At 67.8% G+C, this 54,707-nt stretch carries 57 protein-coding genes (2 of these 57 only partly in view); 31 read left to right on the forward strand and 26 right to left on the reverse strand.

The window, feature by feature from the left end; translation table 11 throughout:
* Positions 1-477, forward strand: the 3' portion of a protein-coding gene (locus M2351_RS32520; RefSeq protein ID WP_264660133.1) for a LysR family transcriptional regulator. The gene continues 456 nt to the left of window position 1, outside the view; 477 of the gene's 933 nt are visible here — the last part of the coding sequence; the start codon falls outside the window, past its left edge; its stop codon occupies positions 475-477.
* 53 nt (positions 478-530) lie between these two features.
* Here M2351_RS32520 and M2351_RS32525 read toward each other — a convergent pair whose 3' ends face one another.
* A complete protein-coding gene (locus M2351_RS32525; protein WP_264660134.1) occupies positions 531-1,481 on the reverse strand; it encodes a LysR family transcriptional regulator in 951 nt (316 codons plus the stop codon).
* Positions 1,482-1,603: 122 nt separating this feature from the next.
* On the opposite strand from M2351_RS32525, the gene M2351_RS32530 reads away from it, so the two are divergent.
* From M2351_RS32530 to M2351_RS32545, 4 genes are all read left to right on the forward strand, one after another.
* Positions 1,604-2,443, forward strand: coding sequence for a fumarylacetoacetate hydrolase family protein (locus M2351_RS32530; RefSeq protein WP_264660135.1), 840 nt, complete (start codon positions 1,604-1,606; stop codon positions 2,441-2,443).
* Positions 2,444-2,448: 5 nt separating this feature from the next.
* Positions 2,449-3,495, forward strand: coding sequence for an ornithine cyclodeaminase family protein (locus tag M2351_RS32535; RefSeq protein WP_264660136.1), 1,047 nt, complete (start codon positions 2,449-2,451; stop codon positions 3,493-3,495).
* Entirely contained in the window at positions 3,495-3,908 is a 414-nt protein-coding gene (locus M2351_RS32540; protein WP_264660137.1) for a hypothetical protein, read from the forward strand. The genes M2351_RS32535 and M2351_RS32540 overlap by 1 nt, the downstream gene beginning before the upstream one ends.
* Before the next feature lie 99 nt (positions 3,909-4,007).
* Entirely contained in the window at positions 4,008-5,348 is a 1,341-nt protein-coding gene (locus M2351_RS32545; RefSeq protein WP_264660138.1) for an MFS transporter, read from the forward strand.
* A 27-nt stretch (positions 5,349-5,375) separates the two neighbouring features.
* On the opposite strand, the gene M2351_RS32550 is transcribed toward M2351_RS32545, so the two are convergent.
* The gene (locus M2351_RS32550) at positions 5,376-5,960 is read right to left on the reverse strand and encodes a TetR/AcrR family transcriptional regulator (RefSeq protein ID WP_264660139.1); all 585 of its coding nucleotides are present in this window, start codon (positions 5,958-5,960) and stop codon (positions 5,376-5,378) included.
* A 165-nt stretch (positions 5,961-6,125) separates the two neighbouring features.
* Between M2351_RS32550 and M2351_RS32555 the strand changes: the two genes are divergently transcribed.
* From M2351_RS32555 to M2351_RS32565, 3 genes are read left to right on the forward strand one after another with little or no spacing between them, the layout of a single operon-like run.
* Positions 6,126-7,241: an AraC family ligand binding domain-containing protein gene (locus M2351_RS32555; RefSeq protein ID WP_264660140.1), complete on the forward strand. Its 1,116-nt coding sequence runs from the start codon at positions 6,126-6,128 to the stop codon at positions 7,239-7,241.
* A gap of 25 nt (positions 7,242-7,266) precedes the next feature.
* Entirely contained in the window at positions 7,267-8,073 is an 807-nt protein-coding gene (gene hpaH, locus M2351_RS32560) for a 2-oxo-hept-4-ene-1,7-dioate hydratase (RefSeq protein ID WP_264660141.1), read from the forward strand.
* 8 nt (positions 8,074-8,081) lie between these two features.
* On the forward strand, positions 8,082-8,849 hold the full coding sequence (locus M2351_RS32565) for an HpcH/HpaI aldolase/citrate lyase family protein (protein ID WP_264660142.1): 768 nt from the start codon (positions 8,082-8,084) through the stop codon (positions 8,847-8,849).
* 129 nt (positions 8,850-8,978) lie between these two features.
* Here M2351_RS32565 and nirK read toward each other — a convergent pair whose 3' ends face one another.
* Positions 8,979-10,043 carry a copper-containing nitrite reductase gene (nirK, locus tag M2351_RS32570; RefSeq protein ID WP_264660143.1) on the reverse strand — a complete coding sequence of 355 codons (1,065 nt, stop codon included), beginning with the start codon at positions 10,041-10,043 and terminating at the stop codon, positions 8,979-8,981.
* A gap of 457 nt (positions 10,044-10,500) precedes the next feature.
* Here nirK and M2351_RS32575 point away from each other — a divergent pair, with 457 nt between their 5' ends.
* Entirely contained in the window at positions 10,501-11,799 is a 1,299-nt protein-coding gene (locus M2351_RS32575) for a hypothetical protein (RefSeq protein ID WP_264660144.1), read from the forward strand.
* 13 nt (positions 11,800-11,812) lie between these two features.
* Complete coding sequence (locus M2351_RS32580; RefSeq protein ID WP_264660145.1) at positions 11,813-12,319, forward strand: hemerythrin domain-containing protein; 507 nt, start codon at positions 11,813-11,815, stop codon at positions 12,317-12,319.
* A 12-nt stretch (positions 12,320-12,331) separates the two neighbouring features.
* Here M2351_RS32580 and M2351_RS32585 read toward each other — a convergent pair whose 3' ends face one another.
* Positions 12,332-12,592, reverse strand: a complete 261-nt coding sequence (locus M2351_RS32585) for a DUF2249 domain-containing protein (RefSeq protein ID WP_264660146.1) — start codon at positions 12,590-12,592, stop codon at positions 12,332-12,334.
* Between the two features lie 189 nt (positions 12,593-12,781).
* On the opposite strand from M2351_RS32585, the gene ubiT reads away from it, so the two are divergent.
* The 5 genes from ubiT (at position 12,782) to M2351_RS32610 (ending at position 17,654) form a co-directional block, all read left to right on the forward strand.
* A complete protein-coding gene (gene ubiT / locus M2351_RS32590; protein ID WP_264660147.1) occupies positions 12,782-13,453 on the forward strand; it encodes a ubiquinone anaerobic biosynthesis accessory factor UbiT in 672 nt (223 codons plus the stop codon).
* A 4-nt stretch (positions 13,454-13,457) separates the two neighbouring features.
* On the forward strand, positions 13,458-14,444 hold the full coding sequence (gene ubiU, locus M2351_RS32595) for a ubiquinone anaerobic biosynthesis protein UbiU (protein ID WP_264660148.1): 987 nt from the start codon (positions 13,458-13,460) through the stop codon (positions 14,442-14,444).
* Between the two features lie 13 nt (positions 14,445-14,457).
* Positions 14,458-15,372 carry a ubiquinone anaerobic biosynthesis protein UbiV gene (gene ubiV, locus M2351_RS32600; RefSeq protein WP_264660149.1) on the forward strand — a complete coding sequence of 305 codons (915 nt, stop codon included), beginning with the start codon at positions 14,458-14,460 and terminating at the stop codon, positions 15,370-15,372.
* 117 nt (positions 15,373-15,489) lie between these two features.
* Positions 15,490-15,858, forward strand: coding sequence for a c-type cytochrome (locus M2351_RS32605; protein ID WP_264660150.1), 369 nt, complete (start codon positions 15,490-15,492; stop codon positions 15,856-15,858).
* 291 nt (positions 15,859-16,149) lie between these two features.
* Positions 16,150-17,654 (forward strand): ISNCY family transposase gene (locus M2351_RS32610; protein WP_264660151.1). Its coding sequence is split into 2 segments (ribosomal slippage): positions 16,150-17,029 and positions 17,029-17,654, totalling 1,506 coding nucleotides; the frame shifts between segments, so codons are not numbered across the junction.
* Between the two features lie 10 nt (positions 17,655-17,664).
* On the opposite strand, the gene M2351_RS32615 is transcribed toward M2351_RS32610, so the two are convergent.
* The 3 genes from M2351_RS32615 to M2351_RS32625 all read right to left on the reverse strand — a co-directional run bounded on the left by M2351_RS32615 (position 17,665) and on the right by M2351_RS32625 (position 20,242).
* Complete coding sequence (locus tag M2351_RS32615) at positions 17,665-18,348, reverse strand: helix-turn-helix domain-containing protein (protein ID WP_264660152.1); 684 nt, start codon at positions 18,346-18,348, stop codon at positions 17,665-17,667.
* Between the two features lie 74 nt (positions 18,349-18,422).
* Positions 18,423-19,772 (reverse strand): cbb3-type cytochrome c oxidase subunit I, encoded by a 1,350-nt coding sequence (locus tag M2351_RS32620; RefSeq protein WP_264659321.1) that lies wholly within the window; start codon positions 19,770-19,772, stop codon positions 18,423-18,425.
* Between the two features lie 17 nt (positions 19,773-19,789).
* On the reverse strand, positions 19,790-20,242 hold the full coding sequence (locus M2351_RS32625) for a c-type cytochrome (protein WP_264659320.1): 453 nt from the start codon (positions 20,240-20,242) through the stop codon (positions 19,790-19,792).
* Positions 20,243-20,731: 489 nt separating this feature from the next.
* Between M2351_RS32625 and M2351_RS32630 the strand changes: the two genes are divergently transcribed.
* From M2351_RS32630 to M2351_RS32645, 4 genes are all read left to right on the forward strand, one after another.
* A complete protein-coding gene (locus M2351_RS32630; protein ID WP_264660153.1) occupies positions 20,732-21,151 on the forward strand; it encodes an organic hydroperoxide resistance protein in 420 nt (139 codons plus the stop codon).
* Positions 21,152-21,266: 115 nt separating this feature from the next.
* A complete protein-coding gene (locus M2351_RS32635; RefSeq protein WP_264660154.1) occupies positions 21,267-22,586 on the forward strand; it encodes an epoxide hydrolase family protein in 1,320 nt (439 codons plus the stop codon).
* Between the two features lie 18 nt (positions 22,587-22,604).
* On the forward strand, positions 22,605-23,135 hold the full coding sequence (locus M2351_RS32640) for a hypothetical protein (protein ID WP_264660155.1): 531 nt from the start codon (positions 22,605-22,607) through the stop codon (positions 23,133-23,135).
* 35 nt (positions 23,136-23,170) lie between these two features.
* Positions 23,171-23,794 (forward strand): isochorismatase family cysteine hydrolase, encoded by a 624-nt coding sequence (locus M2351_RS32645; protein WP_264660156.1) that lies wholly within the window; start codon positions 23,171-23,173, stop codon positions 23,792-23,794.
* A gap of 94 nt (positions 23,795-23,888) precedes the next feature.
* Here the strand turns inward: M2351_RS32645 and M2351_RS32650 are convergent, their stop codons facing one another.
* From M2351_RS32650 to M2351_RS32675, 6 genes are all read right to left on the reverse strand, one after another.
* Positions 23,889-25,715 (reverse strand): IlvD/Edd family dehydratase, encoded by a 1,827-nt coding sequence (locus tag M2351_RS32650; RefSeq protein WP_264660157.1) that lies wholly within the window; start codon positions 25,713-25,715, stop codon positions 23,889-23,891.
* A 76-nt stretch (positions 25,716-25,791) separates the two neighbouring features.
* A complete protein-coding gene (locus M2351_RS32655) occupies positions 25,792-26,730 on the reverse strand; it encodes a Gfo/Idh/MocA family protein (RefSeq protein ID WP_264660158.1) in 939 nt (312 codons plus the stop codon).
* A gap of 8 nt (positions 26,731-26,738) precedes the next feature.
* Positions 26,739-27,950, reverse strand: coding sequence for a multiple monosaccharide ABC transporter permease (gene mmsB, locus M2351_RS32660; protein WP_264660159.1), 1,212 nt, complete (start codon positions 27,948-27,950; stop codon positions 26,739-26,741).
* Positions 27,947-29,515, reverse strand: a complete 1,569-nt coding sequence (gene mmsA / locus M2351_RS32665) for a multiple monosaccharide ABC transporter ATP-binding protein (protein ID WP_264660160.1) — start codon at positions 29,513-29,515, stop codon at positions 27,947-27,949. Before mmsA ends, mmsB begins: the two co-directional genes overlap by 4 nt.
* Before the next feature lie 32 nt (positions 29,516-29,547).
* On the reverse strand, positions 29,548-30,636 hold the full coding sequence (gene chvE, locus M2351_RS32670) for a multiple monosaccharide ABC transporter substrate-binding protein (RefSeq protein WP_319801954.1): 1,089 nt from the start codon (positions 30,634-30,636) through the stop codon (positions 29,548-29,550).
* A gap of 89 nt (positions 30,637-30,725) precedes the next feature.
* Complete coding sequence (locus M2351_RS32675) at positions 30,726-31,754, reverse strand: LysR family transcriptional regulator (RefSeq protein ID WP_264660161.1); 1,029 nt, start codon at positions 31,752-31,754, stop codon at positions 30,726-30,728.
* A gap of 146 nt (positions 31,755-31,900) precedes the next feature.
* Between M2351_RS32675 and M2351_RS32680 the strand changes: the two genes are divergently transcribed.
* From M2351_RS32680 to M2351_RS32700, 5 genes are all read left to right on the forward strand, one after another.
* Entirely contained in the window at positions 31,901-32,833 is a 933-nt protein-coding gene (locus tag M2351_RS32680) for a dihydrodipicolinate synthase family protein (protein WP_454464600.1), read from the forward strand.
* Between the two features lie 579 nt (positions 32,834-33,412).
* Entirely contained in the window at positions 33,413-34,162 is a 750-nt protein-coding gene (locus tag M2351_RS32685; RefSeq protein WP_264660390.1) for a sugar phosphate isomerase/epimerase, read from the forward strand.
* A 2-nt stretch (positions 34,163-34,164) separates the two neighbouring features.
* On the forward strand, positions 34,165-35,175 hold the full coding sequence (locus tag M2351_RS32690; protein WP_264660162.1) for a sugar phosphate isomerase/epimerase family protein: 1,011 nt from the start codon (positions 34,165-34,167) through the stop codon (positions 35,173-35,175).
* Between the two features lie 197 nt (positions 35,176-35,372).
* On the forward strand, positions 35,373-35,627 hold the full coding sequence (locus M2351_RS32695; protein WP_264660163.1) for a type II toxin-antitoxin system CcdA family antitoxin: 255 nt from the start codon (positions 35,373-35,375) through the stop codon (positions 35,625-35,627).
* Positions 35,627-35,923, forward strand: a complete 297-nt coding sequence (locus tag M2351_RS32700; RefSeq protein WP_264660164.1) for a CcdB family protein — start codon at positions 35,627-35,629, stop codon at positions 35,921-35,923. The genes M2351_RS32695 and M2351_RS32700 overlap by 1 nt, the downstream gene beginning before the upstream one ends.
* Before the next feature lie 27 nt (positions 35,924-35,950).
* On the opposite strand, the gene M2351_RS32705 is transcribed toward M2351_RS32700, so the two are convergent.
* Positions 35,951-37,756, reverse strand: a complete 1,806-nt coding sequence (locus M2351_RS32705; protein WP_264660165.1) for a chloride channel protein — start codon at positions 37,754-37,756, stop codon at positions 35,951-35,953.
* 228 nt (positions 37,757-37,984) lie between these two features.
* Here M2351_RS32705 and M2351_RS32710 point away from each other — a divergent pair, with 228 nt between their 5' ends.
* Complete coding sequence (locus M2351_RS32710) at positions 37,985-38,581, forward strand: PadR family transcriptional regulator (RefSeq protein ID WP_264660166.1); 597 nt, start codon at positions 37,985-37,987, stop codon at positions 38,579-38,581.
* Positions 38,582-38,610: 29 nt separating this feature from the next.
* The gene (locus M2351_RS32715) at positions 38,611-38,940 is read left to right on the forward strand and encodes a DUF2218 domain-containing protein (RefSeq protein ID WP_264660167.1); all 330 of its coding nucleotides are present in this window, start codon (positions 38,611-38,613) and stop codon (positions 38,938-38,940) included.
* Between the two features lie 23 nt (positions 38,941-38,963).
* On the opposite strand, the gene gcvA is transcribed toward M2351_RS32715, so the two are convergent.
* Positions 38,964-39,881, reverse strand: a complete 918-nt coding sequence (gcvA, locus tag M2351_RS32720; RefSeq protein ID WP_264660168.1) for a transcriptional regulator GcvA — start codon at positions 39,879-39,881, stop codon at positions 38,964-38,966.
* A 122-nt stretch (positions 39,882-40,003) separates the two neighbouring features.
* Here gcvA and M2351_RS32725 point away from each other — a divergent pair, with 122 nt between their 5' ends.
* Positions 40,004-40,432 carry a VOC family protein gene (locus M2351_RS32725; RefSeq protein WP_264660169.1) on the forward strand — a complete coding sequence of 143 codons (429 nt, stop codon included), beginning with the start codon at positions 40,004-40,006 and terminating at the stop codon, positions 40,430-40,432.
* Positions 40,433-40,556: 124 nt separating this feature from the next.
* Here the strand turns inward: M2351_RS32725 and M2351_RS32730 are convergent, their stop codons facing one another.
* From M2351_RS32730 to M2351_RS32770, 9 genes are all read right to left on the reverse strand, one after another.
* Positions 40,557-41,864 (reverse strand): gallate dioxygenase, encoded by a 1,308-nt coding sequence (locus M2351_RS32730; protein WP_264660170.1) that lies wholly within the window; start codon positions 41,862-41,864, stop codon positions 40,557-40,559.
* Between the two features lie 185 nt (positions 41,865-42,049).
* Positions 42,050-42,961, reverse strand: coding sequence for an NAD(P)-dependent oxidoreductase (locus M2351_RS32735; RefSeq protein ID WP_264660171.1), 912 nt, complete (start codon positions 42,959-42,961; stop codon positions 42,050-42,052).
* A gap of 26 nt (positions 42,962-42,987) precedes the next feature.
* Complete coding sequence (locus tag M2351_RS32740; RefSeq protein WP_264660172.1) at positions 42,988-43,707, reverse strand: ABC transporter ATP-binding protein; 720 nt, start codon at positions 43,705-43,707, stop codon at positions 42,988-42,990.
* On the reverse strand, positions 43,700-44,455 hold the full coding sequence (locus M2351_RS32745) for an ABC transporter ATP-binding protein (RefSeq protein ID WP_264660173.1): 756 nt from the start codon (positions 44,453-44,455) through the stop codon (positions 43,700-43,702). The genes M2351_RS32740 and M2351_RS32745 overlap by 8 nt, the downstream gene beginning before the upstream one ends.
* Positions 44,452-45,483, reverse strand: coding sequence for a branched-chain amino acid ABC transporter permease (locus M2351_RS32750; RefSeq protein WP_264660174.1), 1,032 nt, complete (start codon positions 45,481-45,483; stop codon positions 44,452-44,454). The genes M2351_RS32745 and M2351_RS32750 overlap by 4 nt, the downstream gene beginning before the upstream one ends.
* 30 nt (positions 45,484-45,513) lie before the next feature.
* On the reverse strand, positions 45,514-46,380 hold the full coding sequence (locus M2351_RS32755; protein ID WP_264660175.1) for a branched-chain amino acid ABC transporter permease: 867 nt from the start codon (positions 46,378-46,380) through the stop codon (positions 45,514-45,516).
* An 83-nt stretch (positions 46,381-46,463) separates the two neighbouring features.
* Positions 46,464-47,648 (reverse strand): ABC transporter substrate-binding protein, encoded by a 1,185-nt coding sequence (locus M2351_RS32760; RefSeq protein WP_264660176.1) that lies wholly within the window; start codon positions 47,646-47,648, stop codon positions 46,464-46,466.
* Positions 47,649-47,682: 34 nt separating this feature from the next.
* Complete coding sequence (locus M2351_RS32765; RefSeq protein ID WP_264660177.1) at positions 47,683-48,381, reverse strand: 4-carboxy-4-hydroxy-2-oxoadipate aldolase/oxaloacetate decarboxylase; 699 nt, start codon at positions 48,379-48,381, stop codon at positions 47,683-47,685.
* Entirely contained in the window at positions 48,378-49,130 is a 753-nt protein-coding gene (locus M2351_RS32770; protein ID WP_264660178.1) for a PIG-L deacetylase family protein, read from the reverse strand. The genes M2351_RS32765 and M2351_RS32770 overlap by 4 nt, the downstream gene beginning before the upstream one ends.
* A 233-nt stretch (positions 49,131-49,363) precedes the next feature.
* Here M2351_RS32770 and M2351_RS32775 point away from each other — a divergent pair, with 233 nt between their 5' ends.
* Genes M2351_RS32775 through M2351_RS32790 form a run of 4 tightly spaced genes read left to right on the forward strand, consistent with a single transcriptional unit; the run spans position 49,364 to position 53,009 of the window.
* A complete protein-coding gene (locus M2351_RS32775; RefSeq protein ID WP_264660391.1) occupies positions 49,364-50,032 on the forward strand; it encodes a TetR/AcrR family transcriptional regulator in 669 nt (222 codons plus the stop codon).
* Between the two features lie 19 nt (positions 50,033-50,051).
* Positions 50,052-51,140, forward strand: coding sequence for a 4-oxalomesaconate tautomerase (locus tag M2351_RS32780; RefSeq protein ID WP_264660179.1), 1,089 nt, complete (start codon positions 50,052-50,054; stop codon positions 51,138-51,140).
* Between the two features lie 60 nt (positions 51,141-51,200).
* Positions 51,201-51,953 carry an AraC family transcriptional regulator gene (locus M2351_RS32785; protein WP_264660180.1) on the forward strand — a complete coding sequence of 251 codons (753 nt, stop codon included), beginning with the start codon at positions 51,201-51,203 and terminating at the stop codon, positions 51,951-51,953.
* 54 nt (positions 51,954-52,007) lie between these two features.
* Complete coding sequence (locus tag M2351_RS32790; RefSeq protein ID WP_264660392.1) at positions 52,008-53,009, forward strand: DMT family transporter; 1,002 nt, start codon at positions 52,008-52,010, stop codon at positions 53,007-53,009.
* Positions 53,010-53,025: 16 nt separating this feature from the next.
* On the opposite strand, the gene M2351_RS32795 is transcribed toward M2351_RS32790, so the two are convergent.
* A complete protein-coding gene (locus tag M2351_RS32795; RefSeq protein WP_264660181.1) occupies positions 53,026-54,300 on the reverse strand; it encodes an MFS transporter in 1,275 nt (424 codons plus the stop codon).
* Between the two features lie 25 nt (positions 54,301-54,325).
* Positions 54,326-54,707 carry the 3' end of a hybrid-cluster NAD(P)-dependent oxidoreductase gene (locus tag M2351_RS32800; protein WP_264660182.1) on the reverse strand. It continues 713 nt past the right edge of the window, so 382 of the gene's 1,095 nt are visible here — the last part of the coding sequence; its start codon lies off the right edge, out of view; its stop codon occupies positions 54,326-54,328.

Below are 54,707 nucleotides of genomic sequence, written 5' to 3' on the forward strand. Positions count from 1 at the left end.
CGGTCCTTGCATCGCGAGCCGCGGCTGAACGAAGCGCTGTGCCTGATCACCCACCCTGGCTCGGCCTTCGACGCCGCCGGGCCGGTGACGCTCGCCAGCCTTGCGGACGCCGAACTGGCGATGCCCAACGAGGGCGATCTGGTCCGCCGGCTCGTCACGGAGGCGATGACCGCGCATGGGCTGGCACCGAGAGTGGCCTTCTCGCTGGAATCCATGCAGGCGATCAAGGATGTGGTGAGACGCGGGCTGGCCTGCGCCATCCTGCCACACAGCGCCGTAGCGCACGAGGTGGAGACCGGTGTGCTCGTCCTCAGGGCGGTCATCAATCCTCCCCTGATGCGGACGCTCTATCTCGTGCGGCCGGCCGACAACGACCTGAACGCGACCACAGGACCGGCACTGCGCATCATCGATGAACTCCTCGGCGAGCTTGGACGGAACGACAGCAACTTCAGCAACGTTGCGGCTGACCTTTAGGTACGGCTTTCAAAAAGCGCTGCGGCATGTCGCCACCGACGGGCGGCCTCGCGTCAGCCCACGCCCCGCGGCTTGGCCAGATGCTCCACAAGGAAGTCGACGAAGGCGATGGCCTTCTGGGGCATGTAATTGGAGTCGGGGGCGGTGGCGATCAGGTAATTCGGGTCAGGAGCATAGGCATCGAGGATCGTGACCAGTTCGCCCGACGCGAGAAACGGTTCGATGACGCGGCGGCCGAGCTGCGCGATCCCCAGGCCCTGACGCGTGGCCTCGATCATGACCAGGACATTGTCGGATTGCATCATGGGGAGGACGCGGATCACGCCCGCGACGCCCTTCTCGCGATAGCTCCAGGTGGCGAAAGGCACGGGCGTGCTGGAGCAGATGCAGTCATGGTTCTGCAGGTCCAGGGGAACCCGCGGCGTGCCATGCTCGTCCAGATACCGGGGCGAGGCGCAGAACACGCGCTCGTTCTCAAGGATCATCCGGTCGCCGTTCTTGATGTCCACCTTGCCCTGAAAGCGGATCGCGAGGTCGATTCCTTCGGAAATCAGGTCGGCCGCCTGGGCGGAAAGCTGCAGCGAGACCTTCAGGGCGGGATAGCGCCGGACGAAGATGGGCAGGATCGGCGCGATGCTCTGCATCCCGAAATAGACTGGTGCTGCGATGCGCAGGTCGCCGGACAGCACCGCGTTCGCGCCCCACAGCTCCTGCTCGGCGGCGTCGATGCGGTGAATGATCTCGATGCAATGCCGGTAAAGCCGTTCCGCCGCCTCCGTCGGGGAGACGATGCGGGTCGTGCGGTTGAACAGCTTCACCTGCGCCAGGGTCTCCAGGGTGGTCAGCCGGTGGCTGATCACGGAAGGCGCGGTGTTCAGCCGCAACGCGGCCTTGGAGATGCTGCGCGTCTCCATGATGGCGACGAAGACCTCGATCGCGCTGAAATCGGCCAGGACCGGGAGCCGGATGTTGCCGTCCTTGTCCTTGCGGCGGCGTCCCCGCATGCGTGCCCCCCTGAGATTCTCGGCAATGTATTTTTCGTCAATGGCGAAAAATACATTCTTTTTTGTAGCGCTAAACGAAGATCAGTGGACCTGTCAATCTGCGATCCGAATGGAGGAACACCATGAAGATCGCATTCCTGGGAGGCGCCTTCACCGGGCGAATGGGGCTTGTCGAAACCAATGGGGGGGCCGGGGGAACCGTCGCGGTCCTGCCCAAAGGCGTCGGGCTGGCCGACCTATCCCGGCCGCCACCCGCGCCCGCGGCGGAATTGCCGTTGGGCGAGGCCGTTCTTGAAGCGCCGGTCCTGACGGACGCCCGCATCATCTGCGTCGGCCTGAACTTCCGCAGCCACGCGGAGGAGCTGGGGATGGCGATTCCCGAGCGTCCGTCGGTCTTCCCGCGCTTTTCCTCGTCGCTGGTGGGGCCGGGCCGGGACGTCGTCCTGCCCGCGGCCAGCGCCCAACTCGACTACGAGGTCGAACTTGCGGCGGTGATCGGGCGGCACGGGCGGCACATCCCGGCGTCCGAGGCCGCGGCCCATGTGTTGGGCTACACCTGCATGGCCGAGAACAGCGTGCGCGACTGGCAGACGCACAACCGGCAGGTCTTTCCGGGCAAGAATTTCGACGGGTCCGGCGCGATCGGCCCGTGGATCGTCACCCCCGACGAGATGCCGCCGACCGCCGATCTCCGCTTGGAGACCCTGGTCAACGGCGAGGTCCGGCAGCAGGGCGTCGGCACCGACATGATCTTTTCCGTCGAAGACTGCATCGCCTACGTCAGCACCTTCATGGCGCTGCGGCCGGGCGATGTGATCGCCCTTGGAACGCCGCCCGGCGTGGCCTTCGGCAAACCCGATCCCCAATGGCTGAAGGATGGCGACGTCGTCGAGATGCGGATCTCGGGCATCGGCAGCCTGTGCAACACCGTCCGGGCGGAACAGCGCGGCGAGAAGAGGTAAAAACCATGACAGAACAACCGATCTGGCTGACCGAGGCCGACGTGGCGGCGCTCGTTCCGATCAACGCCGGGATCGAGGCGCTGCGGTACCAGTTGCCGCGGGAGTTCGGCGCGGGGGCGCGCAACCTCAGCAAGGTGCTCGCCACCTGGGAACCGCGCTCGTCGATGCACAATCTCGGCTCGATCGACCCTGAACAGGGCGTCGGCGGCATCAAGTCCTGGATCAACACCCCGGCCGGCGCGCGCGCGGTCTATGCCCTGTTCGACACCCGGGCCGGAACCGTCCTGGCGATGATGGACGCCGCGACGCTGGGCGCGCTGCGCACGGCGGGGATTTCCGGCCTAGCCACGGCGATCATGGCCGCGCCGGACGCCGACAGCCTGTCGATCATTGGAACCGGGCGTCAGGCCTTTGCCCAGGTCGCGGCGGTGTCCACCGTCCGCCCGTTGCGCCGCATCCACGTCTACAGCCCGACCGAGGCGAACAAGCTCGCCTTCTGCGAAAAACTGCGTCAGTCCTTCGAGGCCGAAATCGTGGCGGAGCCGGACCTGCCGGCAGCGGTTGGCGCCGCGCCGATCCTGACCGTGGTCACCCGGGCCCGGGAGCCTTTCATCACCGGCGCGATGCTGCGCGCGGGCACCCACGTGAACGCCGTTGGGGCCATCCTGCCGGACAACGCCGAACTGATGCCCGACGTCTTCGACCGGATCGACCGGATCGTGGTCGACAACATCCAGAACGCCCGCATCGCCTCGTCCGAACTGAAGCGGCACTATGGCGACGACGAGGCCGCCTGGGAGGCGCTTCCCACCATCGGGCAGTTGATCGGCGGCGGCGGGTTCGTCCGGAAGCCGGGGCGGATCACCTGCTTCAAGGCCATGGGTATGGGCCTCTCCGACCTGGCCATCGCCGTGGCGGCGCATCGCGCGGCGCGCGAGCGCGGCCTGGGCAGGCCGCTCGGCGCCGGCGAGGCCGGGAGCATGACGTGGGAGGCGATGCCCGCCGCCGCCGCCCCTCGTGTCGCACAGGGTCTCGCGCAGGGGATGGCGTGATGTGGGAGCAGGAGCAACTGGCGCTGCAATGCTGCGAGCGGATGTCGCGCCACTTCTACTGGCTGCTGGACCGCTATGAGACGGACCGGATCCTTGGGATGGCGCATGAGACATGCACGTGGATGCGCGCGGGCGCGCCGCACACCGGGCACGAGGCGATGCGCCGGATCATGGATGCCCGCCCGCGCGATGCGCTGGGCCGCCATCTGGTCTGCAACGCGGTGGCCGGCATGACCGGCACCGACGAGATCGAGGTCACCTTCGACCTGCTGTACCAGGCCGCGCAGAAGCCGGCGGAGCCCGGTGGAACGGCGCTTCCGCAGCCGGCCCGGCTCCTGTCGGGCGTGGACCGCTACCACCGCGAGGGCGGGGCGTGGACGCTGGTCTTCAAGGAGGTGTTGCCGCTGTTCTGACCGCGTTCGCGGCGGTCGGCACCCCCGGCGCGATGCTCCGGGGCCGGCGTTCCCAGGCGAGTGCCCGTTTCAAGAACAAACCCCCGGGAGGACAAGATAATGATGGGACGTGTGGAGGACGGCAGCCGTCGGCGGCCGATGCTGAGGGTGATCCTCGCCTCGTCGGCGGGAACGATCGTCGAATGGTATGACTTCTTCATCTACGCCACGCTGGCGGTGTTCCTGGCGGACATCTTCTTTCCAAAGGGGGACCCGATCGCCGGTGTCCTGCTCAGCGTGGGCACCTTCGCGACGGGCTACCTGCTGCGGCCGCTCGGCGGCCTGTTCTTCGGCGCCATGGGCGACCGCATCGGCCGAAAGCGTACCTTCGTGATCACGATGCTGATCATGGGGGCGTCCACCGTGGCCATCGGCCTGCTGCCGACCTACGAGCATGTCGGTCTTCTGGCGCCGGTGCTGCTGATCATCCTGCGGATGATGCAGGGCATCGCCCTCGGCGGCGAATACGGCGGTGCGGCGATCTACGTCGCGGAGAACGCCTCCCCGCGGGAGATGGGCTACTGGACGGGCTGGATCCAGACGACCGCGGGCATCGGCCTGCTGTGCGCGACGGGCGTGACGCTGCTGGTGCGCAGCAGCACGACGGCGGAGCAATTCGCGTCCTGGGGGTGGCGGCTGCCGTTCCTGATGTCGCTGGCGCTGGTGCTGATCTCGCTATGGATCCGTGCCGGGGCCGAGGAATCGCCGGTCTTCCGCGAAATGGAACGGCGCGGGACGCTCGAAAAATCGCCGGTGAAGGCCGCGCTGACCGACGGCGCGAACCTCCGGGCCATGCTGGTGGCGCTGTTCGGCGTGTCCGCCGGGGTGGCCGCGATGAGTGGGATCCTGTTCCTGTATTGCGGGATCTTCCTTCAGGCGATCCTGAAGGCCGATGCCATCTTCGTCTCGATGGGCCTCGCCGGCGGAATCCTCATCGGAATCCCGTTCTTCCCCATCATGGGCGGGTTGTCGGACCGGTTCGGCCGGCGCCGCGTGATCTTCACCGGCCTGGCTCTGAACGCGCTTCTGCTCTTCCCGATCTTCTTCGGGCTGGAACATGCGGTCCTGGCGCACAGCATCGCCTTGCTGGTCGCGCTGGTTGCCGCGCTGACGGTTCTGTTCGCCGCGATCTATGGCCCCTACGCCGCCTTCATGTCCGAGCAGTTTCCGCCGCAGATGCGCTACACCTCCGTCTCGCTGCCGTTCAACATCGCCTTCAGCCTGATCGGCGGCCTGCTGCCGCTGGTCTGCCTGACGCTGGTGCGCGAGACCGGCTACATCCACGCCGGGCTGTTCTATCCGTTCAGCATGGTCGTTCTGTCCGGCGCCGTGGGCGCGGTCTTCCTGCGCCGGCCGACGCCCGGCGCGGCGGGAATGGCTGTGGCGCGGGCAGGGGAGTAGAGAAGCACCGGGGCGCGCGAACTGGCCTCAACCGATTTTCGCGCCCGCCATTGCCCGATGCATCAGGTCCGTGAGCATCGTGATCGCCCGCTCGTCGAGTTGCTCCGTCCCGTCGTCGCAGGAGGCGGCGTAGCGGGCCAAGTCCCGGAACAGGGTCCAACCCAGCGCGAACGAGATCACCACGGCCGCGATCGCGCGGGTCTCGGCCTCGTCAACCCCCGTCCGATGCAGCAGCGCGGCCAGATCCGCCGTGCCGCCGTTCTTGCGGACGAAGTCGGAAAGCGGGCGCTGGTCGAGGATCAGGTGGGCGAAGGTCCGGGTGAAGGCGGGTTGCGAGACCAGATAGCGCAGCAGGTTGCGGATCGCCAGGTCCGGCTCCGCAGCCTCCTCGATGACGGCCTTGCTGGCGTTCATGTGCTTGTCGATGATCGCGTCGAGCAGCGCCTCCTTCGTGCCGAAATGCCGATGCAGCAGCGCGTGGTTCACGTTCGCCCGCGCCGAGATCTCGCGCACGGTCACCGCGCTCGGCCCCTTTTCGCCGAACAGTGTGTCCGCCGCGTCCAGCAGCGCCGCCGTTGTGGCGTCCCGCCCGAACGGCTTGTCCTCAGTCATGCGTACCCCACTGAAAGAATAGAACTCCGGCAACGCCCAGTTGGTCGCGCCACCCCCGCTTTTCGATGGACAGCTTGTAGTCTCCTGGTTACAGTTTGGGAACTGTAGTCATAAGACTACACCCGCTCGCCGCCCCAGGCGGTCAGCGCATGGGAGGAAAACACAATGAACATGATCACCTTTGGAACACCCTCGGCGGCGGTCCCCGTGGAGCGGGACGCCTGGTGCGCCTATCTGGTTCCGAAGGAGGCGATCGACGCCGAGATCGCGCGCCTCGCCGCCGGCGACCTGCCGGCCTCTGGCTATCGTGCGTCCAGCATCGTGCATCCCCGGGCGACCGACGGGATCCCCAGCTTCACCCCGGTCACCGAGGTGACGATCAGCGTGTTGAAACCGGGTGAGCGCACCTCGGTGCGGCGGGGCAACTACTCGCTTCTGGAAACGTCGATCCTCGGCGGCGGGCGGGCCAGCGTCGCCACCACGCATTTCCCGATCCGGGAAAGCGACGTGTGGACCGTGCCGTCGATGAAGCCTTATTACTACGAGAACACCTCCGACCGGCTCTGGGCCTGGCTCACCTATTCGAACGCGGCCTTCCTGCGCCGGATCGGCGCCTATTGGGCCGAGGACAACCTGCCGATCCCCGAGCCGAAGGCGGACATCGCGGACGCCCCGTCCGCCGAGCGGCCGTACACCCGCAAGACCGGGCCGATCCACCGGATGCCCTCGACCGGGACGGAGCTTCGCGGCTACGAGCACCTGACGGACATCGAGCCGGTGCCGAACCCGCCGCTGCATTGGGTGTGGGAGGACATCGCGCCCTACCTGCCGATCAACCCCGGCCACAACGACGACCCGAACAAGCGCGGCATCTGGCTGCTCTACAACCCGGCCACGGAGAGGCGCCAGGGCACGACCCCGGTGCATTTCGCCACCTACGCCGGGGCATCGCCCGGCACGCCGCCCTACGCCGGCACGCGCGGCCATTTCCACACCTCGGCCTCGATCAACTACCATCGCACGGGGCACGGCTACAGCGTCGTCGACGGCCAGCGCGTGGACTGGAAGGCGGGCGATCTTCTGCTTTCGGCGCCGAGCTGGCTGGAGCATGCCCACTATGTCGGCAAGGACGGCTGGACCGTGCTGACCGTGCAGGACCACCCCATGCAGATCGCCCTGGGCTCCCTGCTTTGGCAGGAAAGCCCCGACCAGCCGATCCTCTCCCTGGGCAACGAAGAAGGGCAGAAGGGCTTTGTCTTCCCGCGGGAAGCCGGGAAGTGAGGCGCCGCGCGCTGGAGGATGCCGCATGACATTGAACGAAGCCGAGGTCGCGTCGGCGGCGTGCCGTCTTTACGAGGCCGAAGGCACGAGGCGGCAGATCGGGCACCTCTCGACGCTGCATCCGGGCATGACCATCGCCGACAGCTACCGCATCCAGGACGGGCTGGTGGCGCTGAAGCGCGCGGGCGGAGAAGTCCCGACAGGCTGGAAGATCGGCCTGACCTCGCGGGCGATGCAGGCGGCGCTGAACATCGACACGCCGGATTCCGGCGTGCTGTTCAACAGCATGGCGTTTGAGGATGGTGCGACCGTCCCGCGCGGCCGCTTCATCCAGCCGCGGATCGAGGCCGAGCTGGCCTTCGTCCTGCACACTCGGCTGTCCGGGGCGGACACCGACGTCCTCGACGTGCTGCGCGCCACCGAATACGTGGTTCCGGCGCTGGAAATCCTCGACACGCGGATCGAACGGGTGTGCCGCGATACTGGCAAGACTCGCACGGTCTGCGACACCATCGCCGACAACGCCGCCAACGCGGGCTATGTCCTCGGCGGAACGCCGGCCCGCCCGGACCGGATCGACATGCGCCGGGCCGGCGCCATCGTCAGCCGCAACGGCGTCGTCGAGGAAACCGGCCTGGGCGCCGGCGTGCTGAACCACCCGGCGCGCGGCGTGGCTTGGCTGGTGCGGCGGCTTGCCGAGATGGGGCAGGGCGTCGAGCCCGGCGAGATCATCCTGTCCGGGTCCTTCATCCGGCCGATCGAGACCGGCCCCGCCGCCACGTTCACCGCCGACTATGGCCCGCTGGGCACCATCTCCTGCTATTTCGAATAGGGACAGCGATGGATCGTCAGACCAACGCCTTCAAGGCCGCCCTCAAAGCGAGGACGCCGCAGGTCGGGCTGTGGATGGCCATAGCCTCCGCCTATGCGGCCGAGCTTTGCGGCCAGTGCGGCTACGACTGGTACGTCATCGACGCCGAACACGCGCCCAACACCATCACCACGGTGGTGGCCCAGCTGCAGGCGATGCAGGGCTGCGGCGGCGAGCCGGTGCTGCGCATTCCGGTCAACGACCTGAACTTCCTCAAACAGGCGACCGATGCCGGGGTGCGCACGATCCTCGCCCCGATGATCGAGACCGCCGACCAGGCGAGGCAATTGGCCGACGCGATGCACTATCCGCCCCGAGGGCGCCGGGGGGTCGGATCGGCCCTCGCGCGCGCCTCCCGGTTTGGAGCCGACGCCAACTACCTTGCGAGCGCCAATGAAAGGGCCTGCCTGCTGCTGCAGGTCGAGACAGTGAAGGGCCTTGCGAACATCGCGGACATCTGCGCCGTCGAGGGGGTGGACGGGATCTTCATCGGCACCGCCGATCTGGCCGCCGACATGGGCCATCTCGGCCGCCCCGCCGCGCCCGAAGTCCAGGAGGCCATGCTGTCCGCCACGAACAGGATCCTTGCCGCCGGACTGCCGGTGGGGGGGCTGACGTCGGATCCCGCGTTGGCGAAATCCTGGCTGGCGGCCGGCCTGACCTTCGTCGCCGTCGGCAACGACGTCAGCGTCCTGCGCGCGGGCCTGACGGCGTTGCGTGGACATTTCCCGGGTTAACGCCACTCTGCCACGGCTGATCGGCTGGACCTCCACCGTCGGCGCCGATGGGGCGAGCAATCTCGCCCCATACAGCTTTTTCAATGAACGAAGAGGCGAGTATACCCCGCCTCTTCGTTGTTCGTTGGATCAATGCTGCATGTCGCCCATCTGCTTGCGGCTGTCGCCGCTCTTGTCCTTGATGATGCTGTCGTTGGCCGGACCTTCGACCTCCAGGATGCCGATCAGGCCCTTGGTGGCGCGGCTCAGCGCGTGGTCGACCAGGGCGTACTTGCCCGGATAGTCCACCTTGAACTCCACCATGGTGGCGCCGCCCGGCGCGACGGTGACGGTCTGCACGCCCTTGTTCGGCTCGCTCTCCAGGCCGCCCATGTTGTAGACGCGGTCGAAGATTTCACCGATCACGTGGAAGGACGAGGTCAGGTTCGGACCGCCGACGCCGAACCAGATGCGCACGGTCTCGCCGACCTTGGCCTTCAGCGGCTTGTCCTTGGACAGCGCGCCGACGGCGCCGTTGAACACCATGTAGGTGGGCTTTTCGTTCACCAGCCCGTCATAGTCGTCCTCGGCGTTCGCCAGGTTCTTGGCCTTGGTCGCGTAGACTTCCTGCTGCATCACGTAGTATTCGTGATCCACCGTCGGCAGCCCGGCCTCGGGCTCGACCACGATCAGGCCGTACATGCCCTTGGAGATGTGGTGGGCGACCATCGGCGTGGCGCAGTGGTAGACGTAGACGCCCGGCGTCAGCGCCTTGAAGGAGAACTCCTTCGTCTGGCCCGGTTCCACCTGGGTGATCTGGCCGCCGCCGAGGAACCCGGTCGCCGCGTGGAAGTCCACGCTGTGGTTCATCGTGGAGTCCTTGGCGTTGGAAATCTTCACGTCCACCGTGTCGCCGACGCGCACCCGAAACATCGGGCCGGGGATGGTGTTGTTGAAGGTCCAGTAGGTGTAGGTGGTACCGTCGTCCAGCTTGGATTCCACCTCGGTCGTGTTCAGCGTGACCTGATGGGTCTTGGGCGCGCGCTTGCCGGCCTTTTCCGGGGCGGGGACGGCGGCCGGATCCTGGACGACGCTGACCGTCGGTTCCTTGACCTTCGGTTCGGCGTACAGCGTGGTGGCCGAGGCCGCGCCGATGCCCGACAGGGACAGAAGGGCTACGGTGCTGACGGTGGCGAGAAACGTCTTGGTGTTCATGGCGTCGTCCAGGGTCGATGTTTCGTCTGGACCGACCATGGCACGGCGTGCACCGCCTGAATTTGACTGCCGTCAAGGGGAGTATTGATCGCCGTCAAGTCGACGGCCGTTTTACTGCATCAAGAGCTTAGACATGTAGAGTCTATACTTTCAATTTCAAGGCGCAACGCATGGCCGCGCGGCCTGCCGATTTTGCGGCTTTTCCCCTTGATCGCGCTGAAGAGAGAGCGTTCCGGAATGTGCCGCCGCGTGGGTCCGCTGCAGCGCGACGCTTTGGGGCGCGACGCCGTGGGAGCGACAAGGCGCCGCAGGGTGTGGGGGGACTTCGTCGCGGTGAGCCTGTCCCGGGCCGCTTGACCATCGTCAAAGCCGCCCACCGTTCGTAGGCCTAAAGCTCACCGACACAGGGCCGCCCGAACGGCGGTCTTCGGTTACGACCGATTCAAGGGTGGCGCGCATGGTCCCACTTCCCACCGCCGGCGACGCGCGAGACCGGCTTTTGCCGGCATCGGTCCCGTTCCGGTTCTTCGCTGCGGCGCTGCTGTTTCATCTGTGCGGATGGCTGTTGCTGGCTGCCGGACCGGACCGGGTGGCCGGATTCCGCGGCGGGCCGGGATGGGCGCTCGCCGCACTCCACCTGTTCACGCTCGGCGTTCTCCTGACCACGGCCATGGGCGCCGCCTTCCAGCTGCTGCCCATGGCGACGGTCCGCCCTGTCCGGTCGGTTGGCTGGGCGAAGCTCTGCTTCTGGCTGACCGTCCCCGGTGTCGCGATCCTGACGCACGGCATGGCCCGCTTCGACTTGCCCGCTCTCGCCCTGGGCGGGGCGCTGGTCGGGGGTGGGGTCCTGCTGTTCGGCGCGCTGCTGGCCGACAACCTGCGCTCCGCCGGGGACATGCCGGGAATGCGGCTGTGCGCGGGCGTGGCGCTGGCCGCGTTGGCGGCCATGGCGGCGCTGGGCCTTGCCCTGGTCGTCGACGTGTTCGTTCCCATCCTGCCGGATCGCGCGTCGGCCGCCGGCGCGCATCTGGGAATGGCGCTGTTCGGCTTCTTCGGCCTGATGGCGGCCGGCTTCTCCACCATCCTGGTGCCGATGCTGACCCTGGGGCCGGCACCTGCGGCCGCCTCCGGCCGCGCGGTCGCGCTGGTGGGCTGCGCCGGGCTGGCGCTGCTGGCGTTGGGTGCGCTGACCGGAAACACGGCCTTCACCGCCGCCGCCGCCGTCGCCGGACTGGCCGCGTCGGCCATCCACCTCCGCGCCATGGCCGGCGTGCTGCGCCGCCGGATGCGGCGGCGGCTCGGCATCGCCTTCCGTCTGATCCGCGGCGCCTGGGCGATGCTGCCGCTGTCCCTTCTGCTGGCGCTGGCCCTGGCGCTTGGCATCGACGGGTTCAACCTTCCCGCGGTGTTCGTGACGGTCGCGGTGTTCGGCTGGCTGCTGAGCCTGCTGTTCGGCGTCCTGCAACGCATCGCCCCGTTCCTCGCCTCGGTCCACGCCACGCGGCCGGGATGCCCGACGCCGCTGGTGTCGCGCTTGGCGCCCGAACGGCCGCTCGCCGTGCACGCGGTCCTGCACGCGGCCGCCGTGGCCTTGCTGGCCGCCGGCAACCTCGCCGACTCCGAAGGGATCGTGCGCGCCGGTGCTCTGTGCGGTGCGGCGGGCGCGGTTTCCCTGCTGGTCTTCGCTTTCCGCCTTTTCGTCCGCACGCGGACGGCGCTGCGCGCCTCCGCCCCGCTCTCCATCCCGTCCCACTGACCGGAAGTCACCCATGCTCGACCTGCAATCCAAGATCGCCAAGCTTCTCCACGCCGACCACATGACCACCCTGGCCACGCTGCAAAGCCTGGACGAGCTGCTGGCCTCCCGGCCGGGGCGCCTGCCGAACCTTGAGGATGAGGCGGTGCGCCGGACCCTTCAGGCGGTGATCGACATCGCTGCGCACGAAGTCGGCCGCCATTTCGCCTTTGAAGAGGGACAGCTGTTCCCCCTGCTGGAAGCCTGCGGGCAGACCGGCATGGTCGGCCTGCTGACGATGGAGCACCATTCCATCCTGCCGGCCGCGCAGGAGGCGGCGCGGCTGGCGACGGAGGCGCTCGCGGCCGGGACCTTCACGCCCGACGGCTGGGAAGACTTCCAGCGCGTCGCCATGGAGCTGTTGGAACGCGAGATGTTCCACATCCAGAAGGAGGAGATGGGCCTGTTGGCCGCCATCGCCGCTCTGGTGTCACCCGAGGACGACGCCCGCCTTGCCGAGGCGTACCGCGCCCTTGCCTGACCGGCCGGGAGCCTACGACTCGGCAGACCGGCGGAAGCGCACGGTCCAGTGCCCCGGCCCGACCATCCGCGCCTGGGCCACGAAGCCCTCGTCGGACAGCAGGGAGCGCAGCGGGACGGGGTCGAACGGCGCTTCCACGATCAGGAGACCGCCGGGCGGCACCTCCGCCGCGTGGTCGAGGACGACCCCAAGCGGGTTTTCCCCGGCGGCCAGCAACGGGCGCACGTCGAGATGGATCGCCTCCGGGGCGTTGTCGGAATCGGTGATAGCCATGCCGCCTCCAATCTGCCGGGACATCGCCGCGCCCGGACACCGCCCCGCTTACCACCGCGCACGACGGCGCGGGCTTGACCGGAGTCAAGGACCGGGCGGCCCGCCTATCCTATCGCCGACATCTGGCGGATCAACCCCCGCCACGCATCAAGAATTCGAAACCAATTCCGAACAGGAGGAACACCGCGAATGCGCGACCCCGGCTTTGCGTTGGACGAAGCGGCGCCCGACAACCGCGCCCGCGCCGTGGAGGTCCGCCTGACCCAGGTGGGGCTTGGGGTGGGGCTGGGGCTGACGCGCCGTCTTGGCGACGGCGTCGGCGGCCTGCTCGCCGGCCGGGTGCTGCGGATCCTGTCGGACCGCCACCCGCGCGCCTTCACGGCGTTGCGCGAGATGCCCGAGGCGCGCCTGCTGATCGATCCGGTGGACGCGCCGGCGGCCCTGCTGCTCCAGGTCGGACCCCGGCTGGCCTTGCGGGTGTGCGACCGGCACGGCGTGGCGGAGGGCGCCGTGGACGCCGCGGTGCGCGGTCCCTGCGCGCGCCTGCTCGACCTGCTCGAAGGCCGCATCGACGGGGACGCGCTGTTCTTCCGCCGCGAGCTGGCGATCGAGGGCGACACCGCCCTGATCCTGGCGCTCCGCAACACCCTGGACGGGGAGGACATGGACCTGTTCGCCGACATGGCCACCGCGGCCGGTCCGCTGCGCCACGCCCTGCCGGTCGCCCGGCGCCATGCCGGGCGGATGCTGGATCTCCTCGACAGCGCCCGGCGCGCGGCGCCCCCGCCGCTGCGCTGGGGCATGGCCGCCCTGGAACGGCGGCTGGCCGGCCAACCGAAACGCCGGCCGCAGGGATCATAAGCGCATGGAACCGTTCGAACTGATTTGCCCGGCCGGCAACCCGGCCGCGCTGCGCGCCGCCGTCGATGCCGGCGCCGACGCCGTCTATCTGGGTTTCCGCGACGAGACCAACGCGCGCAACTTCCCCGGACTGAACTTCTCGCGCGAGGATCTGGCGGGCGCCGTCGCCTACGCCCACGCGCGCCGGGTGCAGGTCTTCGTGGCCATCAACACCTACCCGCAGGCCGGAAACCTGGGGCCGTGGGAACGCGCCGTGGACGATGCGGCGCGGCTGAAGGCCGACGCGGTCATCCTGGCCGACGTCGGCCTGCTCGCCTACGCCGCCCGCCGGCATCCGGACCTGCGGCTGCACCTGTCGGTGCAGGCGTCGGCGGCGAACGTCGAGGCGATCCGCCTGTACCGCGATGCCTTCGGCGTGCGCCGCGTGGTGCTGCCGCGCGTGCTGACGGTTCCGGAGATCGCCCGCCTCAACGCCGAGATCGACATCGAGACGGAGGTGTTCGTGTTCGGCGGGATGTGCCCGATGGCGGAGGGGCGCTGCTCCCTTTCCTCCTACGCGACGGGGCTGTCGCCCAACCGGCAGGGCGTCTGCTCGCCGGCCAGCCACGTCCGGTACGAGCCGCGCGGTACGGCGCTCGCCTCGACCCTCGGCGGCTTCACCATCAACCTGTTCGAGGAGGGGGAACAGGCCGGCTATCCGACCCTGTGCAAGGGCCGCTTCCTGTCCGGGGACCGCCCGGCCTACCTGTTCGAGGAACCGACCAGCCTCAACGCCATGGAATTGCTGCCGGAGCTGAAGGCCGCCAAGGTGCGCGCCCTGAAGATCGAAGGTCGCCAGCGCGGCAAGGCCTACATCGCCGCCGTCGTCGCCGCCTACCGCCGGGCCTTGGACGCCTTCGCGAAGGGCCAGGCGCTGCCGACGCTGAACCTGGACGCGGTGGTCGAGGGCGGCGCCCAGACGACCGGTGCCTACAAGCGCGCCTGGCGCTGAGGAGCAGGACACCATGACGCCCCTTCTGACTCCGGGCCTGACCCTGGGCCCCGTGCTGTTCAATTGGCCCGCGGACCGCTGGCGCGACTTCTACTTCCGCATGGCCGACGAAGCGCCGCTGGACACCGTCATCCTCGGCGAGATCGTCTGCCACAAGCGCGCCCCCTTCTTCGCGGACGCCATGGAGGCGGTCGTCGCCCGGCTGGCCGCCGCCGGAAAGGAGGTCTGGTTCGCCAGCCCGATCCTGGCCGGCAACGACCGTGAGCGCGCGGCGATGCGCGACGTGGTGGCGAACGGGCTGCTTCCGGTTGAAGCGAACGACATGGGCGCGCTGGCCCTGTTGGCCGGGCAACCCCACGCGGTCGGCCCCTTCATCAACACCTACAACGAGGCGACGCTGTCCTGGCTGGCCGGGCGCGGAGCTATGTCGGTGTCACTGCCGGCCGAACTGCCGGCGGCCTCCGTCGCCGTTTTGGCGAAGGCGGGGGCCGCGTTGGGCCTCGCGGTCGAGGTGCAGGTGTTCGGGCGGGCGCCGCTGGCGATCTCGGCCCGCTGCTACCACGCGCGGGCGCACGGGCTGCACAAGGACGGCTGCCAGTTCGTCTGCGGCAACGACCCGGACGGCATGCCGGTGAAGACGCTGGACGGCCAATCCTTCCTGACCGTGAACGGCACACAGACGCTGTCCCACGGCTACCTCTGCCTTGCGGGTGAGATGGACCGACTGGCCGCCATGGGCGTCTCGCGCTTCCGCCTGTCGCCGCAGGCGGTCGACATGGTCGCCGTCGCCACGGCCTTCCGCGCCGTCCTGGCCGGGCAGCGGGATGGCCGGGACGCCGCCGCGGAGGTGGGCCGACTGGTCGACGCGCCCCTAGAGAATGGCTTTTTCCACAACGTGGCGGGCACCGCCTACGCCGCCGAGGCGTAACCTTCCGCCACCCGATGTCCGCCGGCCGCCCTTACTGTTCCATGGGCCATCCCATGGGCGGCCGACCGACCCCCCGGCACCGATTCGCGTGCCATCTTTTTTCAAAGAGGAAACACCATGAAGCGTAGTCTCGCCGTCCTGGCGTTCGGCCTGTCCGTCGGCCTGTCCGGCCTCGCATCGGCACAGGACGCCGACGCCGGCGAAAAGGTCTTTGCGCAGTGCAAGGCCTGCCACACCATCGAAGCCGGTGGGCCGAACCGCGTCGGTCCGAACCTGCACGGCATCGTCGGCCGCAAGGCGGCCTCGGCCGCCGGCTTCAACTACTCCGACGCCATGAAGGCTGCCGGCAGCTGGGATGAGGCCACCCTGGACAAATACCTGACCGACCCGAAGGCCGCCGTTCCCGGCAACAAGATGGCCTTTGCCGGCGTGAAGAACGAGCAAGCCCGCAAGGATCTGGTCGCTTATCTGAAGAAGAACAGCTGAGAGGTTTGCGGAAAATTCTCGGCGATTGACCGCAATCAAGACTGAATAGGGGAGTTTTTGCGAACATCATCGCTGTCAAAGCTGATGACATCTCCCATATCGCCTTGAAACGCCCATCGGCAGAACGCCGATGGGCGCTTTTTTCTAGGTCGGCAAGCGTGGCTGTCTGTTGAGGATCGGAAAGGGGCCAGACCGGAGGCCGCCATGGCACGATGGGTTTGTCGGCTTCAGCACGGCGCGGAACGGCTGCTCCAGCCGCAGCGGCGAGACTGTCCGGAGTGTGGGCGGCGCATGCGCATTCGCTATGAGAAGCGCCGGGCGGTCTACACGCTGACAGGGCTGGAGCGGTTGCGCCTGAAGGTGCAGTGGTGCGAGAACGCGGCGTGCTCGCGCCATCACCAGCCTTACCGGCCGGAAGCCGAAGGGGGCATCGCGTTACCCCACCATGAGTTTGGGCTCGATGTCATCGCCCTGATCGGCGCCCTGCGCCATCGTGCGCACCGCAGCGTGCCGGAAATCCATGGCGCCCTCACCGAGCGCGGGCTGCTGATCTGCGAACGCAGCGTTACCAATCTGCTCGACCGCTACGATGAACTGGTGGCCGCCGCGCTGGACGCGCCGAACCGGGCGGCGCTCGCCGCGCAAGGCCGTGTCATCCTGGCGCTGGACGGCCTGCAGCCCGACGTCGGGCATGAGGTGCTGTGGGTGATCCGCGACTGCCTGTCGGGCCGGGTTCTGCTCGCCCGTCCGCTGCTCTCGGCGACCCAGGCGGATCTCGCCTCGCTGCTGCGCGAGGTGGCGGCGGCGCTGGAGGTGCCGGTGGCCGGGGTGGTGAGCGATGGCCAGCACGCGATCCGGCGAGCCGTGGCCGAGGCCTTGCCGGGCGTGCCACACCAGTTATGCCAGTTCCATTATCTGCGCGAGGCGGCCCGCCCCCTCTTCGAAGCCGACCGCCACGCCAAGAAGGAGCTGAAAAAGACGGTGCGCGGCGTGCGCCCGGTGGAGCGTCGGATGGAAGGACGCGACGATGAGGCGGCGCGCGTGGTCGCGGGCTACTGCGCTGCCGTGCGCTCGGCGTTGACCGACGATGGCCGCCCGCCCCTGACGGCCCCTGGTCTGCGGCTGAAGGAGCGGCTGGACGCGATCGCCGGCAGCCTGGACCGGGTGGCGGCAAATGGGGGCTGAGCAAGCCACTGGACCGCTTGCGTGCCCTGATCCGCCGCGGTCTGGCGCGCACCGCGGCGCTGTGGCCGGACGTGCGTGAGACCCATCGCTGGTTGCACGCGGCGGCCCACATCCTTGGCAACCCGGCCAGGCATCCTGCGGCCACGGTCCAGGCCCGCTATGACCGCTTGATCACCGCCTGGAGCACGCGGCGCGAGCGGGCCGGCACCTTGGCGCCGGCTGTCGATCACTTCCTGAAGGTCACCGCCAGCGATCGGCCCGGCCTGTTCCACTGCTACGCGGTGTCCGGTCTGCCGCGCACCAACAACGACCTTGAACATCTCTTCGGCAGTCACCGGCATCACGAGCGCCGGGCCACCGGCCGCAAGGTGGCCTCGCTCTCCCTGGTCCTGCGCGGCTCCGTGCGCATCGTCGCCACCACCGCCACCCGGATCACCGCCTTCTCCGGACATCACCTCGCCGCCATCGACCGCCGGCAATGGCACGCTCTGCGCAACGCTCTGGAAGTGCGCCGCCAAGCCCGTGCGTGCCGAACGCGCTTTCGCCGAAATCAGGATACCTACCTTGCCGATCTCGAACGTCGCGCCGGACAGCCACGCTTGCCGACCTAGAGTTTTTGCGTCACGGCGTTCCGTTGGAACAAAGCTGGCGCAACCGCTCGATCGAGCGGACGATGATGGTGCTGCCCGATATGTGCAGGTCCCGGTGGGACAGTTTGGCGAAGGTGCGGGACAGCTGTTCCGGCGTCATGCCCAGGCGGCTGGCCAGGACGCGCCGGCTGACCGGAAGTTCGACCGCCACCCCGTCCTCCGCCCGGTCGACCTGGTCGAGGATGAAGGCCGACAACCGTTGCGTCGTGTTGCGGAACTTCAGGTCCTTGACCTCGCGGACGAGCGTCCGGAACTGGCCGGCCAGCGCCTGCATCACCCGATGGGCGAAGACCGGATCCCGGGCGACCTGCGCCCGCACCACCGGCGCCGACAGCAGCAGGATTTGCGAGGGGTCCAGCAGCCGTGCCGACGTCAGGCTCGGCGCATCGGCGAGCACGGCGGCCGGCGCGAAGCAATCGCCCCGGCACAGGATGTCCAGCACCGTTTCCTGCCCGGAATCGGCACGGCTGGACAGCGTGGCCGCCCCGGTGACCAGGACGTGCAGGAAGTCGGGAACCTCCCCTTCCGTGAACAGGACCGCCTCGCGCGGGCACCATTCCAACGACGCCCCGGACATCAACGAGGCGAAGGTGTCGCCGCCGATCCCGGCAAACAGCGGGAGGTTGCGCACAAGGTCCAAATCTTTCGGTCGCATCGCACCCCCGTCGGTTCCTTATCCAGCGACGCATGGCCCCCTCTCCCCGAAGGGAAGAGGGGGCCGGTTGCGGGTCACTCGGCCGGCTGGACGGCGCCGCCGAGCGGGGCCTTGCCGGTGGCGCGGACCGGGCCGAGCAGGGCGTAGAGGTAGAGGCAGGCGCCGATGAACACCGCCACGCCGGCGGCCAGACGCACCCAGAAGAACGGGGCGATCTGCTCCTGCACGCTCATGTAGTCCATGCCCAGCACGCGCTGCAGGTGGACCTGCACGACGCCGGCGAAGGTCAGCGCGAAGGTCATCACCGTCATGCCGCCGCACATCAGCCAGAAGCTCAGCTTGTTCAGCGCCTGATGGTACGGCGCCACCCCGCGCAGGTGCGGCATGGCGTAGCTGAAGATCGCCAGGTTGATCATCGCGTAGGCGCCGAAGAAGGCCAGGTGGCCGTGCGCCGCGGTGACCTGCGTGCCGTGCGTGTAGTAGTTCACCGCCGACAGCGTGTGCAGGAAGCCCCACACGCCGGCGCCCAGGAAGGCGAACACCGCGCAGCCCACCGACCACAGCAGGGCCGCCTTGTTCGGGTGGTTGCGCCCGCCCTTCAGCACCATCTGGATGGCGAACACCACCATGGCGAAGAACGGCGCCACCTCCAGCGTGGAGAACAGCGAGCCGATCCACTGCCAGTAGCCCGGCGTGCCGATCCAGTAGTAGTGGTGCCCGGTGCCCAGCAGCCCGGAGAACAGGGCCATGCCGACGATGGCGTACAGCCACTTCTCGACGATCTCGCGGTCGACGCCGGTCATCTTGATCATCAGGAAGGCCAGGATGGAGGCCATCACCAGCTCCCACACCCCCTCGACCCACAGGTGGACGACGTACCACCAGTACATCTTGTCCAGCGCCAGGTTGGTCGGGTTGTAGAAGGAGAACAGGAAGAAGATGGCGATGCCCCACAGCCCCATCACCAGGATGTTGGTGATGACCGTGCGCCGGCCCTTCAGCACCGTCATGGAGATGTTGTAGAGGAACATCAGCGCCACGACGACGATGGCGGCCTTGATCCACAGCGGCTGCTCCAGGAACTCGCGCCCCTCATGGATGCGGAAGACGTAGCCGACGACCGCGGCGAGCGCCCCGAACATGAACAGGCCGAACTGGAGGTAGGCGAGCTTCGGGCTGTGCAGCTCGCGCTCGGCCTCCTCGGGGATCAGGTAGTAGGCGGCGCCGAAGAAGCCCATCAGCAGCCAGACGATCAGCGCGTTGGTGTGGATCATGCGCAGGATGTTGAAGGGCAGCAGCTCCGACAGCGTGTTGGGCAGCACGTAGACGGTGCCGGCGAGCAGGCCGACGAGCAGCTGCACCGCGAACAGGAGCAGCGCGCCGTAGAAGAAGGGCAGCGCCACCTTCTGGGATTCGTATTTCATGGCAGAGGTCCTTCCCGTCAGCCCGAGACCTTGGGCGGCCAGTTCTGGGTGTTGATGCGGCTGGTCCAGGCGAAGAAGTCGGCCAGGTCCTCGACCTGCTGGTCGGTGAGGTGGAACTGCGGCATCTGGCGGCGGCCCTCGATGCCGCTGGGCTGGGCGGCGAACCAGGCCTTCAGCGCGTCGCGCGCGCCCTGCGGGTCCTTGTCGCCGCCGTAGCGGATCCACACGTTGCCGAGTTCCGGCGCGAAGTAGGCGCCCTCGCCGAGCAGGGTGTGGCAGTTGATGCAGGAGTTCTTCTCCCACACCGCCTTGCCGCGGGCGACGCTCTCGGTCAGGCCGGCGGCGTCGGTGCCGGTGGTGACGACATACTTGTGGCTGGCCGCCGTCAGCGAGACGAAGGCGGCGAAGAAGAACAGCGAACCGCCGTAGAAGATGTTTCGGGCGGCCGCCTTGGTGAAGCGTTCCGTCATGCGTTGGTTCCCCTGGAACTGGATCAGGGCCCAGCGGGCCGGTCCTGGCTATCGATCGGGGCGAGCGGTCGGGCGGGAGAGCCGGCCCTCCGGTCGCCGTGCCGCCATCCATGAGGGAAGTTGACTGATTTGGTTCGGCAATCCTTGACGGCGGTCAAGCGATCGTAGCCGTAGGCTTGTTGGGCTCCCTCATGCGCCTGTTGGGTCGGGAGCTGCAGGGGAATCCGTCGGACCGCCGCGTTCTGCACCAAGGTCCCTCTGGACCATTGACGCGATGCCGGTCCCGGAATTGCGGTTCCAGATCTCCACGAACTCCACGGGGTAGCCCCCAATCCGGGCAGCACCGATGGCGGGCGGCGTAGCCGGCATGATGCAAAGGTATCGCCGACACCTTGGTCTTATGGATCGGGCCCGCGTTGCGGTGCTGGTATGTCCCTCGCCCGAGCGATCGGACAAGCGCCACCAGCGAACGTCAGCGGGAGGGTTGCGATGAGCCAAGCCGACAAGCTGCTGTACACCGCCCATGTCCACACGACGGGAGGCCGGGAAGGCGGTGCCGCGCGCAGTTCCGACGGGCGCCTCGACATCCGGCTGTCCCAGCCCGGCACGCCTGGCCCCGGCACCAATCCGGAACAGCTTTTCGCGGCCGGCTGGTCCTCCTGTTTCGAAAGCGCCATCGGCCTTGCCGCGCGCAAGCAGAAAGTCTCGCTCCCGGCCGGGATGGCGATCGATGCGGAGGTCGATCTCAGCCTGATCGGCGGGGCCTACACCCTGGGCGCACGGCTCAACGTAAGCCTGCCGGGACTGCCCCATGACGTCGCCCAGTCCCTGGTCGACGAGGCGGACCGTCTCTGTCCCTACTCGCGCGCCACCCGGGGCAACATCGACGTCGCGATCACGGTGGTCTGAAACACCGCTCCATCCGGTGAAAACCGGACGGTGTCCTCGGCTTTCGCTGGATGCCCATCCTCGGCGAACCCGTTCGCCGGCACTCACGCTCGCTTGTTTCCCAAGGAGAATGAGGATGCCCTTCGCCACCACCCCAGCCGCCGTGCTGCTGTCCGCCTTGGTCGCCGCGGCCGTCGTCACCGCGCTTCCCACGCCGCCGGGCGCGGCGTCCAACGCACCGGGCAACCCACCCGACGCCGCGATGGAAAACGCCGCGATCCGTCCTTTCCATGTCGAGGTTCCGGAAGAGGCGCTCACCGACCTTCGCCGACGCGTCGCGGCGACCCGATGGCCGGACCCGGAAACGGTCAAGGACGACTCCCAGGGCGTGCGGCTGGCGACCATGCAGAAGCTTGCGCAGTACTGGCAAACTAGCCACGACTGGCGAAAGGTCGAAGCGCGGCTGAACGCCCTGCCGCAGTTCGTCACGGAGATCGACGGCCTTCCCATCCACTTCATCCACGTCCGGTCGAAGCACGAGAACGCGCTTCCGATGATCGTCACCCACGGGTGGCCGGGCTCGATCATCGAGCAGATGAAGATCATCGACCCGCTGACGAACCCCACGGCCCACGGCGGCAGCGCGTCGGATGCCTTCCACCTCGTGATCCCGTCGCTGCCGGGCTACGGCTTCTCCGGCAAGCCGACGGAGCCGGGTTGGACGCCTGAGCGGATCGCGCGGGCCTGGGCGACGCTGATGCAGCGCCTCGGCTACACCCGCTATGTCGCGCAGGGCGGCGATTGGGGCAACGCCGTTTCGGAAATCATGGCCCTGCAGCAACCGCCGGGCCTGCTGGGCATTCACACCAATATGGCGGCCACGGTGCCGGCCAACATTTCGAAGGCGCTGGCCGACGGCGGTCCCCCGCCGGCCGGCCTTTCGTCCGAGGAGAAGCGCGCCTGGGACCAGCTCGACGACTTCTACAAGAAGGGGCTGGGCTACGCGATCGAGATGAACAACCGTCCGCAGACGCTGTATGGGCTGGTCGACTCGCCGATCGGCCTCGCGGCCTGGATGCTCGACCACGACATCCGCAGCTACCGGATGATCGCCCGCGTCTTCGACGGGCAGGCGGAAGGGCTGACGCGGGACGACGTGCTCGACAACATCACCCTCTACTGGCTGACGAACACCGCGATCTCCTCGGCGCGCCTTTACTGGGACACCGCGCAGGTGGCGAAAGGAGGCTTCTTCGACGTCCGCGGCATCAAAATCCCCGTCGCCGTCAGCGCCTTCCCCGACGAGATCTACCAGGCGCCGAAGAACTGGGCCGAGCAGGCCTACCCCAAGCTGATCCATTACAACCGGCTCGATAAGGGCGGCCACTTCGCCGCCTGGGAACAGCCCGACCTCTTCACCCAGGAACTCCGAGCGTCCTTCCGGTCGGTGCGCTGAATACATAGGAGGCGAGACATGACCGACAACCAGATCGTCGATTCGAGCTTCACGTCGGTGATCAACGCGCCAATCGGCAAGATCAATATTCCGGAATGGTGCTTCACGTTGCCGGAGAGCGAATACAGGGGCTGTTCACCGGCGCATATCGCCGCAGGATTTACGACCGCGCCGGACGGCAGGCGGATGTCGATCAACGTCGAGATCATCGGCGGCAGCTTGATGGTGCAGCATTACGTGGAGACGCTCGGCGACAAGGACCACCTGATCCTCGATTCGGACTCGGACGTGTTCACGCCGACCGGCCGGACGAGCATCCATGTGACCTGGGAGTTGAGCGTCAGGGAGGTCGGCGCGGGAAAGTGCGAATTCACCAATCGCGTCAGGTCGTACGCAACGGACGAGATGATGATGTTCCTTGCGCGGCAGGGCATCCCCTTCGATCAGTTCCGCGCCCAGCGCCAGCCCGCGTCCATCGCCCACAACCAGGGGGAGACGCCTTTGTTCGCCGCCAGCATCGAGCGGGCCGCGCTCAAGAATGACCGGTGATCAAGCGCGGCCGTGCCGCCGCAAGGGAGTGCCCAATGACGCAGCTTCACTACGACAAGGACATCACCGCCCTCCTCGTGGTCGACCCCTACAACGACTTCATTTCCGAAGGCGGCAAGATCTGGCCCCGCATCAAGGCCGTGGCCGAAGCGAACAACTGCGTTCCGCACATGCAGCAAGTCCTGACCGCCGCACGCGACGCGAAGCTTCGGGTCTTCTTTGCCATGCATCACCGCTACCGTCCCGGTGACTACGAATCCTGGACGTACATCGCGCCGATCCAACTGGCCGCGTGGAAACGCAAGAGCTTCGAGTTCGGCACCTGGGGAGGCGAGTTCCGCGATGAATTCATACCGGCGGCGGGCGAAATCGTCGCGAGCGAACACTGGTGCTCCAGCGGCTTCGCCAACACCGATCTGGATGTGCAGCTCAAGAGGCACGGCATCCATCGGCTCATCGTCATCGGACTGGTCGCGCACACCTGCATCGAAGCGACCGTCCGCTTCGCCGCGGAGCTTGGCTACGACGTGACGGTCGTCAAGGACGCCGTCGCAGACTACTCGGACGAAATGATGCACGCCGCGCTTGAGATCAACATGCCGAATTACGCCAGCAACATCGTGACCACGAAGGAGATAATCGCCGCGCTGAGCGCATGATCTTGGCCCTTCCAGGAAGGGTGACGGCGAGGAATTCGGCCCAGCCCTCAACGCGATCGTCTTCAACCGCATCGGGACTGGGCCGGCGTCCGGGTCAATGATTGTCGCGCGGTATGCCCATGGTCTGGGCGACGCGCTGGTACTTGATGGCGGGCTTCAGCACCATGCCTTCGTCAAGCTGGTCGACGATGCCGCGCTGGATCTCCTGCCAGGGGGTCTGCGACGGCGGGGCCGGGTAGCCGCCCGCGGCTTCCAGCGCGGCGCGGCGGTCGGCCAACTCCTCGTCCGAAATCAGGATGTCGGCGCCGCCGCGGCGCAGGTCGATGCGCACCCGGTCGCCGGTGCGCAGCAGGGCTAGCCCGCCGCCCGCCGCCGCTTCCGGCGCCGCGTTGAGGATGGAGGGCGATCCCGACGTGCCGGACTGGCGGCCGTCGCCGATGCAGGGCAGGGAATGGACGCCCTGCTTGATGAGCGTGGCGGGCGGGCGCATGTTCACCACCTCCGCCGCCCCGGGATAGCCGATGGGGCCGGTGCCGCGGATGACGAGGATGGTGTACGCGTCGATGCCGAGTGCCGGGTCGTCGATGCGGTGATGGTAGTCCTCCGGCCCGTCGAAGACGACGACCTTGCCCTCGAACGCCTCGGGGTCCTGCGGGTTGGACAGATAGCGCTCGCGGAATTCCTCGGAGATGACGCTGGTCTTCATGATGGCGGCGTTGAACAGGTTGCCGCGCAGCACGACGAAGCCGGCGTTGATCCTCAGCGGGTCGTCAATGGGGTGGATCACGCGGGTGTCGAGGATCTCCGTATTGCGGCAGTTCTCGCCGATGGTGCGGCCGTTGACGTTGGGGGCCTCCTCGCGGATCAGGCCCTTGCTCATCAGTTGGGCGACGACCGCGGGCACGCCGCCGGCGCGGTGGAAGTCCTCGCCAAGATACTCGCCCGCCGGCTGGAGGTTGACCAGCAGCGGCACCTCAAGCCCGTGGGTCTGCCAGTCCTCCACGGTCAGCGGTATGCCGATGTGCTTGGCGATGGCGTTGATGTGGATCGGCGCGTTGGTCGAACCCCCGATGGCGGAGTTCACGACAATGGCGTTCAGGAACGCCTCGCGGGTCAGGATGTCCGACGGCTTGATGTCCTGGCGGACCATCTCGACGATGCGCTTGCCGGTCTCGTAGGCGGCCTGCTGGCGCTCGCGGTAGGGGGCGGGGATGGAGGCGGAGCCCGGAAGCTGCATGCCCAACACCTCCGCCAGCGAATTCATGGTGGAGGCCGTGCCCATCGTGTTGCAGTAGCCGGTCGAGGGCGCCGACGACGCCACCAGCTCGATGAAGCCCTGGTAGTCGATCTCGCCGGCCGCCATCAGTTCGCGCGCCTTCCACACGATGGTGCCCGATCCGGTACGCTCGCCGCGGAACCAGCCGTTCAGCATGGGGCCGACCGACAGTGCGATGGCGGGGATGTTCACGGTGGCCGCCGCCATCAAGCAAGCGGGCGTGGTCTTGTCGCAACCGATGGTCAGCACCACCCCGTCGAGCGGGTAGCCGTGCAGCACCTCCACCAGTCCCAGATAGGCGAGGTTGCGGTCGACGGAAGCGGTCGGTCGTTTGCCAGTCTCCTGGATCGGGTGGACGGGGAACTCGATGGCGATGCCGCCGGCGGTGCGGATGCCCTCGCGCAGGCGTTCCGCCAGCACCAGATGGTGCCGGTTGCAGGGGCTGAGGTCGGATCCCGTCTGCGCGATGCCGATGATCGGCGCGCCGGATTGCAACTCCTCCCGCGTCAGGCCGAAGTTCAGGTAGCGCTCCAGATAGAGCGCGGTCATGTCGGGGTTGGCGGGGTTGTCGAACCACGCGCGCGACCGCAGCCGCCGGCCTGAACCGGACTCGTTCAGTGGGAAAGTGGGCTTCGTCTCGGACATGTCGGCACCAGTTCAGGTTGGGGGCGCAGGTCGGGTGGCGGCCGGCGCCGGGTTTATGAGAGTCCCGGTAGGGGGCCTACCAGTGGAAGGCGTCGGTGGTGCGCCAGCGGCCGACCAGGCAGGCGTCGGCGACGAGCTGCAATGGGCGGGCGTCCACGTCGCTGGCGCCGTCGGCGATCAGGCGGTGGAAGCGGCGGTAGATGCGCTGGTATTCGCTGTCGGGCTCGGCCAGCACGGGCTCCCCATCGACGCTCAGCCGCGTGCCGCCGTGGGTCAGGTCCAGCTGGCCGCCGTCCGTCTCAATGGCAATGGACCAGGTCTGCTCGCCCTGCTGAAGGAAGTCGAACGCGGCCGTCACGGTCCCGACGCCGGAGCCCGCGGCACCCTCCATCGTCAGGGTCGCGGCGATGGGTGTGTCGCGGTTGGCGGGGACGCTCAACTCGGCGGCGCGGACGACGACGGGGCCCGGCAGAATGTCGGTCAGGATCGACAGGGCGTTGATGCCCGGATCGAAGACGCCGAAACCACCCGCCGCGAAGATCCAATCCTGGCCCGGATGCCAGCGCCGCACGTCCTCCTTCCAGGTGACGGCGACGTGGCGGACGGAGGATCCGGCCAGCCGCCGCCGCGTCTCCTCCACCGCCGCGTTGAAGCGGGAGTGCCAAGCGGCGAACAGCGTGCGCCCGGCGGATTCCGCCTCGTCGATGAGGACGCGCAGCTCCGTCAGGGTGGCGGCCGGCGGCTTCTCGATCAGGACGTGCTTGCCGGCACGAAACGCCTCAACGGCCAGGGCCTGGCGGACCGCGGGCGGCGTGCAGAGCGCGACGGCGCACAGGCCGGGAAACGCTGCCAGCATCTCCGCCTGGCTGCAGAAGGTCGGCACCTCGTCGTGCCCGGTTCCGTCCGGGCTGACCATCGCAGCCAGCCGGAACAGGCCGGTGGCGGCGATGGCGGGGACGTGCTGGTCGCGGGCGATCTTGCCCAAACCGACGATGCCAAGGGTCGGGCGGTCCATGACAGCCCTCACGCCTTGTTCTTGTTGTAGACGTCGATGGTGACGGCGGCGAGCAGGACCATGCCCTTGATGACCTGCTGCCAGTCGATGCCGATGCCCACGATCGACATGCCGTTGTTCATCACGCCCATGATGAAGGCGCCGATCACCGCGCCGGTGACCCGGCCCACACCGCCGGACGCGGAGGCGCCGCCGATGAAGCAGGCGGCGATCACGTCCAGTTCGAACGACACGCCGGCCTTGGGCGTCGCCGTGTTCAGCCGGGCGGCGAAGATCAGCCCGGCCAGGGCCGCCAGCACCCCCATGTTGACGAAGGTGTAGAAGCTGAGCCGTCGCGTGTCGATGCCCGAAAGCCGCGCCGCCTTCTCGTTGCCGCCCAGCGCGTAGACCCGCCGCCCCACCGTGGTGTTGCGCGTCACGAAGCCATAGAGCGCGATCAGCACGCTCATGATGATCAGCACGTTGGGCAGGCCGCGGTAGGAGGCCATCAGCTGGCCGACATAGACCAGCACCGCCGCCAGCGCGAGGTTCTTCACCGCGAACAGCGCCAGCGGCTCCTGCTCGATGCCCACGGCGTGGCGGCGCCGGCGCGCGGCGAGGTTGAGCACGACCAACGCGAAGGCCAGGGCGCCGCACAGCAGCAGGCTGGTGATGTGGAACTTGCCGACGTTGAACAGGTCGAGCGCCAGGAAGTCGGGGATGAAGCCGGAGCTGAGGCGCTGAAATTCCACCGGGAAGGGGCCGACCGACTGGCCGGCCAGCAGGATCAGGCACAGGCCGCGGAAGACCAGCATGCCGGCCAGCGTGACGATGAAGGAGGGGATGCGCAGGTAGGCGACCCAGAAGCCCTGCACCGCCCCGATCGCCGCGCCGGCGAGCAGGCACAGCAGCGTGGTGGTGACGAAATCCAGGTGGAGCCGCACCATCAGGATGGCCGCCAGCGCGCCGATGAAGGCGACGACGGACCCCACCGACAGGTCGATGTGCCCGGCGACGATCACCAGCAGCATGCCCAGCGCCATGATGACGATGTAGCTGTTCTGGAGAACGAGGTTCGTCAGGTTCAGCGGCTGCAGCAGCGTGCCGTCGGTCATGTACTGGAAGAACAGCACGATGGCGGCCAGCGACAGCAGCATGCCGTAGTCGCGCAGGTGCGCCTTCACGAACCGCCCGACGGATTGCCGCGAGCCGCGCGCCGGCAGGTTGATTTCGGCACTCATAGTGAGACCTCCCCGGACATCAGCGTCTCTCCGGACCGCATGATCGCCCGCATGATCTTTTCCTGGCTGGCCTCGGCCGCCGGCATCTCCGCGACCATCTCACCGGCGTTCATCACGTAGATGTGGTCGGCGACGCCCAGCAGCTCCGGCATCTCCGACGAGATCAGGACGACGCCCCGCCCCTCGGCCGCCAATTGGTTGATGATGGTGTAGATCTCGTACTTGGCGCCGACGTCGATGCCGCGCGTCGGCTCGTCCAGGATTAGCACCTGCGGGTCGGCGAACAGCCATTTGCTGAGCACGACCTTCTGCTGGTTGCCGCCGGACAGGTTCACCGCCTCCTGCAACACGCCGGAGCAGCGGATGCGCAGCCGGCGGCGGAACTCCTCCGCCACCTGGATCTCGCGCTCGTGGTCGATGACGCCTCGCTTCGCTACACCGGGCAGGTTCGCCAGCGTGATGTTGTGGCGGATGTCGTTGTCGAGCACGAGGCCCAGCTGCTTGCGGTCCTCCGTCGCGTAGGCGAGGCCGTTGGCCATGGCCCGGCTGATGGTGGAGACGTCGATCTCCCGCCCGCCGAGGAAGGCCTGCCCGCGGATGTTGCGGCCGTAGGAGCGGCCGAACAGGCTCATGGCGAACTCGGTGCGGCCGGCGCCCATCAGGCCGGCGATGCCCACCACCTCGCCGCGGCGGACCGTCAGGTTGACGTCCTTGACCACGCGTCGGCCGGGGTGGGCCGGGTGGTCGGCGTTCCAGCCCTTCACCTCGAACAGCACCTCACCGGGTGCGCTGGTTCGCCTGGGGTAGCGGTCGGATAGTTCGCGCCCGACCATGCCCTTAATGATGCGGTCCTGGCTGATGGCGGCCTCGCGGCAGTCCAGCGTTTCCACCGTCGTGCCGTCGCGCAGGATGGTCACGCGGTCGGCGACCTTGGCGATCTCGTTCAGCTTGTGCGAGATGAGGATGGAGGAGATGCCGCGCGCCTTGAATTGCAGCAGCAGGTCCAGGAGAGCGTCGCTGTCGCTTTCGTTCAGGCTGGCGGTCGGCTCGTCCAGGATCAGCAGCTTGACCTCCTTGGACAGGGCCTTGGCGATCTCCACCAGCTGCTGCTTGCCGACGCCGATGTCGGTGATCAGCGTTTCCGGCGGGTCGTGCAGCCCGACCATGCGCAGCAATTCCCGCGCCCGCAGGGTGGAGGCGTCCCAATCGATGACACCGCGTGTTGCTTGCTCGTTGCCGAGGAACAGGTTCTCGGTGATCGACAGCAGCGGGACGAGCGCCAGTTCCTGGTGGATGATGATGATGCCCAGCCGCTCGCTGTCGGCGATGCCGCGGAAGGCGACCGGCTCCCCGCGGAAGCGGATGTCGCCCTCGAAGCTGCCGTGCGGGTAGACGCCGCTCAGCACCTTCATCAGCGTCGACTTGCCGGCGCCGTTCTCGCCGATCAGCGCGTGGATCTCGCCCTCGCGGACCGACAGGTTGACGTTATCCAGCGCCTTGACGCCCGGGAACGTCTTGCTGATGCCCTTCATCTCAAGGATGGGCATGTCCTGGATGCTGTCCATCACGCTTCCTTGGAATTTTTGCAAGGCGCGGCTTATCGGATCTGGCTTTCCTTGTAGTAGCCGCTGTCGACCAGGGTTTGCTTCCAGTTGGAGGCGTCGACGGTGACCGGCTTCAGCAGGTAGGCCGGGACGACCTTCTTGCCGTTGTCGTAGGTCTTGGTGTCGTTGACCTGCGGCGTGCCGCCGTTCATCAGCGCGTCGACCATGTCGGCGGTGACCTTGGCGAGTTCGCGCGTGTCCTTGAAGACGGTGGAGCGCTGCTCGCCCGCCAGGATCGACTTGACCGAGGGCACCTCCGCGTCCTGGCCCGTGACCACCGGCATCGGCTGCGCCGGCGAGCCGTAGCCGACCCCCTTCAGCGAGGAGATGATGCCGATGCTCAGGCCGTCGTAGGGCGACAGCACGGCGTCCACCCGCTTGTTGCCGTAATAGGCGCTCAGCAGGTTGTCCATGCGCGCCTGGGCGGTGCCGGGATCCCAGCGCAGGGTGGAGACCTTATCCATGCCCATTTGCCCGCTCGCCACCTTCAGCTTGCCGCTGTCGATGTAGGGCTGAAGCACCGACATGGCGCCGTTGTAGAAGAAGTAGGCGTTGTTGTCGTCGGGCGAGCCGCCGAACAGCTCGATGTTGAAGGGCCCCTTGCCGTCCTTCAGCCCCAGCGCGTCGACGATGTAGCTGCCCTGCAGCACGCCGACCTGGAAGTTGTCGAAGGTGGTGTAGTAGTCGACGTTCTCCGACCCGCGGATCAGCCGGTCGTAGGCGATGACCTTGACGCCGCGCTCCTTGGCCTGCTGCAAGACGTCGGTCAGCGTCGTGCCGTCGATGGAGGCGATCACCAGGACCTTGGCGTTCTTGGTGACCATGTTCTCGATCTGGGCGAGCTGGTTGGGGATGTCGTCCTCGGCGTATTGCAGGTCGGTCTTGTAGCCCTTGGCCTGAAAGGCCTTGACGATGTTGTTGCCGTCGTCGATCCAGCGCGCCGACGACTTCGTCGGCATGGCGATGCCCACAAGGCCTTTGTCCTGCGCCTGCGCGGCCGGCATCAGCGGGCCGGCCAGGGCGAGCAGCCCGACGGCCAGGCCAGCCAGCGTGCCCGACAACGTGGTCGTGAATGAAGACATGGACGGACTTCCTCCCTTTCCGCGGCACCGGGAATGACCGGCGACACAATAATTTATGTGTCTAGCAATCGGTCGGAAGACCATAACTGTCAAATACGATTATTCGCGTGATCCATATCCGTTTTGGTATCGCCGGATGGATCGGCGGGCGGCGTTCCCGCCGCTCCGCGCATCGTCTGGTCGGACGCCGCCCGCAGCGCGGACAGGACCGTGCACGCGCCCGGCGACATCGGGCGCTCCTTCAGCCAGAAGATGCCGTAGGGCTCGACGCTGAAGCGCTTGTGGAACGGCATGATGGTGCAGCAGCCGCTGGGGGAGAACACCCGGGCGAGCGCGCGGGCAAACACGGTGACCGAGTCGTTCTCCGCCACCATCGCCATGGAGATGACGGGGGAGGCGCTTTCGATCACCTTGCGCGGCGGCGCAACCCCCTCGGCGCGGAACAGCGCCTCCACCCGGCTGCGCAGCAGGGATCCCGCCGGCTGGAGGATCCAGGTCGCGTCCACCAGATCGGCCGCGGTCAGCGTGCGGCCAAGCCGCAGCAGCGGGTGGCTGTCGCGGCAGACGAAGCACAGCTCCTCACCGCTGATTTCCTGGTATTCGAAGGTTGACGCATCGACGTGTCCGGGCAGGCGGCCGATCGCGAAATCCATCACACCCTGCTGGACCCGCTCGGCCAGCACGTCGCTGGTCTCCACTGCCACAGCGATCTTCAGGCCGGGGTGCTCGCGGGACAGCGCGTTGATCACCGGCACCACCAGTTCCACCGCGGGCGCCATCACCGTTCCGATTGAAACGCTGCCGCTGTGCCCCGCCAGCAGGGTGTTCAGCTCGTCCCCCGCCTCCTGCAACTCGCTGAGGATCATCCGTGCGTGCCGGATCATCAGGTTGCCGTACCAGTTCGGCTCGACGCCGCGGCCGTGGCGATCGAACAGCGCGATGCCCAGCGCCTCCTCAAGGTCGCCCAGCAGCTTCGAGGCGGCGGGCTGCGACATGTTGAGGCTGGCAGCGGCGCGGTGCAGGTTGCGCTGCTCGTCGAGCGCCGTGAACAGCTGGAGATGGCGGAGCTTCAGCCGGGCCTTCAGGAACCAGTTGGCCGGAAACCGTTGCGAGGTCACGGGCGGGGTCTCCGATCGGGCGGCGCCGCCGACATACGAAATTCCATATCGCCGACGCCGATATTCGTATTGGACGATTATCAGGACGCCTCTTATCGTTGGCGTGGTCAACAAAATTCAGCGCTGCACAGCACGAGATGGATCCCATGGCCATGCCCTCCAGCGTCCGTCCTTACCGGGGAGTGTTCCCCGTCGTTCCGACCATCTTCACCGAGGCGGGGGACCTGGACCTTGCCGGGCAGAAGCGCTGCGTCGATTTCATGATCGACGCAGGCTCCAACGGCCTGTGCATCCTCGCCAACTTCTCCGAGCAGTTCGTGTTGACCGACGCCGAGCGCGAGCTGCTGATGGAGACCATCCTGGCCCACGTCGCCGGCCGGGTGCCGGTCATCGTCACCACCACCCATTTCAGCACGGCCGCCTGCGCCGCACGCAGCCGCCGCGCGCAGGAGCTGGGGGCCGCCATGGTGATGGTCATGCCGCCCTACCACGGCGCCACCATCCGGGTGCCCGAGGCCGGCATCGTCTCCTTCTTCCAGCGGGTGTCCGACGCCATCGACATCCCGATCATGATCCAGGACGCGCCGGTCAGCGGCACCACCCTGCCGGCGGAACTGCTGGCCCGCATGGCGCGGGAGATCGCCAACATCTCCTACTTCAAGGTCGAGGTGCCGCAGGCCGCCGCCAAGCTGCGCCGGCTGATCGAACTGGGCGGCGACGCCGTCGAGGGACCGTGGGACGGCGAGGAGGCGATCACTCTGCTGGCCGACCTGGACGCCGGCGCCACCGGCGCCATGACCGGCGGCGGCTATCCCGACGGCATCCGCCAGATCATCGACCCGTTCCTGGCCGGTGACCGCGAGGCGGCGGTGATGGCCTACGGGCGCTGGCTGCCGCTGATCAACCACGAGAACCGCCAGTGCGGCCTTGCCACCGCCAAGATCCTGATGAAGGAGGGCGGCATCATCGCCTGCGACTCCGTGCGCCACCCCCTGCCGGACCCGCACCCGGCCAGCCGCGCCGGCCTGCTCGACGCCGCCCGCCGCCTCGACCCGCTGGTCCTGCGCTGGGGGCGCTGAAGGCGGGAGCGTCGCCTTTGCCTCCGCTGCCGACCCGATTCTTCAACCCGGGCGTGCTGCTGTTCGTCTTCATCCTGCTGCAAAAAGGCCGTCTGGCCGTCAGGCCCATCCCGTTCGCCGGACCGGACGGCCGGTAGCAAGTTTCCAGCGTCGCCCCTCAATCTGAGGCGCGCGCCGATGCACGTTGCCCTGGGGCGTCCCCGCGCGTGCGACAGCCCCAAATCCCGCGCAGCACCGTTACCTTCACCGCCGCCGTCAACAGCGCGGCAGTCCAGTTGTCCCAATCATAAGTATACATAAATGCCGGAGCCGCCAAGGTCTCGCGGACTCGTCTTTGTGGCGCGACGATTATTATCCACGCAAAAGCATGAAATCTTACAGTGACGCATTTTGAAACTCTTTTTTGCTTCCATTTCGGAAATTGCTTTCGCCAATCTCAAGGAAAGGAACAAATAATCGCTTCGACACCGGCCGTCACTCTTACGGCGCTGCGCGGATGAACATTGTCGCGAATGATAGGGGCGTCGTTGAGTCGTCGCAACGCTGATTTCTGCAAAAGCATCGACCGATCCGAAGCAGCTGAAGGCGGCGCTCGACCTGCGCGGCCTGCGCGTGTCGGAGGCGTGGGTCAGCACCTACTTCACCATCGAGTCGATGAAGGAGCAGACCATCCAAAAGGTCCGCCAGCAGTTGGCCTTCATCAAGCAGGTGGAAGGCCACGAGAACGACCCGCGCAAGGCTGACCTTGTGGTGGCGGAGTTCGGCGGTGCGGTCAACCCGCTGCCGGTGGCGCTGTACCCCAACGTCCCGATCTTCGACGACCGCCAGTGGGACGCGCTGGCCACCGGCCTGAACGAGATCGGCCGCATTGCCCGCGAGGAGGGCCGCCGCCTGTGCTACCACCCGCACATGGGCACCGGCGTGATGAAGCAGGCGGCGGTCGAGCGGCTGATGAAGGCGACCGATCCGGATCTGGTCTTCATGCTGCTGGACACCGCGCACCTCTACTGCGGCGGCGCCGACCCGCTGGAGATCACGCGCAAGTACGCGACCCGCATCAAGCACATCCACCTGAAGGACTTCCGCGAGAGCGTGCTGAAGGACATGCACGCCAAGGGCATGTCCTTCCAGGAGGGCATCGAGGCCGGCATCTTCACCGTGCCGGGCGACGGCTCCTACAAGCACTTCCCGGAAATCCTGTCGATCCTGGCCGAGGCCAAGTTCGAAGGCTGGCTGGTGATCGAGGCGGAGCAGGAGCCGGCCAAGGCCAACCCGCTGCAATACGCCAAGATGGCGCGGGCGTACCTGCGCGAGCAGCTGGGGTGGTGACCATGAGCAAACACCCGACGAGGGACATCAACCTCAGCTTTTTCATGTTCACGGCGAACCTGCAGCCGGACGACGAGGCCTACACCCAGGTCATCATCCGCCACATCAAGGCGATGACCGAGCTGGGCTACGCCGGCTTCGACCTGCTGATCCACCCGGTGCAGACCGCCAACCACAAGGCGGAGGTGGAGAGCTACACCCGCATGAAGCGGGCCTTCGACAAGGCCGGGCTGGAGGGCGTGCGCTTCACCACCAACGTCGGCGCTACGCGCACCTTCGACCCGACCTCCCCTTACCGGCAGCAGCGCGAGGGGGCGCTGGCCTACCTGAAGTCGCGCGTGGACATCACCGCGGTCCTCGGCGGCAACTCCATCATGGCCGGGCCATTCGTCTTCCCCTACGGCGTGTTCCCGACCACGGACGACGGCGACCCGATCTGGAGCGACGCGTTGCGGGAGTGGCTGAAGCCCCGCTACGAGCTGGCCCGCCCCGTGTTGCAGGAGCTGGGCGAGTACGCGGAGAAGAAGGGCGTCAAGCTGGGCATCGAGCCGGTCGATCACTGGGAGACGCCGGCGCCGAACATGGTGTCGGACGTGCTCGACTTCCTCCAGGGCGTCCAGACCGCACAGACCGGCCTGACCATCGACAGCGCCCATGTGGTGCTGGGCAGCAACGGCCCGCTGGTCTTTGAGGACAACGTGCGCACCGCGGTGGCGCAGAACCGGCTGCATTACGTGCACATCTCCGCGCCCGACCGCGGGGCGGTGCACGACAGCTGGATCCCCTGGGGCACCTTCCTGCGCCCGATCCTGCCGGTCTACCACGGCCCGCTGCTGGTCGAGGTGTTCAACGCCGTCCCGCCCTTCACCAATCTTCTCCGCCTGACGCGGCGGAAGTTCTGGATTCCCGGCGAGGACAAGCCGGAACCGGGCCTGCCCAGCGCCTACGACATCGCGCGCGAAGGGTTGGCGACACTCGACCGCGAGATCGAGCGTCTCAGCCACAGCCACTGACCGGGTCCCATTGATGCGGGCGCCGGAGACGGCGCCCAGAAGGACTCGCGATGATCAAAGACAGCCACGCTGCGCGGTGCGGCGTCGCATCTGACGGTCGGCACGCTGATCGAGGCGTTTTGATCCGGGCTGAGGCCGACCATTGATCCTGTCCATGATCATGCGCATAATGCACGCGCATGATCATGGAGCAGCCGATGCCGGACACGCGCCTGCCGTTCGATGCCTCCGCCCCGAAGCGGGCGACCAACGTCAGCCTCAACAGCGATCTGCTCGAGCAGGCCAAGGCCCTTGGCATCAACGTGTCGCGGGCGTGTGAACGCGGGCTGGCGGAGCAGATCGCCGAACTGCGCGACAAGCGCTGGCTGGAGGAAAACCGCGCGGCGTTGGAATCATCCAACGCCTATGTGGAGGCCAACGGTCTGCCACTGGCCAAGCACCGCCCTTACTGATGGCGCGCTTCGACGTCCATCGCCGGCTTGATGGCTCCGGTTACCTGCTTGACCTGCAAGCCAACATTCTGCGCGACCTCAACACCCGGTTCGTGGCGCCTTTGTTGCCGCCTAACGAGGCGCCGCGGCCAGCGGCCCGACTCAACCCGATCTTTACCATCGAGGGGCAGCCGCACGTCATGGTCACGCAGTTTGCCGGTGCTGTCCGAAATGCCGAACTCGGCCCCTGGGTCGGCAATCTCCTGTCGGAAGACACCGCCATCGTTGCGGCTCTGGACATGCTGATCGGCGCCTGATGTCCGGATCGTGGGCCAGGACGGTCTTCACCGGTAGAGGTTCCGCTCGCCCAGCTCTTCGGCGCGCTTGCGCTCAAGCTCCTGGTTGTAGCGCCGCAGGGCGTAGGCTTCGGTGAGGTAGCCGAGCAGCCGCTTGTTCGCAGCACTCTCCACGACCGGAAGGTTTTCCTCCTCGGTGTCGGTGAAGAGCTTGAGGGCGCTGCGCACGTTCTGCCCCGGAAACAGGACGGCGTCCTGCGAGCGGGCGAAGTCCCCCGCCGTGCGCTGGTCGGCGCTTTCCTCCAGCGTCGGATCGTGCACGTCGGAGAGCGTGACGATTCCCGCAAAGCGCCCGCTTTCGTCGACAACGAAGACCTGCTTGGCGCTGCCGAGCGGAAAGGCGCGGCGCAGCCCGGCCAAGCTCATGGTCGCCGGAACGCTCTTGGCGTCGCGGCGCATCAGCCGGCCCACCGTCAGGCTCTCGATCCAGCCGACGTCGTGGGCGCCATGGATCGGCAGGCCGCGCAGGTGGAAGCGCCACGTGGCGAAGGAGTAGCCGAACAGCCGCCGCACGATCATCGTCGCGACCGCCACGCTGGTCAGGACGCCGAGCGTGGCCGGAAAGTCGGCCGTGGCCTCCTGCACCAGCATGACCATGGTGAGCGGCGCGCCGACGATGGCGGCGGCGACCGATCCCATGCCGATCAGGATGAAGGCCGTCTGGTGGATGGCGACGTCGGGCAGCAGCCAGCCCACGACCGTCGCGAAGAGGCTGCCGTACAGGCTGCCCAGGAACAGGGAGGAGCTGAACAGGCCGCCGCGGAAGCCGGACCCGAGCGAGATGGCCGAGGCGACGACCTTGGCGACCAGCAGGGCCGCCATCACCGGCACCCCGTAGCCGAGGACGATGTTGTGCTGGATGGCCCCATGCCCGCTGCCCAGCACCTGCGGGTAGAGCAGGGCGATCGCGCCGACCAGCAGACCACCGACCGCCGGGCGGAGCCAGCCGGGAATGCCGGCCGCCCGGAACAGCCGTTCGGCCAGCGTCACCGCCTTCATGGTCGCGATGCCCAGGACGGCCGCCCCGATGCCGATCAGGCCGAAGAAGGGGTAGTCGCTCGGCCCCACGCTGACGGCGTCGTAGACGGCGAAGATGGTGTCGCTGCCGCTGGTCCAGCGGGTGATGACGCCGGCCGTGATGGCCGACAGGCTCACCGGCGCCAGGGCGGCAAGCGTGTAGCTGCCGATCACGAGTTCGAAGGCGTAGAAGGCCCCGGCGAGGGGGGCGTTGAACGCCGCCGCGATGGCCGCCGCGGCGCCGCACCCGACGAGGATGCGCAGGTCGGCGCGCCGGAGCTTGACCGCCTGCCCGGCGGTGGACGCGATGCCCGCCCCGACCTGGGTGTAGCCCGCCTCCATGCCCACCGACGCCCCGGCGGCGTTGGACATCAGCGTCGAGAGGGCGAGGCGCAGGCTGTCGAGCAGCGACATGGCGCCGCCGTACAGCGCGTTCGCCTCGATGGGGTCGACGATGTCCTTCGCCCGCAGGCGCCGGGCGAAGCTGCCGGCAAGGCCCAGCACCAGCCCGCCGAGCACCGGAACGACCAGCGGCTGCCAGGGGCCGATGGCCACCCCCGCGCTGAGGTGGGCGCCGCGCGGAAGGTCGAACAGCACCGAATGCAGAAGCGCCACCGCCTTTTGCAGCAGAACGACGCCGGTGGCGATCACAGCCGCTGCGGCGACCCCGAGAGCCACGATGGCGACGTCGTTGTCGCGCACGTTCCGGCTGGCCAGGGCGCGCAGCAGCGACAGGCGGCTGCGCAACCGCCCACCGTGGCGGCCGTCCGCGGGCAACCGCGGGCTCCGGCGGTTGTTCCGGCTTTTCTTCGCGGCCAGGGGTGGGGTGGGGATCTGGGGCATGGCGGAACGGGCGGCGGGCTCCGGTGCAGGCGGCGACCGGCATCTAAGCGGCTCCGGCGCCTCGTGCAATGGCAATTCTTCGGCGCGTGGCCGGCAGGGCCTTGAACGAATATAGGTTACGATATATCTTAATTATATCTTTGAACCAAGGAGCATCGCAACATGCGATTTTTCCCGCACCATCCCGGCAGTTGGCCCCGCCATCACCACCCCGGCCCGCACGGCCATGGCCGCGGCCGTTACGGTGACGAGCCCGGCCGCGGGCATCATGAACGCCGCCAAGGGCGCGGCGGCCGGCGCCGCGTCTTCGAATCGGCCGAGCTTCGGCTCGTGCTGCTGAAGTTGATCGCGGACCAGCCCCGGCACGGCTACGACCTGATCCGCGCCATCGAGGACCTCACCGGCAGCGGCTACGTGCCCAGCCCCGGCGTCATCTATCCGACCCTGACGATGCTGGAGGACATGGGCCAGATCGAGAAGGCCAAGTCAGAAGGCGCCCGCAAGCCCTTCACGGTCACCGACGACGGCATCAGGCAGCTGGAAACGGAAAAGGACGCGGTGGAGGCCATGTTCGCGCGGCTCGCCGCGCTGGCCACGAAGCGCGAGCGCACGGACGGCGCGCCGATCCGCCGCGCCATGGAGAATTTGCGCGCCGTGCTGATGCACCGCCTCGGGCGGGACGACGTCGACACGGACACCGTGCACGCGGCCGTCTCCATCCTCGACGAAGCGGCGCAGCGCATCGAACGCCTGCCGTGACGCCGTCCAGCCGAGAGGGAGCTTCGCCCATGAGCCACCAAAGCAGTGTCCGGGTGCCGACCACCAACGGCAGCCGCTACCTCCAGCAGCTCTGCAAGCACTGGAGCCACAACCTCGCGGTCGAGTTCACGGCGGAAACGGGTCGCGTGGTCTTCCCGCGCGACGCCCGCGGCGCCGACTGGCCCGGCGATGCGGTCCTCACCCTTCAGGCCGACGCCGACGGGCTGCTGTGCCGGTTGGACGCCAGCGCGGCGGGGCAGCTTGACGCGCTGAAGGATGCGGTCGCGCGCCACCTCGACCGCTTCGCCTTTCGCGAGGCCCCGCTGCGCTTCGACTGGCGGGACGAACCGGCCGCCTGATCGTGAATGTCCCAGGCCGGCGGTCACCCCGACGCGGCCTCCTGCATCAGCCAGTCCATGAACAGCCCGATCTTGCGCGACCGGCCGCGGCCCGGCCCGTGCAGCAGGTAATAAGCCTTCGCCGGCCGCAGGGTGTGGGGGAAGGGCTGAACCAGCCGTCCGCTCGCCAGCTCGTCGCGCACCAGGAAGACCGGCAGGAGCGCCACCCCCATGCCCAGGGCCGCGGCCTCCGTGATCATGAAGAAATGCTCGAAACCCGGCGATTGCCCCGTGTCCGGCGGTGCCATGCCGTGCGCGGCGAAGAAGTCGGGCCAAGCCTCCGGCCGCGTGGTGTGCACCAGCAACCGGTGGGCGGGCAGGTCGGCGGGGGAGGCCAGGGGGGCTTGGCGGGCCAGGGCGGGGGCGCAGAAAATCCCCATCTCCTCCCGCATGAACAGGGTCGCTTCGGCCCCCGGCCAGGATCCGAAGCCGTAGCGCAGGGCAAGGTCGATCGGCTCGGCCACGAAGTCGACAGTGTGCTCGGCGGTGGACACGTCCACGAGGATGTCGGGGTGGGCGTGCTGGAAGCGGTGCAGCCGCGGAACCAGCCAGCGCAGCGCGAAGGTCGGCAACAGGCTGATCGACAGGACCCCGCCCTCTTCAAGCCGCCGCACGGATTGCGAGGCCGCGGCGATGCGGCCGAGCGCGTCGGCGACCTGGGGGTAGAAGACCGCACCGGCCGGGGTCAGCGCGATCGCGCGCCCCTCGCGGCGGAACAGCGGCACGCCCAGTTCCGCTTCCAGCGCCTGGACGGACCGGCTGACCGCACCCTGGGTGACGTTCAGCTCACGCGCCGCCGCCGTGAAGCTGAGATGCCGCGCGGCGGCCACGAAGCTGCGGATTCCGTTCAGCGACGGCAGGCGGCGCTCGTCCATCATCCCCATCCATGTGGACCTTTCCATGAGTTTTCCTCATGGAACGCGCCGCATTTCTCGTTTGTCAAGCGTGCACAAATCTTCTTAGATCCCAACAGTCGGGGCCGCCACGCGGCTTTCCGCCCAGCACCGCACAGCAGGGATGTTCCATGACGAACGTGACGCCATTCCACATCGCCTTCCCGGTCAACGACCTCGCCGCCGCGCGGCACTTCTACGGGACGGTGCTCGGCTGCCCGGAGGGGCGCAGCTCCGACCAGTGGATCGACTTCGACCTGTTCGGCCACCAGATCGTGGCGCATCTGAAGCCGGGTGCCGCGAACGAGGACAACCTGCACCACAACCCGGTGGACGGCCACGACGTGCCGGTGCCGCATTTCGGCGTGGTGCTGGAGATGGACCAGTGGCACGCGCTGGCCGAGCGGCTGCGCGCGGCGGGGGTCAAGTTCGTGATCGAGCCCTACATCCGCTTCAAAGGCCAGGTGGGAGAGCAGGCGACCATGTTCTTCCTCGACCCCGCCGGCAACGCGCTGGAATTCAAGGCCTTTGCGGACATGTCGCAACTCTTCGCCAAGTAACGGACGAAGCAACGGCCCGAAGCAACGGTACGCCGTCGGGCGCACCGGGACGGCATCGACGCACAGCCGACGGGATCACCCCGGCCGTGCGTCGGGAGCGCCACCTTCCCCGGCGCGGGAGGCGCTACCGCGCGGCCTGTTCCGCCGACGCGCTGTCCCAGCTCAACGAAGCTGCGTCCTTGCCGGCGACCGAATAGAGCGCGCCCGGCGCGTTGCGCGTCTTCTGGAACTCCTCCAGCGTCTCGCCGCGCATGGCGGCGTAGATGTGCAGGTTGGACACGCCGACCACCGCGCCCAGCTTCTCCAGCATGAAGAAGATGACGCCGTAGTGGATCATGCCGCGCCAGTCACGGTCGCGGATCAGGCGGCTCTCCTCCTCGGTCAACTGCGCCTCTTCAAAAGCACCCTCCGGGTCGGCCAGGAAGCGGGCGCGGTAGGCCGGCTCGATCATCCGGTGCAGGAAACGGTTGATCCGGTAGGCCTTGACGCTGGACGCGTGGGTGAAGGGATAGGTGCCTTCCAGCCCTTCCGCCCCGGCCAGTTGCCGGGCCATGTGGGCGCGGTGCGCGCTGACGGTGTCGGCCGGCGGCTCGACGGCCTCATTCTCGTAGATCGCCGTGGCGATGCCGGTCATGGATGGCAGATAGTAGGTCTGGTGGACCTTCTTCACCGTCGCCGCCATGGCGCCGCGCATGACCAGCCACATGATCACCTCCGCCCCTTCCATGCCGCCCAGGCGGGCGAAGTCGGCGTGGGTCATCCGGGTCAGGGCGATCGGGTCCTTCTCGATCATCTCCAGGAACTGCATGTCCCAGGGCGTGTTGTTGAAGCCCGCGCGCTCCCCGTGCACCTGGTGCGACAGGCCGCCGGTGGCGACCAGCGCGACCTTCAGGTCCTCCGGATAGCTCTCGATCGCCCGGCGCAGCGCCTGCCCCATCTTGTAGCAGCGGAGCGCCGTCGGGATGGGAAACTGCAGCACGCCGACCTGCAGCGGCACGATGGGGACCGGCCATTCCGGATCGTGCGGCAGCAGCATGGACAGCGGCGAGAAGCAGCCGTGGTCCAACGGCCGCTCCTGGAAGAAGGACATGTCGAATTCGTCGGCCATCAGCGACGTGCCGATGTGCTGCGCCAGCTTGGCGTGCCCCTTCACCGGCGGCAGCGACCGGGCGCCGCCGCCCTCGTCCGCCACGCTGTAGGACTTGCCGATGCCCAGCGTGAAGGCCGAATAATGGTCGAAGAAAAAGGACGTGACGTGGTCGTTGTAGATGAAGAACAGGACGTCCGGCTTCGTTTCATCCAGCCATTTCCGGACCGGCTCGTAGCCGGCGAAGATCGGTGCCCAGACGGGATCGTCCTGCTTCTGCCGGTCGAAGGCGAAGCCAATGGTCGGGGTGTGAGAGGTCGCGATCGACCCAACGATGCGTGCCACGGGTTATCCTCCTGAAGGTTCTTATGAAATCCCCTCGCCCGCCTCCGGCGGGAAAGGGAGGGGCCCACGCCTGTGGCGTGGGAGGGTGAGGGCTTGGTTTTTCGGGAAGACCTTAGCCCTCACCCTCCCGCCTCCGGCGGGTCCCTCCCTCTCCCAGCGGGGCTGGAAGAGGGGGAAAATTGCGCTTATTTCTTGGCCGCCACAGCGTTCAGCACTTCCCGCGCGATGCGCGTCGCGTCGGAAGGCACGTCGCCCTCGAACCGCGCGCGTACGTTCAGGTCCGACACCCATTGCTGGTGGGCGGCGGTCGCGGTCGGCATGAAGTTGCTGAGGCCGGCGTGCTCCAGCGTCGCGGCGACCTCGCGCATCTCCGCGGCGCGGCGCTTGCCGTGCACCACGACACGCTCCATGACGTGGTTGGCGAGGCTGGCGAAGTCGAACTTCGCCATCGACGCGGTGATGGAGGGGATGACCCGGTCCTCGATGCCCAGCTTCACCGCGGCGGTGACGCATTCCATCGTGACGCTCTCGAAGCCCTTGATGGCGATGCTGCGGATCATCTTGATGGTGGACGCCTCGCCGGTGATCTCCGACACGACGTCGAAGTTCATGCCGAGGCCGGCCAGGATCGGGGCGACCTTATGCGCGGCCGGGCCGCTGATCAGCAGCGGGGTCTCGTGCCGGCGCGGGTGCACCGGGGCCATGACGGCCACGTCGACGGTCCCGGCGCCGCGCGCCGCGACCAGCTCCGCCGCGTCGGCCTTGCGGAAGGGGGCGGCGGAGTTGATGTCCAGGTACAGCAGGCCGGGATGCACGCCCGGCACCACGCTCTCCGCCGCCGCGATCACCTGATCGGCGGTGACGGCGGAAATGACGATGTCAGCCCAGGCGGCGGCCTCGGCGGCGCTGCCCATCGGCTGGACGTCCAGCGCGCGGCAGTCGGCACGCTTGGCCTCTGCCCGCGCCGGGTCCTCGAACAGGATGTCGTAAGCGGCGATTGTGGCGGCGACAGTCACAGGGCCGCGCGTCCGCCAGCCGCTGGTGAAAGCTTGGGCGGCTTCGCCGAAGCCGATGAATGCGATCTTCGCGTCAGTCATGCGTGCTCTCTCAAACCCGTGCCGGGTCAGTGCTGGGTGGCGCCGATGCCGCACAGGGCGTCCAGGCGGTCGGGGTTCTCGATCAGGGTCCGGCTGTCGCCGTCGAAGGCGATGCGGCCGCGGCTCATCACCATGGTGCGCGGCGCGAAGGCCAGCGCCAGCTTTGCGTGCTGCTCCACCATGATGATGGACAGCTGGTCCTCGTCGCGCAGGCGCAGCAGGGCGTGGAACAGCTGCTCCACGATCACCGGGGCCAGCCCCTCGAACGGCTCGTCCAGCAGCAGGACGCGCGGGTTGGTCAGCAGCGCCCGGCCGAAGGCCAGCATCTGCTGCTCGCCGCCCGACAGCTGGTTGCCCATGTTGGAACGGCGCTGCTGAAGGCGCGGGAACAGGTCGTAGACCCGCTCCAGCGTCCAGGCGCCGGGCCGCAGGCCGACCAGCAGGTTCTCCTCCACCGTCAGGGACGGGAAGATCTCCCGCTGCTGCGGCACGAAGCCCAGGCCCGCGTGCGCCCGCCGGTTGGGCCGCAGCGCGGCGATGTCCGTCCCGCCCAGCCCGATGTGGCCGCCGTGCAGTTTCGTCAGCCCCATGATGGTGGCGAGCAGGGTGGTCTTGCCGACGCCGTTGCGGCCGATCACCGACAGCTTCTCCCCCAATGGCAGGTCGAAGCTCAAATCCTCCAGCACCACGGTGGAGCCGTAGCCGGCCCGCACGTTCCTCAGCGACAGCGACTGGGTCTCAGGCATGGATTCCCTCCCCGAGGTAGACGGCCTTCACCTCGTCGTTGTTGGCGATCTCGTCCGGCGTGCCGCGGGCCAGGACGGCGCCCTGCACTAGCACGGTGATGCGCTGGGCGAAGCGGAAGACGAGGTCCATGTCATGCTCGATGATCAGCACGGCGAGGTCGCTGGCGAGGTTTTCCAAAACCTCGATGATCGTGCCGGTCTCGGTGGACGGGATGCCGGCGGCGGGCTCGTCCAGCAGCAGCACTTTGGGCCGCAGCGCCAGCGCGATGGCGATCTCCACGAGGCGCTGGCGGCCGTAGGGCAGCTCCTTCACCTCGCGGTTGCCCCAGGGCTCCAGCCCCAGGCGGCCGAGAATGTCGTAGGCCTCCTCCCGGATGCGGCGGCGGCGCGACGGGCTGGGCAGCGGGCGCCAGCCCTGGCCGCGGTGCTCGTCCAGCGCCAGGATGACGTTCTCGGCGACGGTCAGGCTGTTGAACAGCGTGTTGATCTGGAAGGTGCGGACCAGCCCCCGCTTCACACGCGCCTCGATCGGCTCTGCCGTCACGTCCGCGCCGTCGAGGATGACGGTGCCGGATGTCGGCGGGACGAGGCCGGTCAGCAGGTTGACGAAGGTGCTCTTCCCCGCCCCGTTCGGGCCGATCAGCGCCTCGAAGGTGCCGGGCTCCAGCGTGAAATTGATGTTCTGCGCGACGGTCAGGGCGCCGTAGTTCTTGTGCAGCGCGCGGGTTTCCAGGATCGCGGCGGTCATTGGGCCTCCTTGGGATGCAGGGCGGCCATCAGGCGGTCCACCAGCCCGATCAGGCCCTTCGGCGCGAACAGCACGATCACGGCCAGCAGCAGGCCCAGCCAGAAGTACCAGTAGGCGGGGTCGAGCGCCGACAGCCGGTCCTTGAACAGCGAGAAGACCACGGCCCCGAGCAAGGCGCCCCACAGCCGGCCGGCGCCGCCCAGCGCCACGATGATCAGCACCTCGCCCGACAGGCCGAAGTGCAGCGCGTTCAGCCCGACGAACTGCGAGGTTTGGGCCAGCAGCGCCCCGGCGACGCCGGCGAGTGCCGCGGAGACGACGTAGATCGACAGCAGGCGCTGCTGCACGTTGGTGCCGATAGCCTGCATGCGCACCCGGTTCTCCCGGATGCCGACCAGTGAGCGCCCATAGGGGGAGCGGGTCATCAGCACCGCGAACAGCACCACGATCCCCAGCACCGCCAACGTATAGAGGAAGGCGGTCAGGCCGAAGATGTCGAAGTCGAACAGGCCGAAGATCGGGGCGACGATCACGCCCTGCAGGCCGTCGGCGCCGCCGGTAACCGGCTTGGCGCGGTTGGCGATCTCATAGACCAGGGAAGCGAAGGCCATGGTCAGCATCAGCTGCCCCAGGCCCTTCGTCCGCAGCACCAACACCCCGGTGCCGAGCCCGAGAAGCCCCGCGCTCGCGCCGGCCAGCAGCAGGCCGGACAGCGGCTCCGTCCAGCCCAGATGCACCGACGCGATGCCGACCGTGTAGGCGCCGAGGCCGAAGAACACCGCGTGGCCCAGCGTCACGATCCCGGCGAAGCCGACGAGCAGGTCAACGGACAGCGCGAAGATCATGGTGATGGCGACCTGCGCGCCGAGCAGCCAGTAGGGCTCCCCGAACAGCAGGGTCGCCAGCCCGGCGAGGACCAGCAGGGACGCGATCACCAGATCGCTGCCCGACCGGCCCATCGCCAGGCCACGCCAGGTGGACGGCGTGGACACGCCGGTCCCGGAAGCAGCGTTGTAGGTTGCGGACATGGATTTCACCCGTTCAGTCCGTGCCATGGGTCAGCTCCGCACGCCGAAGAGGCCGGCGGGCTTGGCCAGGAGGATGGCGATGACGACGCCGTAGATGAAAAAGGCGCCGAACTCCGGGATCAGGTACTTGCCGGCGACGTCGACGATGCCGATGCACAGCGCCGCGACGAAGGGCCCGAAAATGCTGCCCAGGCCGCCCACCGCCACCACGATCAGGAACAGGACCAGATACTCCTGCCCGTAGGTCGGGGTGATGGACAGCACGTCGGCGCCGATACCGCCGCCAAGGCCGGCGATGCCTGTTCCGAGCGCGAAGGTCATCGTGAACAGCAGCTTGGTGTCGACGCCGATGGCCTCCGCCATGTTGCGGTTGTCCACCGCGGCGCGGATGCGCATCCCCATGCGGGTGCGCCCGATCAGCAGCCACAGCGCGCCCAGGATCAGCACGCCCGCCACGATGACGAAGCTGCGATAGGCCGGGAACTCCAGCCCACCGGCGCCGATCTGGCCCGACAGCGCGGCCGGGATCTCCGGCTGCTGCTGGAGGGGGCCGAAGGCGAGCGTGAAGCCGGCAATCGCCATGAACAGCAGCGCGATGGAAAACAGCACCTGCCGCAGCTCGTCCGCGCCGTAGAGGGTACGGACGACCAGCCGCTCGATCACCGCCCCGGTCAGGGCCACCACGACGAAGGCCGCCGGCAGCGCCGCCCAGAAGGGCCAGCCGAGCGCCTTGGTCGCCACCACCACGACGTACCCGCCGGCCGCGGCAAAGGCGCCGTGGGCGAGGTTGGCGAAGTTCATCAGGCCCATGGTGATGCCGAGCCCGACGGAAACGATGTACAGGACCATCGCGAAGGCGAGGCCATGGAAGATGATGGTCAGAGCAGCCGTGAGCACGGGCCGCCTCCTTTTCGAAGACCGAGGGCCGGAACGGTGGCGTTAACCCCCTCGCTCGCCTCCGGAGGGAGAGGGAGAGGGCTTTACGGCGACTTGCCCGGGTCCTTCACGGCTTGGAAGGTTTCGAACTCGGCGTTCACCAGCTTTCCGTCGGCCTTTTCGACCCGGCGGATGTAGATGTTCTGGACGATGTCGCGGGTGTCCGGATCGATGGAGATCGGCCCGCGCGGGCTCTCCGCGTTCCAGTGGCGCATGGCTTCCACCGCGCCGTCGCCGGTGAGGTTGCCCTTCGCCGTCTTGATGGCGTGGTGGATCGCCGCCATACCGTCGTAGCCGCCGACCGCCATGAAGGTCGGCACGCTGTCGGCACCGTAGGCCGCCTGCCACGCCTTCATGAACTCGGCGTTGACCGGAGACTTGTGCGCGGTCGAGTAATGGAAGCCGGTCACGGTGCCGAGTGCGGCGTCCCCCATGTTGGGCAGTTCGTCCTCCACCGTCACCTCGCCGGAGCCGATCAGGCGGATGCCGGCCTCCTTCAGGCCCAGCGTCTGGTAGGCCTTCAGCAGCGCGGTCGATTGCGTGCCGCCGGGCAGGAAGACGTAGAGCGCGTCGGGCTTGGCGTCCTTCACCTTTTGCAGGAAGGGCACGAAATCGGGGCTCTGCACCGGCACGCGGACGGACGCCACGACCTTCTTGCCCTCGCCCTTGAAGCCGGCGGTGAAAGCCTCCTCCGCCTCCTGGCCCGGCGCGTAGTCGGACACCAGCGTGTAGACGGTGCCGATCTCCTTCTGCTGTGCCGCCCACTTGGCGAGCGGCGACGTGAACTGCGCGATCGTCTGCGACACGCGCACGATGTAAGGCGACGCCTTCGTCGTGGCGGAGCTGGCGGCGTTCATGATGACGAACGGCACCTTCGCCTGCGTGGCGATGGGTGCGATGGCGTTGGCGTTCGGCGTGAAGATGATGCCGGCCAGGAAGTTGACATGGTCGCGCACGACCAGCTCCTGCGCCAGACGCTTGGCGACGTCCGGGGCCGGACCAGTGTCGTCGCGGACGATCAGCTCCACCGTGTCGCCGCCCAGCTCGTCCTTGTGCAGGCTCTGGTACAGGCGGGCGCCGCGCTCGATCTGCTGGCCGAGCGAGGCGGTCGGGCCGGACAGCGAGGCGACGAGGCCGACCTTGTAGGCCTTCGCGTCAGCGGTGAACGGCACCAGCCCCACCGCGGCGAGCGCGGTGCCGAGCAGGAGCTTGCGGGCGGTCGAAGTCATGGCGTTTCCTCTGATGTTGTTTTTGGCAACCGCGTCAGCGGTCCAAATCTTCGAGACGGGCGACGTAGACGAGGCCGGCGGCCTCCAGCGCGGGGCGCATGTTGTACATGTCCAGGCCCAGCACCCCGGCGGCGAGGCGCTTGCGCTTCTCCTCCTCGTTCGCCACGCGCTTTTGGCCGGCCTCCGCCACGTCCGCGGCGCGCTTGGCCGGCACGACCACGACGCCGTCGTCGTCGGCCACGATCGCGTCGCCCGGGTTGACCAGCGCGCCGGCGCAGACCACGGGGATGTTGACGGACCCCAGCGTCGCCTTGACCGTGCCCTTGGCGGAGATGGCGCGCGACCAGGCCGGAAAGCCCATCGCCTTCAGGCTGGCCACGTCGCGCACGCCGGCGTCGATCACGATGCCGCGCACGCCGCGGGCCTGGAGCGAGGTCGCCAGCAGGTCGCCGAACATGCCGTCGGTGTTGTCGGTGGTGCAGGCGACGACCAGCACGTCGCCCGGTCGGCACTGCTCCACCGCGACGTGCAGCATCCAGTTGTCGCCGGGCTGGGCCAGCACCGTGACCGCCGTGCCGGCGATCGCCGCCCCCGGCCAGGCCGGGCGCATATAGGTCTTCATCAGGCCGATGCGGCCCATGGCCTCGTGCACCGACGAGGTGCCGAGGGACCCCAGAGTTTCGACCGCCGCCGCGTCGGCGCGATCGATGGTGCGGACAACGACGGGCTTCATGCCAGCTCCTCCAGCACCATCGGGAACACGCGCTGGTAGGCCTCGCCGTGGGTCATGCCCTGGGCGGTGCCATAGGTGGCGCCGCGCCCGGCGTTCCGTCCGCCCTGCGCGCCGCGCTGGAGGGCGACGCGGGTGTAATAGTCCCACAGGTGCGTCTGGGCCGGCAGGCACTCGAAGGCCTTGCGCTTGATGTCCCAGACCTCGTCGATGTTCAGGATGACGTTCGGCTTGAAATCGCACTGCTCGGGCTGGTGCGGCTCGAACAGGAAGACCGGCGGGGCGCCCAGCGTCGGGGCGCCGGGGTTGTGCCCGGCGGCCTGGGCGATGATGCGGGCCTGCTGCGCGAAGCGCGCGGCGTCCGGATGGTCGTAGTTGTAGGGGTCGGCCGCCGCGTGGGTCAGCACGAAGGCCGGCTGCACGTCGCGGTACACGTCCACCAGCCGGTCGAGCATCGCGCGGTTGGTTTCCAGCGGATAGTCCTCCGCATCGAAGAACTCGATCTCCGCGCCCAGGATCTCCGCCGCGCGCACCGCTTCCTCGTGGCGCTGGCGCTTCACCGCCGCCAGCGTCGCGCCGGGCTGCTTCCAGGCCCCCTGGCTCTCGCCGCGGGCGCCGTAGGACAGGCAGACGATCTTCACGCGGTAGCCGCGCCTGGCGTGCAGCGCGACGGCGCCGCCGGTCCGCCAGACGAAGTCTCCCGGATGGGCGCTGACGACAAGCGCGCTTTTCTGCGATGGGGTGCTGCTCATGGTGGCGATCCGCGATTCCGATGTGGGGCTTCTTGGTTGGGCGTCCTCCGAATTTGGACGACTGTACAAATGCTAGGCGCGGCCGCAATCCCGTGTCAACATGAATTGTGACGACCGTACAAACGACATGAATCGCCGTACAAAGCATTTGTACATCCGACCAAATGGCGTTAGGGTTGGGCATCGCTGTTCCAGTCCTGCCGCCCGTCCTGCCGGAGGTCCTTCCCGTGCCGATGCCGCAACGCCAAGCGCCCCAACGCCAGGCCTCCATGCGCGAGGCGATCCTGGACGCCGCGGAAGAGCTGTTCTCGGCGAACGGCTTTCGGGCGGTGTCCATGCGCGAGATCGCCCAGGCCTCCGGCGCGAACCTCGGCAGCATCAGCTATCATTTCGGATCGAAGGACGGGCTGCTGCGGGCCATCTACGAGCGGCATTCCGGCCCGATGAACCGGCGCCGCGGCGAACTGCTGAGCGAGGCGCAGCGCATCCGCGACCCGGACGACCGGCTGGCCGCCATCGTCCGCGCCTTCATCCTGCCGTCCTTCTCCGAATCCGAAGGGACGGAGGGCGGCGGCGCCCGCTTCGCGCGGCTGCGCGCCGTCGTCATGGCGGAGCGGCACGAGGAGGCGCAGAAGATCATCGCGGAGACCTTCAACCCCATCAACCACGCCTTCATCGACGCCCTTCAGGCCTGCCTGCCCCACCTGCCCCGCGCGGACATCGTGTGGCGCACGCATTTCCTGCTGGGCGCCGTCAACTACACGCTGATCAACCCCTGGCGCGTGACGCGCCTGTCGAACGGCGACGCCAAGGGCGAGAACGCCGAGGAAGCGCTGACCCAGATCGTCCAGGCCGCCGTCGCCGCCTTCCGGGCGCCGGCCTGCGCGGATGCGCCGCGCTGAAGACTTGGGAGGACCCACCGTGACCGAGCAAATTGGAATCCGCTGCGCGTTGATGCGCGGCGGCACGTCGAAGGGCGCCTATTTCCTGGCCTCCGACCTGCCGGAGGACACGGCCGCTCGTGACCGCGTCCTGCTGGCGGTGATGGGCTCGCCCGACCCACGGCAGATCGACGGCGTTGGCGGCGCCCACCCGCTGACCAGCAAGGTCGCGGTGGTGTCGAAATCAAAACGGTTGGGCTGCGACGTCGACTACCTGTTCCTGCAGATTGTGCCGGACAAGCCGATCGTCTCCGACGCACAGAACTGCGGCAACATCCTGGCCGGCGTCGCCCCCTTCGCGATCGAGCGCGGGCTGGTCGCCCCGGCCGGGGAGCGCACGACGGTGCGCGTCCACATGGTCAATTCCGACAGCGTGGCGGAAGTGACGGTGGAGACGCCGGGCGGCCGCGTGCGCTACGGCGGCGACTCCGGGGGCGAAGTCGCCATCGACGGCGTGCCGGGCCGGCACGCGCCGGTGGTCCAGGCATTCCTCGACACCGAAGGCTCGACCTGCGGTTCCCTGCTACCGTCCGGCCAAGCGGTGGACGTGATCGAGGGCGTGCCCTGCACGCTGATCGACAACGGCATGCCGGTGGTCGTCATGCCAGCGGAATCCTTCGGGCTGACCGGCTACGAGGACAACGCCGCCCTCGACGGCAACGCCGCCCTGCGGGAGCGGCTGGAGGCGATCCGCCTGATTGCCGGGGAACGGATGGGCCTCGGTGACGTGCGGTCGCAGACCGTGCCGAAACTGACCTTGGTTGCGCCGCCGCGCGAGGGCGGCATGATCGCGACGCGCACCTTCACCCCCTTCAGCCTGCACGCCTCCATCGGCGTGCTGGGCGCGGTGACGGTCGCCACGGCCTGCCTGCTGGACGGCACGCCGGGCCACGCGCTGGCACAAGTGCCGGACGGTCTGGTGAAGCGCTGCGACGTGGAGCACGCCAGCGGTCGCCTGACGGTGGAGATCGAGCTGGACGACACGGCCGGCGGCCTCAAGCTCCGCCGCGCGGCGCTGGTGCGCACCGCCCGCCTGCTGATGGACGGTACGGTGTTCGTGCCCGCCTAGGCCCGGCCCCCGCAACCAGTGTCTTCTAGGCCTGATATCGGCTATAAGCATGGAATGCTTATGACGCCGCACATCAACATCGACGTTCGCAGTTACGGCGCGGCCCAAGGCGCTCACCGGCACGATTTCGCACAATTCGTTCTGCCGTTGAGCGGCGCCTTGGAGATCGACATTGCCGGGGCGGGAAGCCGCCTTGCGCAGGGTCGGGCGGCCTTCGTCGCACCGGGATCGTCGCATTCGCAGATGAGCGATGGGCCGAACCGGTCGCTCATCGTGGATCTCGACCCGGTCGTTCTGGAGACGGAGATCGGCGATCGGCTGATCCGACAGCCTTTCGTGCCACTGACGCCGGCGGCCAACAAGTTGATCGACTACATGGGCCTGCTGATGGGCAACGGCGGCGCGTCGGCGACCAACCTTCGCCTCTGGGTGCCTTTGCTGCTCGACGCCCTTGTGCATGAGCCGGTCCGGCCACAGCCCCGGCTCGCGTCGCTGCTGGCTGGGATCGAGCCCGAGCTTGGACGGCCGTGGACCGCGGAGATGATGGCGGAGCGTGCCTGCGTGAGCGTGAGCCGACTGCACGCGCTCTTCCGCGCCGAACTCGACACCACGCCGCGCGCGTGGCTCGCGGAAATGCGCGTGAAGCGGGCGTGCGAATGGCTCGCGCTGTCGGAACACTCGATCGCGGAGATTGCCTATCGTGCCGGCTATGCCGATCAGAGCGCGTTGACGCGCGCCATGCGGCGGGCCACCGGGCTGACCCCGGCGGCCTATCGACGCCAACGCCGAGAGACCAGGCCCAAAAGTCAGTAGCCCAGGACAAGACCGCGCCCGCGTCCGATGGCATCCTCGACCCGGAATCGAGTGATGCGTGTGATCGGAATGAGCAGGATTTGCCTGGAAAAGATTGGGCTGGGAAAGACTGGGCTGGGAATCGCGTGCGGAATCGCCGCCGGGGCGCTCTGGGGGCTGATCTTTCTCGCGCCGGAACTGGCGCGGGAGTTCGCGCCGCTTCAACTCGCCGCGGGGCGCTATCTGGCGTATGGCGTCTTTGCCGCCGTGCTTGTCATCCCACGCTGGCGGACATTGTGCGCGCGCCTCGGCAGGGCGGAGTGGTGGGCGTTGGTCTGGCTGAGCCTGCTCGGCAACATTCTCTACTACGCCCTGCTCGCCACGGCCGTGCAGCTGGGCGGGGTGGCGATGACCTCGCTGGTGATCGGGTTCCTGCCGGTCGCCGTCACCATCATCGGCAGCCGGGATCACGGCGCGATCCCGCTGCGGAAACTCCTCCCCTCCCTCGTGCTTGGCGCCATCGGAATCGTTTGCATCGGATGGCAATCCCTGGGCGACGCCGAAACCGGAGTCCAGGCGGCCCAGGCGACGGGGTTGTTTTGCGCGGTCGGTGCGCTCGTCGCCTGGACGAGTTATGCCGTGGGCAACAGCCGTTGGCTTGGGCGGCTCGATCATGTCTCCGCCCATGACTGGAGTCTGCTGACGGGCGTGGTGACGGGCGCGCAAGCGACGTTGCTCGCCATTCCGGCCTTCCTGGTCGGCCATCACGACCATGCCGTCGGGGAGTGGCTGCGCTTTGTCGCCGTCGTGACGAGTGTGGCGATCCTGGCCTCGATCGTCGGCAACGCCTTCTGGAACCGGATGAGCCGATTGCTGCCGCTCACCCTGGTCGGCCAGATGATCCTGTTCGAAACGATGTTCGCGCTGCTCTACGGCTTCCTCTGGGAGCAGCGGCTGCCGACCACGATGGAACTGGCCGCCATCGCGTGCGTGATCGGGAGCGTGCTCTCCTGCGTCGCGGCCCATCGTCCGAAATCGCCGCCTTTGGACGCCGAGCGGACCTTGGCTTCGGTCTGATGCCCCGGGCGTCCGGTCATTGCCCGCCTGTTTGGAAGGCCTGCTTGGCGATGCCGCCGCCGGGATTCTCCGCACTCGCCTCCGCCGACAATCCTTCCAAAGGCGCTCCGATCGGCGTCTGAGGGAGGAAGGGAAGGCGCTGTTCGATGGGAACCGGAGGCCGGACGGTCATGCGCCAAAGCCCGAACACCAGCGCGACCGCTCCCACCATCGCTGAAAACAGGAACAGTCCATCCCGTTCGATCAACACCATGACCAGCGAGGCCAGGAAAGGGCCGGCTATGGCGCCCATCGAGAATCCCAGAACCATGCCGCCGCTCGCGGGAACCATCTCGGAAGGCGTCAGGAAATCGTTGGTGTGCGAGACGCAGACCGGATAGATCGCGAATATAACCCCGCCGAACAGGGCGATTCCGCCGACGAGCGACGCAAATCCCAGCTGCGGAAGTGTGATCATGCCGACGCTGATCACGATCAGCGCGGCGAACAAGCCCACAAGGACCAGCCGCCGGTCGAGAATGTCCGAAATTTTTCCAAGCGGCCACTGGAATACCATACCGCCGATGATCGCGGAGCTGACGAAGGTCGCCGATTGCCCGAGATCATAGCCCAGATGCCGAACATAGACTGGGCCGAGGCCGTAGAAGGCACCGACCACAAGCCCGCTGATCACGGTACCGGCACATCCAAGGGGGCTTGCGCGATAGAGATGGCGGATGCGGACGGGCGCCAGCTTCGGAAGGAGAGGGGGAGCCTTGCGGGTCAGCGCCACCGGGAGAAGGGCCAGCGATACGAAGATCGCCACCAGAACGAACTGCTTGAAGCCATGCGGGTCGTCGATGACCAGCAGATACTGGCCTACCCCTTGCGCCCCATAGAGGGCGATCATATAGAGGGCCAGGATCCGACCGCGCGTGCCGGAGGTGGCGCTTTGGTTCAGCCAGCTCTCGATGCAGACGAATAGGCCGGCCATGCAGCAGCCTTCGACAAGCCGAAGGGCGATCCAGGCTAGGGGATCGGACCCGAGGGCATGCCCCAACGTCGCCGCGACAAGAACTGTCGCGGAGGCGCTGAAGGCACGGATGTGCCCCACCTGCCCGACGAGGCGGTATGCGTGCAGCGAACCGATCGTCACTCCCAAATAATAGGCGGCGGTCAGCGCGCCGAGGAGAATGGACAACGCGCCCACGGCGTCCAGGCGAACGCTGACGATGGTCGTCAGGGCCCCCGTCCCGCCCATCATCAGGAACACCGCGACGAGCAACGTGAAAATCGGTCGGATGAGGGACATCGCTTGATCCGCAGAGGGGGAACGTTCAAACGTCGAGGCTGACGTTCCCGATCGGACGGGAGCAGCAGGCGAGGATGTACCCCTCGGCGATGTCCTCCTCGGAGATTCCGCCGCTGTGAACCATGTGGACCTCGCCGGAAAGCTTCCGCACCTTGCAGGTTCCGCAAACTCCGAAGGTGCAGCCGGACGGGATGTTAAGGCCGGCGCCCTTGGCGACGTGCAGGATGGTGTCGGTTTCGTCGCAGCCGGCCGTCACGCCGGAGGCGCTGAACACCACCTCCGCCTCATGCGACGGGTCGGGAACGAAGTCGTCGATCGCCGGCGCTTCTCCCTCGTCGTGGACCGGTGCCGTGAAGCTTTCCTGGAAATAGCGGGACATGTCGAAGCCAAGGGCGATCAGCATGTCC

This window comes from Azospirillum canadense, from assembly GCF_025961225.1.
GTDB classification, from domain to species: domain Bacteria; phylum Pseudomonadota; class Alphaproteobacteria; order Azospirillales; family Azospirillaceae; genus Azospirillum; species Azospirillum canadense.

Bases quoted from the DNA above. Each gene is read 5' to 3' on its own strand.
- M2351_RS32525 (WP_264660134.1), bottom strand. From the start codon at position 1,481: ATGCGGGGACGCCGCCGCAAGGACAAGGACGGCAACATCCGGCTCCCG.
- M2351_RS32530 (WP_264660135.1), top strand. From the start codon at position 1,604: ATGAAGATCGCATTCCTGGGAGGCGCCTTCACCGGGCGAATGGGGCTT.
- M2351_RS32535 (WP_264660136.1), top strand. From the start codon at position 2,449: ATGACAGAACAACCGATCTGGCTGACCGAGGCCGACGTGGCGGCGCTC.
- M2351_RS32540 (WP_264660137.1), top strand. From the start codon at position 3,495: ATGTGGGAGCAGGAGCAACTGGCGCTGCAATGCTGCGAGCGGATGTCG.
- M2351_RS32545 (WP_264660138.1), top strand. From the start codon at position 4,008: ATGATGGGACGTGTGGAGGACGGCAGCCGTCGGCGGCCGATGCTGAGG.
- M2351_RS32550 (WP_264660139.1), bottom strand. From the start codon at position 5,960: ATGACTGAGGACAAGCCGTTCGGGCGGGACGCCACAACGGCGGCGCTG.
- M2351_RS32555 (WP_264660140.1), top strand. From the start codon at position 6,126: ATGAACATGATCACCTTTGGAACACCCTCGGCGGCGGTCCCCGTGGAG.
- hpaH (WP_264660141.1), top strand. From the start codon at position 7,267: ATGACATTGAACGAAGCCGAGGTCGCGTCGGCGGCGTGCCGTCTTTAC.
- M2351_RS32565 (WP_264660142.1), top strand. From the start codon at position 8,082: ATGGATCGTCAGACCAACGCCTTCAAGGCCGCCCTCAAAGCGAGGACG.
- nirK (WP_264660143.1), bottom strand. From the start codon at position 10,043: ATGAACACCAAGACGTTTCTCGCCACCGTCAGCACCGTAGCCCTTCTG.
- M2351_RS32575 (WP_264660144.1), top strand. From the start codon at position 10,501: ATGGTCCCACTTCCCACCGCCGGCGACGCGCGAGACCGGCTTTTGCCG.
- M2351_RS32580 (WP_264660145.1), top strand. From the start codon at position 11,813: ATGCTCGACCTGCAATCCAAGATCGCCAAGCTTCTCCACGCCGACCAC.
- M2351_RS32585 (WP_264660146.1), bottom strand. From the start codon at position 12,592: ATGGCTATCACCGATTCCGACAACGCCCCGGAGGCGATCCATCTCGAC.
- ubiT (WP_264660147.1), top strand. From the start codon at position 12,782: ATGCGCGACCCCGGCTTTGCGTTGGACGAAGCGGCGCCCGACAACCGC.
- ubiU (WP_264660148.1), top strand. From the start codon at position 13,458: ATGGAACCGTTCGAACTGATTTGCCCGGCCGGCAACCCGGCCGCGCTG.
- ubiV (WP_264660149.1), top strand. From the start codon at position 14,458: ATGACGCCCCTTCTGACTCCGGGCCTGACCCTGGGCCCCGTGCTGTTC.
- M2351_RS32605 (WP_264660150.1), top strand. From the start codon at position 15,490: ATGAAGCGTAGTCTCGCCGTCCTGGCGTTCGGCCTGTCCGTCGGCCTG.
- M2351_RS32615 (WP_264660152.1), bottom strand. From the start codon at position 18,348: ATGCGACCGAAAGATTTGGACCTTGTGCGCAACCTCCCGCTGTTTGCC.
- M2351_RS32620 (WP_264659321.1), bottom strand. From the start codon at position 19,772: ATGAAATACGAATCCCAGAAGGTGGCGCTGCCCTTCTTCTACGGCGCG.
- M2351_RS32625 (WP_264659320.1), bottom strand. From the start codon at position 20,242: ATGACGGAACGCTTCACCAAGGCGGCCGCCCGAAACATCTTCTACGGC.
- M2351_RS32630 (WP_264660153.1), top strand. From the start codon at position 20,732: ATGAGCCAAGCCGACAAGCTGCTGTACACCGCCCATGTCCACACGACG.
- M2351_RS32635 (WP_264660154.1), top strand. From the start codon at position 21,267: ATGCCCTTCGCCACCACCCCAGCCGCCGTGCTGCTGTCCGCCTTGGTC.
- M2351_RS32640 (WP_264660155.1), top strand. From the start codon at position 22,605: ATGACCGACAACCAGATCGTCGATTCGAGCTTCACGTCGGTGATCAAC.
- M2351_RS32645 (WP_264660156.1), top strand. From the start codon at position 23,171: ATGACGCAGCTTCACTACGACAAGGACATCACCGCCCTCCTCGTGGTC.
- M2351_RS32650 (WP_264660157.1), bottom strand. From the start codon at position 25,715: ATGTCCGAGACGAAGCCCACTTTCCCACTGAACGAGTCCGGTTCAGGC.
- M2351_RS32655 (WP_264660158.1), bottom strand. From the start codon at position 26,730: ATGGACCGCCCGACCCTTGGCATCGTCGGTTTGGGCAAGATCGCCCGC.
- mmsB (WP_264660159.1), bottom strand. From the start codon at position 27,950: ATGAGTGCCGAAATCAACCTGCCGGCGCGCGGCTCGCGGCAATCCGTC.
- mmsA (WP_264660160.1), bottom strand. From the start codon at position 29,515: ATGGACAGCATCCAGGACATGCCCATCCTTGAGATGAAGGGCATCAGC.
- chvE (WP_319801954.1), bottom strand. From the start codon at position 30,636: ATGTCTTCATTCACGACCACGTTGTCGGGCACGCTGGCTGGCCTGGCC.
- M2351_RS32680 (WP_454464600.1), top strand. From the start codon at position 31,901: ATGGCCATGCCCTCCAGCGTCCGTCCTTACCGGGGAGTGTTCCCCGTC.
- M2351_RS32690 (WP_264660162.1), top strand. From the start codon at position 34,165: ATGAGCAAACACCCGACGAGGGACATCAACCTCAGCTTTTTCATGTTC.
- M2351_RS32695 (WP_264660163.1), top strand. From the start codon at position 35,373: ATGCCGGACACGCGCCTGCCGTTCGATGCCTCCGCCCCGAAGCGGGCG.
- M2351_RS32700 (WP_264660164.1), top strand. From the start codon at position 35,627: ATGGCGCGCTTCGACGTCCATCGCCGGCTTGATGGCTCCGGTTACCTG.
- M2351_RS32710 (WP_264660166.1), top strand. From the start codon at position 37,985: ATGCGATTTTTCCCGCACCATCCCGGCAGTTGGCCCCGCCATCACCAC.
- M2351_RS32715 (WP_264660167.1), top strand. From the start codon at position 38,611: ATGAGCCACCAAAGCAGTGTCCGGGTGCCGACCACCAACGGCAGCCGC.
- gcvA (WP_264660168.1), bottom strand. From the start codon at position 39,881: ATGGAAAGGTCCACATGGATGGGGATGATGGACGAGCGCCGCCTGCCG.
- M2351_RS32725 (WP_264660169.1), top strand. From the start codon at position 40,004: ATGACGAACGTGACGCCATTCCACATCGCCTTCCCGGTCAACGACCTC.
- M2351_RS32735 (WP_264660171.1), bottom strand. From the start codon at position 42,961: ATGACTGACGCGAAGATCGCATTCATCGGCTTCGGCGAAGCCGCCCAA.
- M2351_RS32740 (WP_264660172.1), bottom strand. From the start codon at position 43,707: ATGCCTGAGACCCAGTCGCTGTCGCTGAGGAACGTGCGGGCCGGCTAC.
- M2351_RS32745 (WP_264660173.1), bottom strand. From the start codon at position 44,455: ATGACCGCCGCGATCCTGGAAACCCGCGCGCTGCACAAGAACTACGGC.
- M2351_RS32750 (WP_264660174.1), bottom strand. From the start codon at position 45,483: ATGTCCGCAACCTACAACGCTGCTTCCGGGACCGGCGTGTCCACGCCG.
- M2351_RS32760 (WP_264660176.1), bottom strand. From the start codon at position 47,648: ATGACTTCGACCGCCCGCAAGCTCCTGCTCGGCACCGCGCTCGCCGCG.
- M2351_RS32765 (WP_264660177.1), bottom strand. From the start codon at position 48,381: ATGAAGCCCGTCGTTGTCCGCACCATCGATCGCGCCGACGCGGCGGCG.
- M2351_RS32770 (WP_264660178.1), bottom strand. From the start codon at position 49,130: ATGAGCAGCACCCCATCGCAGAAAAGCGCGCTTGTCGTCAGCGCCCAT.
- M2351_RS32775 (WP_264660391.1), top strand. From the start codon at position 49,364: ATGCCGCAACGCCAAGCGCCCCAACGCCAGGCCTCCATGCGCGAGGCG.
- M2351_RS32785 (WP_264660180.1), top strand. From the start codon at position 51,201: ATGACGCCGCACATCAACATCGACGTTCGCAGTTACGGCGCGGCCCAA.
- M2351_RS32790 (WP_264660392.1), top strand. From the start codon at position 52,008: ATGCGTGTGATCGGAATGAGCAGGATTTGCCTGGAAAAGATTGGGCTG.
- M2351_RS32795 (WP_264660181.1), bottom strand. From the start codon at position 54,300: ATGTCCCTCATCCGACCGATTTTCACGTTGCTCGTCGCGGTGTTCCTG.